The organism is Ruegeria arenilitoris (assembly GCF_013032855.1).
Taxonomy (GTDB): Bacteria; Pseudomonadota; Alphaproteobacteria; order Rhodobacterales; family Rhodobacteraceae; genus Ruegeria; species Ruegeria arenilitoris.
This window is the reverse complement of sequence record NZ_WQDA01000003.1, coordinates 346,030-402,092: the sequence shown is the minus strand read 5'-3', so window position 1 is coordinate 402,092 and position 56,063 is coordinate 346,030. Positions and strand designations below refer to the sequence as shown.

The window sequence follows — 56,063 nt, the reverse complement described above, 5'->3', positions numbered from 1 at the left end:
GATCGAAAAAGCCTTTGTCGGCTGAGCCGAGATTCGGGCCGGCGAACGCCCGTTCCGCCGGCCCGAGCACCGCGTCGACACGTGCGAATTTCGTGTCATAGCACCTATATGGCGCTTGAAAGAACCTTCGTCTCAGTTTAAGTTCCCGGCTCGGAAATCGGCAATTATCAAAGGAATGAACCCATAGCCCGCAGACCTCACAACGCGCCGCCACAACGTGATACCGGCCCGCGCGTCAATGAAAAGATCCGTGCCCCCGAAATTCGCCTGATCGGCGCCGAAGGTGAGAATGTCGGGGTGGTTCATCCCGCCAAGGCCATGCAGATGGCAGCCGATGCCGGTCTTGATCTGGTCGAGATCTCGCCCAACGCGAATCCGCCGGTCTGCAAGATCATGGACTTTGGCAAGTTCAAGTACGAGCAGCAGAAACGCGAAAGCGAAGCCCGCAAGAAACAGAAGATCATCGAGGTGAAAGAGGTCAAGTTCCGGCCCAACACCGATACGCATGATTACGACGTCAAGATGCGGAACGTTTTCAAGTTTCTCGAGAATGGCGACAAGGTCAAAGTGACCCTGCGCTTCCGCGGCCGGGAAATGGCGCACCAGAACCTTGGACGTGAACTGCTTGAGCGCGTGGCGGAAGACGTCAAGGAAATCGGCAAGATCGAAAACATGCCGAAGATGGAAGGCCGCCAGATGATCATGATGATCGGACCGCTTCCCCAGAAGTGACGGCACATGGATCCGAGTGACCAAAGCTCCCTCGTTCGAGGGAGCTTTTTTTGTGGGTCAAAGTCAGGGCGGCGTGTCAGATTGCTTTGGAAATCGCAACCGACAACTTGTCCACCAGTTCGTCCAACTGCGGCTCTTCGATGATGAATGGCGGGGCCAGAAGCACATGGTCGCCTCTCCTGCCGTCGCGTGTTCCGGACATCGGATAGCAGATCAAACCCGCTTCGACGGCGGCTTTCTTGATCTTGGCCGCCACTCCCCGGGCCGGGTCAAACGGTTCGCGCGTATCTCTGTCAGCCACCAGTTCGATGCCTCGGAACAGGCCGCGACCACGGATGTCCCCGACATTGGGATGCTGGCCAAAGGCCGCCTCGAGTTTGGCTTGCAGTTTGTCACCCATGTCGCGGGCACGGGCCGGCAAATCGCGCGAGGTAAGTTCTGTCACAACAGCCAGGGCTGCCGCCGTGGCCACCGGGTGTCCGACATAGGTATGGCCGTGCTGGAAGAAACCCGAGCCATTTCGGATGGCGTCATAAATCCGATCGGTGCACAGCGTGGCACCGATGGGTTGATATCCAGCCCCCAAGCCCTTGGCGATGCAAAGAATATCCGGCGCCACCCCATCGTGGTCGCAGGCAAACAGATGGCCGGTTCGGCCCATGCCGCACATGACCTCGTCTAGGATCAACAACACGCCGTATTGATCACAAATTTCGCGGACCCGCTTGAAATACCCCTCGACCGCGGGGACGGCGCCCAACGTGGCCCCGACCACCGGTTCCGCCATAAACGCCATCACGGTCTCGGGCCCCAGCCGCTGGATCTCCACCTCAAGCTCGTTCGCCACGCGTTGGCCATAGTCATAGCTGCTCTCGCCTTCGGGTTTTTCGGCGTATTCGTAGCAGGGCGCGATATGGCTCATCTCGATCAGCATTGGCGCGAATTGAGCCCGTCGCCATGCATTTCCGCCCGCAGAAAGCGCGCCCAGCGTATTGCCATGATAGCTCTGCCGCCGTGCGATAACCCGAGACCGCTCGGGCTGCCCGATTTCAAGGAAGTACTGGCGCGCCAGCTTGATCGCGGCCTCGGTCGCCTCGGACCCGCCGGACACGAAATAGACCCGGTCCAACGATCCGGGCGCGTGCTGGATCAGCAGATCCGCCAGGGCTTCGGCCGGTTCCGAGGTCATGAAACCAGTATGGACAAAAGCGATCTTCTGGACCTGCTCCCGCACCGCGTGGATCACTGCCGGGTTTGAATGTCCCAGACACGACACGGCCGCATCCCCGCAGTCGAGATACCGTTTGCCCTGTGCGTCGATCAAATAGCACCCGTCACCGCCGACAGCGACCGGCAATTCCGCCTTGGTGTGGCGCGGAAAAACATGGCTCATATCATTTCCCTTTCAGCAAAGCGATCAACGCCGCGACCGAGGTCGCGTTGTCCGTCCATCGGGTTCCATCCGAGTTCGTCAGGCTGTTCTCAAAACCGACCCTGACATCGCCGCCACGAGCGGCCGCAGCCGCCAGACAGGCGTGTTCCAGACGCCCGAAAGCACAAACCATCCAAGGCGTACGAGCAGCGGGAAAGGCCTCGAGGTCCGCCGGTTCGGATTCCTGCCCGGTGGCGTAGCGTCCCAGCACCAGCAAGCGGTCTTCCTGCTCGCGCCGCACGATCCCATCCGACTGCCATCGCTCCAGCAGATCCGCATCCGTCGATCCGTAGAGGATATGCTGCACCCGAGTTCCCTGTTCCGCACACAGCGCATAGACCCGCGGGGCCAGATCGGGCGCGCGCGCAATTTCCCGAACCGAGATCGAGGCCCATTTCGGGGCCACCTGCTGCAGGCACTCCAACTGCGCAGAAACGTCGTAGATACCGGCGGCCTCGGTCGTGATCTGAACATCCATAGTGGGCACGGTTCCGGCAAGCTCGGCCATAGCCTCCCGATAGCGCCCTGCATCCAGAGAATGCGCGCCATGCCCATCCCTGACATGCAGGTGCAACCCGTTTGCCCCGGCCGCGTGGCAGGCAACGGCCGTCTCCACAATCTCACCGGTCGAAACCGGCAAGGCAGGGTGATCCGCATGACTGCGTCGCGCACCGTTCGGTGCGACCAAAACATACGGAAGCGACGAGGCCTGTGTGTCAGACATTGAATCATCCTATCGGTTTCTTGCGTGCTTAGCTCGTGTGAGGATGTTTTTCTCTTGTATTGTTCAAAACATTTGTTTTTCTCCCATCATGACACCCTCAACTCACCACCTGATGGATCGGCTGCGCCGAGAGATCGACCAATTGCCGGCCCAATTGCAGGCCGCAACAAAATACATCATCGACCATCCGGGCGATTTCGGAATCGACTCCATCCGCGTGTCTGCCGAAAAGATCGGCGTCAGCACAAACGTGATCGTTCGTCTGGCACAACATCTTGGTTTTGATGGCTTCGAAGCCTTTCGCCGCCCTTTCCGCAGGAATCTTGTGACAGACAGCGAAGACCGCCTCAGCCGGGATTGGCTGACCCAGTTGAATGCCGGCGATGCCTTTGCGTCGGCACAGGCCAGTTATGCCCGCAACGAAGTGAACGTAGTGTCACGTTCGTTACGCCAGCTGGATCCGGTCAAGGTCAGATCCGCAGTCACCCTGATGTCAGATGCTCCCCAGTGCTTGGTCACCGCAACCCGCGCAAGCTATGCCTTGGCCTATTACTTCCACTACGCCGGACGTATGGCCCACCCGGGAATGCAGTTGATCCCAAGGCATATGGGATCGGCCATCGACGATCTTCTGAGCGCGGGCGAAACCGACTGCCTGTTCGCGATCACCGTTCATCCCTATTCGGCCGACACGATACGTGCCATCCGGTCTGCCCGGGAAAAGGGTATGCGTGTTGTTCTGCTGGCCGACAGCGATGTCATTGCCCCAGGCGTCGAGGCGGACGTGACCTTGACCGTCAGCACCCGATCACAGCATCAGTTCTCCAGCTTCTCCGGAGCGATGGCCGTTCTCGAGGTTCTTCTAAGCCACCTTTTCGCAGTCAAGGGCGACGCGGCTTATCACCGGGTTCAGGACTATCAGAAAGCGCGCGAGGATGCCGGAGCCTACTGGCAGCCCAAAAGGCTTCCGCGTGTCGCGAAAAAGAAATAGGCCCCGGAACACGTCCGGGGCCCAAAGCAGTCACCGCGACCGCGTTACATGCAGGCTTGAACCGCCCGCCGGGTCATGACACCCACCAAGTGCGCGCGGTAGTCTTTGCTGCCGTGCAGATCTCCGATCATGTTCATCGGGTTGACCCGAAGATCCATAAGGGCATCGGGCCGGAATTCCTTGCTCAGCGCCTGCTCGGCTTCGCTCCAACGGAACACGCCGTCTTCGCTGGCTCCGGTCACGGCAACGCGCACCCCGTCCGCGAAGCGGGCAAGGAAAACACCCACCAGCGCAAAGCGCGAGGCAGGCTGCAAAAACTTCTGGTAGCTTGCTGCCTGCGGTACCGGGAACCGGACCGTCGTTATCAGCTCGCCCTCGTCCAGCGCTGTCGTGAACATGCCCTGAAAGAAGTCATCCGCAGCGATTTCGCGCGCATTTGTACGAATGGTCGCGCCTGACCCCAATGCAGCGGCAGGGTAACAGGCCGCTGGATCGTTATTGGCCAAGGACCCACCTATCGTGCCCCTATTGCGAACGGCAGGATCACCGATATGCCCCGCCAGATCAGCCAGCGCGGGATACTTGCCCGCAACTTCTGCCGCTACCGTGGCATGCGTGGTCGCAGCTCCAATCGAAATCGACCCATCATCTTCGATGCAGACGCCCTTCAACTCGGGAATGGCACCCAGGCTCACCAGCGTCGCGGGTGAGGCCAGTCTTTGCTTCATCGTCGGGATCAGGGTCTGACCGCCCCCCAACGCCTGTGCATCCTCTCCCGCCAACGCGGCAACCGCATCAGCAATGGTCGAGGGGTTCTTGAACTCGAAATTGTACATTTCGCTTTTCCTTTCCGAAAGGCGCAGAACCGCCCTTCATCTGGCATTTGATTGACCAGGGAGCGCGAAGGGCTGACCCCTCGCACACCAACCTCTCCACTCAGCTGTTCATCGCCGCCCAAACACGCGACGGGCTGACCGGCATGTCGATGTGGTCCACCGCCTTGCCACCCGAGTTCAGGGCATCGATCACGGCATTGACCACCGCAGGCGGCGATCCAATCGCCCCGGCCTCGCCGCAGCCCTTCACGCCCAACGGGTTGTGCGTGCATGGCGTCTGGCTGGAATGATCGACGGTATAGAACGGCACGTCATCGGCCCGCGGCATGGCATAGTCCATGAAGGAAGCGCTCAGCAGTTGACCGTTTTCGTCATAGACGCAGTTCTCAAGCAAGGCCTGACCGATGCCCTGCCCGATGCCGCCATGCACCTGGCCGTCAACGATCATCGGGTTGATGATGTTGCCGAAATCATCGGCCGCGGTGAACCGTTCGATGGTCACCTGCCCGGTCTCGGGGTCAACCTCGACTTCGCAGGCATAGGCGCCTGCCGGGAAGGTGAAGTTGGCCGGATCATAGAACGCAGTCTCCTCCAGGCCCGGCTCGACCTCCAGCGGGAAGTTGTGCGGCACATAGGCCGTCAGGGTCACATCCCCCCAGGCCACCGACTTGTCGGTGCCGGCCACGGTGAACTGGCCATCCTTCAACTCGATATCGGCCTCCGAGGCCTCCAGCAGATGCGCCGCGATCTTCTTGGCCTTGTCGATCACCTTCTCGGTCGCCTTGACCATGGCCGATCCACAGACCGCCAGCGAGCGCGACCCATAGGTGCCCATGCCGAACGGGATCTTCGAGGTATCACCGTGCACGATCTCGACCATCGACTCGTCGATACCAATCATGTCGGCCACGACCTGCGGAAAGGCGGTCTCGTGCCCCTGCCCGTGGCTGTGGGCCCCGACCATGACGCTAATCGAACCGGTGGCATTCACCCGCACGGTCGCCGCGTCATAGAGACCCGCACGCGCCCCCAGCATGCCTACGATGTTCGAGGGCGCGATGCCGCAGGCCTCGATATAGCAGTTCACGCCCAGGCCGCGCAGCTTGCCCCGCGCCTCGCTTTCGGCGCGACGCGCCGGGAAGCCGGCGAAATCGGCGGCCTGCTCCAGCTTGTCCATGGTGCCGTTGTAGTCGCCCGTGTCATAGGTCAGCGCCACCGGCGTGTCATAGGGGAACTGCGTGATGAAGTTCCGCCGACGCAGCGCTACCGGATCGACGCCCAGCTCGCGCGCGGCTTTGTCGATCACGCGCTCCAGCTGATAGGTCGCCTCGGGGCGGCCTGCACCGCGATAGGCATCAACCGGCACGGTGTTGGTGAACATGGCCCGCACGTTCACCTGAATGACCGGCGTCTTGTAGTTGCCCGCCATCAGCGTCCCGTGCAGCCAGGTTGGCACCGAACTGGAAAACGTCGACAGATACGCGCCCAGATTGGCATAGGTGTGGGTGCGCAGCCCGACGAAATTGTTGTCAGCATCCAGCGCCAGTTCGATCTTGCTGACATGGTCGCGGCCCTGTGCATCCGACATGAACGCCTCGGACCGGCTGGCCGTCCACTTGACCGGACGGTTGCAGGCCTTGGCGGCGAAGGTACAGAACGCCTCTTCCGCGTAGTGGAAGATCTTGGTGCCGAAACCCCCACCCACATCCGGCGCCACGACGCGGACCTTGTGCTCGGGCAGGCCCAGCACGAAGGCACACATCAGCAGCCGGATCACATGCGGGTTCTGCGAGGTGGTATAGAGCGTGTATTCATCCGTGCCCCGGCTGTATTCCGCCACGGCCACGCGCGGTTCCATCGGGTTGGCGACCAGACGGTTGTTCACCAGTTCCAAGGTGGTGACATGCGCCGCATTGGCGAACACCTCGTTCACCTTGGCATCGTCGGCCTCGCCCAACTGCCAGTCATAGCAGATGTTGTTCTTCAGATCGTCATGGACCAGCGGCGCGCCCTCTTCGGCGGCGGCTTTCATGTCCAGAACCGCGGGCAGTTCCTCGATATCCACGTCGATCGCCTCGGCCGCGTCACGGGCCTGCTCAAGACTGTCGGCCACGACGGCCGCGATCGGGTCGCCCACATGGCGCACTTTGCCTTGCGCCAGGATCGGGTGCGGCGGTTCCTGCATGGGCGCGCCGTGCTTGTCGGTCACCTCCCAGCCGCAGGGCATGCCGCCCACGCCTTCGAAATCCTTGCCGGTAAACACCCGGACCACGCCGGGCATGGACTCGGCGGCGGACGTGTCGATGCTTTTGATCCGGCCATGCGCGATGTCGGATCGCAGGAAATACACATAGGCCTGACCACGTACGTTGATGTCGTCGGTGTAATTGCCCGCTCCGGTCAAAAAGCGCACGTCCTCGCGGCGCTTGGAACTGGCTCCGATGCCACTGTCTTTGGGCATAGCTTGTTCTCCTCCCATAAACGGATGCTTGCGTGCATCCCAGTCATCCCACGGGCGTTCTCAGTCACGCCCGCAGCGGCATCACTCGGCGGCGATGTGGCTGACGTCTTGGCCGGACGCGGCCATGATCGCCTTGACGATGTTGTGGTACCCGGTGCACCGGCACAGGTTGCCTTCCAGGTATTTGCGGATTTCAGCCTCGGTCGGGCGCGGGTTCTCCTTCAGCAGGGCTGCCGCCGACATCACCATGCCGGGCGTGCAGAAACCGCATTGCAGGCCGTGATGATCCTGAAACGCCTGCTGGATCACGTTCAGCGATCCGTCCGGGTTGGCCTGCCCTTCGATGGTGCCGACCTCTGCTCCATCCGCCTCGAGCGCCAGCATGTTGCAGGACTTCACCGCCTCGCCGTTCACGTGAACCACGCAGGCGCCGCACTGGGCCGTGTCACAGCCCACATGGGTACCGGTCAGCGACAGGTGATCGCGCAGAAAACTGGACAGCAGTGTCCGGCCTTCGACATCACCGCTCACGGTCTTTCCGTTCACGGTCATTGAGACCTGTGTCATAAGTTCCTCCCATTTTCGTATTTATCCTTGGCCCGAGTTAAACACGGGAAAAGTCGTTTGAGAACAAAAAACTTGGCCGTTTCCAACCCGTCGCTTGGGAGCCAACTGCCAACATGTATTGCAGGTCGCCAGCGGGGCGAAACTGCCGCTACGTCACTTTGCGTTTGGCCCGAGGTTGCGGACGGGTCGGGATTTCCTTGAGCAGACCACCGACGCCCATCGCCGCGATATCGGCTCCGGTGGTCGGGATGCCGCAGGCGACCCGAGACAGCACCCAGTCAGCTCCATTCAACGCGGGCGAACGTGCGCATCCCGGCAAACCGATGACCGGCCGCTTGCCCAAAGCTCCGAGAAACAACAGGTTGCCCGGATCAACCGGCATGCCAAAGCGGTCCACCTGCCCACCCGCGCGCCGAACGGCCTGCGGGGCCACGTCCTCGACATCGGATGTGGCCGAGCCGGTCAGGATCATCACGATATCGGTGTTCATCCGGGACACTGCCTGCGCCAGAGCGTCGACCGCGTGCGGAACGATCTGCACGTCGTCCAGGCTCAGACCCAGGGCCTCGACCCGGCCGCGCATCGCGGCGATGCCCTTGTCGTTCGGCGGCCCGCCTGGGATGTCGGTCACCACCAACCCGGCGCTGCCAAACTTCGGCGCTGCCAGGCGAATGGCCCCTTTTGCCAGCTCGGCCGCGCGCTGAACGTCCGCCAGCGGCACCGCGTAGGAAATCACCTTGATCGTGGCAACCATGCCACCCGCACCCATCTGCTGATGCTGAGGAACGGTGGCCACCGTGATCATCGGGTTGACCTGATTGAACGCCAGCAGAGACTCAACGTTCAGAAGGGCAACACCAGCTTGATCCGCAATCAGGTTGACGCGGCCGGTGAACGGCTCGGTCACGCGCAAGTTGGCTCCCTTCGGAACCGGGGTCAGTGCCGCAGCCAATTGGCGCGCGGCCTCGTCCTCGTGACAGTCGCCGGGTTCCAGCCGCGCGACGACCACCTCGGACACGCCCGCCTCGGCCAACAGGGCGACATGCGTGTCGTCCAGCATCAGTCCCTTGCGCAGCTTTTTCATGCCAGCCATGACCGAATGCGCAAGGATCGCGCCCTTCGCGTCCGCAACCGGCACCGAGCCGAATTTCATGCCTTGCCCCGCAGCACCGCCGTCATCTGCGCGATGATCGCAACGGCAATCTCGGCCGGTCCGGCCGCGCCGATGTCCAGACCGATCGGCCCGTGGATGCGCTGCAGCTGCTCCGCCGAGAAGCCTGCCTCGGTCATCCGCTGCACCCGTTTGGCATGGGTGCGCGACGACCCAAGCGCGCCGATGTAGAACACGTCCGAGTCCAGCGCAGCCTGCAGGGCCGGATCATCCAGCTTGGGGTCGTGGGTCAGCAGAACCATCGCCGTGCGCGAATCCAGACCGATGCTAGCCACGGCCTCGTCCGGCCAGTCGGTCAGCAGCTTTTCACCGGGAAAACGGGATTTGGACGCAAACGCCTCGCGCGGATCGATGATGATCGGGTCATAGCCCGCGATCCGCGCCATCGGGACCAGCGCCTGCGCGATATGGACCGCGCCCACCACGATCAACCGCAGCGGCGGGTTGTGCACGGCCACGAAGGTCCGACCATCTTCTTCGAACCCCGAGCGATCCATGCGCAGCCGGTCCGCATAGGCGTTGCGCCGCAGCGCGCGGTGGCCGGTTTCGACATTGACCTCATAGGCCACGGGCTCGCGCCGCGCCCGCGCCGCCACCAGTTCGGCCAGCATCGGTTCGGGCAGGACCGAGCCCACCGGCTCGACCAGAACTCGGATCGTGCCGCCGCAGGCCAGCCCGACGGCAAAGGCATCCTCGTCGCTGACCCCGAATTCCAACAGGCGCGCTTCGCCTTCTTCGATGGCTTCAAGCGCCTCGACGATCACCGCGCCTTCGACACAGCCGCCCGAAACCGAGCCTTCGATTCGACCATCACCGGCAATGACCAACTGGGCCCCCACCCGCCGAGGTGCGCTGCCCCAGGTTTCAACGACCGTCGCCAAAACCGCGCCGCGACCTTCGCGAACCCACGCCAATGCCGTTTCCGGACTGTTGTCAAATCTGTCCATCGGACCCTCCCGCGGTGGTTCGCATCAACATAAGCAGGATTGACGCGATGAAAAGCAAGGAGCGCGTTCTCAGGTGGATTATCTCGGACACCGACCCCGCCAACTTGGTTCTTCATGTGACGCAGAAGGCAGGTTTCGGCCGAAGTCCGCGACAGACAATCAAACATTTGATTGTTTTTCGCCCGCCGACTAGCCTGCGGGCAGGCCCGACTTGCGGCCGAATTGACGCAAGAGATTTCGTAAAGGAGACAATGTCTTGAAACAGATATTTACACTAACTATCGGCGCGGCGGCATTGATTGCAGGCAGCGCCTGGGCCGACACTTTCGAACGCTACGGAGAGGTCGAGGGCTGGAAGGTCTTTGTCGACAAGGAAAAGAAGTCATGCCTGATCGAAGCGGTCGATGATGCCGAGAACGTGGTGCAGATGGGTCTGACCGAAGACCGCAGCGTGGGATATGTCGGTGTCTTTACCAAGGCAGAGACCGACATCAAGCGCGGAGACAAGGAGGCCGTCGCGATCCTGCTGGGCGACAACCTGTATGTCGGCGAGGCAACCGGAATGAAGGGCAACATCACCAAGGGGTATTCCGGCGGCTATGTCCTGTCGGACGACCCGCAATTCGCCGACGATCTGGCCAAGCAGAAGGTCATGGCGGTATTCCCCGAGAAATCCTTTGGCTTCACCGTCGATCTGACCGGCACCTACAAAGCCATGGAAATGGCGCGCGAGTGCAACGAAAAGCAATTGCAGTGACGTCAGCCTGAAAGCGCGGCCAACAACCGCGCTTTCTCTCCCTGGTCGTCGGGGCTTGAGATCCCGGCGGCCAGATCCTCGAGCGATGCAATCGAATGACCGGCGCGGAAGCTGTCCACATGCGGCAGCATGGTGGCGACGCCTTGGGCCTTTGGCGCGAACCCGTCCCAGCGCAACAGCGGGTTCAACCAGATCAGTCGCCGGGCCGACAGGTGCAGGCGTTCGATCTCTTTTTCCAGCAGATCGGGGTCACCCCGTTCCAGCCCGTCGGTGATCAGCAGCACGACAGCCCCCTGCCCCATCACCCGGCGCGACCAGTCTCGGTTGAACTGGTGCAGGCATTCACCGATGCGCGTGCCGCCCTCCCAATCCTGCGCCTCGGCCCCGGCGGCGGCCAGCGCCGCATCGACGTCGCGCTGATGCAGGTGTCGCGTGATGTTCGTCAGTCGCGTGCCGAAGGTGAACGCATGCACCTTGGCCCAGCCGGCCCCCTTGGCGTTCGAGACCGTGTGCAGGAAGTGCAGGATGATCCGACTGTACTGGCTCATCGACCCCGAGATGTCACACAGCGCGATCAAGTTGGGCCAGCGCGGTTTCGGTTTGACCAGTGCGATCTGGTGCATCTCGCCGCCCTGACGCATGGCCGCGCGCAAGGTGCGCGCCCGGTCGATCCGCTGGCCCAGATGGCTGGCCTGACCCCGGCGCGAGGCGATCGGGTCCACAGGCAGTTGCAACCGCGCCAGAATGCGCTTGGCCTGCGCGGTTTCCGCGGTGCTCATCTGTTCGAAATCCAGCGACCGCAGCCGTTCCTCGGACGAAGCGGTCTGCGTGGCGTCAATCTCGATTTCGCTTTCGCCTTCTTGCTCGGCGCCTTTTGGTTCGTCCCGCTCGACCCCGTCCAGAAGGGCCTCAGCCGCGCGTTTTTCGCCCGCCTCGGCCATGCGTTCCTCCTGAACGCCGCGAATGGCCGGCAGCATCATCGACATCATGTGCTCAAGATACCGCGGGTCGCGCCAGTACAGGCGGAAGATCTGGGCGAACACGGTGCGATGCTCGGGCCGGTTCACGAAACAGGCGTGCAGAGTCCAGTAGAAATCCTGCTTGCGGGTAAAGCCCGCCGCCTGCACCGCTCGGATGGCGTCAACCACGCGGCCGGGGCCGATCGGCAGTCCGGCCTTGCGCAAGGCGCGCGCGAAATGGGTGATGTTCTGCGCCAGTTTCGGATCGGCCGGGATATCCAGCGGAAGCTGTTCGGCCATCGCTAGGCCCCCGGAGTGTTTTGGCGCCGCGACGACATCAGACCGGTTCGAGCGTGGCTTTGGCCTGATCCAGAATGCGCTTGGCCTCAGAGCCCTGCAGTTTCTGGATGTCGTCCTGGTATTTCAGGATCGCGCCCAGCGTGTCGCCGATCACCTCGGGGCTGAGGTTGATCACGTCCAGCGCCAGCAGGCACTTTGCCCAGTCGATGGTCTCGGCCACGCCGGGTTTCTTGAACAGGTCCTCGGTGCGCAGATGCTGGACAAAGGCCACAACCTCGCGGCTCAGCGCCTCGGCGGCCTCGGGCGCGCGGGCGTGCAGGATCTCCAGCTCGCGGTCGAAATCGGGGTAGTCGACCCAGTGGTACAGGCAGCGGCGCTTGAGCGCGTCATGTACCTCGCGCGTGCGGTTCGACGTGACGATGACGATGGGCGGTTCGGGCGCCTTGATCGTGCCGATCTCGGGGATTGTCACCTGGAAATCGCTCAGCGCCTCCAGCAGGAAGGCCTCGAACGGTTCGTCGGTGCGGTCCAACTCGTCGATCAGCAGCACCGGCGGGCCAGCCGGGTCGGGCTCCATCGCCTCGAGCAATGGGCGGCGGATCAGATAGTCGCCACTGAACAGTTCCTCCTGCAGACCCTTCCGGTCGGACCCGCCGACCGCCTCGGCGGTGCGGATGGCCACCATCTGCGCGGGAAAGTTCCATTCATAGACGGCCGAGGACGCATCGAGCCCTTCATAGCATTGCAGCCGGATCAGGCGGCGGCCAAGTCCAGAGGCCAGAGCCTTGGCGATCTCGGTCTTGCCGACGCCCGCTTCACCTTCCAGAAACAGCGGCCGGCCCAGTTTCAGCGACAGGAACACCACGGTGGCCAGGGCGCGGCCACAGACATAGCCCTGTTCGCCCAGCATCTTCTGAACGGCATCGATGGAATCTGGCTGGCTCATGTGTCTCAATCTCCCTTGGCACAACAGGTCATGGCTGCCGCTGCGCGTCAAGACCGTGATCTTTCCGGGACTTGCGGCAATCTGGTCGCCTGGCAAGGTTTGTTGTCACTTTCCCGTGCGGCCTGCCTGTGCTAGCCCGGCGCCATGACCGATACTCTGACGCTCCGCCGCCCCGATGACTGGCACCTGCATCTGCGCGATGGCGCCATGCTGCAGGCCGTCCTGCCCGAAACCGCCCGCCATTTCGCGCGGGCCATCATCATGCCCAACCTTGTGCCCCCGGTGGTCACCGGCGCGCAGGCCGCGTCCTATCGCGACCGTATCCTGGCCGCCCTGCCCGAAGGCATGAGCTTTGAGCCTTTGATGACCCTGTACCTGACCGAGGATACCGACCCCGACGACATGGCCGCGGCCCATGCCAGCGGTCTGGTCAAGGCGGTCAAGCTGTACCCGGCAGGGGCCACGACCAACTCGGCCTCGGGCGTGCGGAATTTCGACAAGGTGCGCCCCGTGCTGGACCGGATGGCCGAGATCGGCCTGCCGCTCTGCGTGCACGGCGAGGTCACCGATGCCGAGATCGACATCTTCGACCGCGAGGCGGTGTTCATCGACCGCGTTCTGGACCCGATCCGCAAGGCCACGCCGGGCCTGCACGTGGTGATGGAGCATATCACCACCCGCGACGGTGTGGAGTATGTGCGCGCGAACGAAACCGATCTGGGCGCAACGATCACCGCGCATCATCTGATCATCAACCGCAACCACATCCTAGTTGGCGGAATCAAGCCGCACTACTACTGCCTGCCCGTCGCCAAAAGGGAAGAGCACCGCAAGGCGCTGGTCGATGCCGCGACTTCGGGCGACGAACGGTTCTTTCTGGGGACTGACAGCGCCCCGCATACCGACGCCAACAAGGAAATGGCCTGCGGCTGCGCGGGGTGTTTCACCGCCACGAACACCATGTCGCTGGTGGCCGAGGTCTTTGACCGCGCGGGTGCGCTGGACAAGCTGGAAGGGTTCACCTCGGTCAACGGGCCAAGGTTCTACCGGCTGCCCTTCAACGATCAGACCATCACCCTGCAGAAGGGCGAACCGGTCAGCTACCCTGACAAGATCGAAACATGCGATGGCCCGGTCACCGTGTTCGACCCCGGCTTCCCGCTTCACTGGCGCGTGGTCTAATTAACCAGTCGTTTTGCCAGATCCGCTGCGCGCCCGCCGGTGCGCAGCATCGACCAGATCGCATCGGCCTCGTCCGCGCCGATCAGCTTGGCGGCCTTGCCGCGCACGCGATCCTCGCGGTCGGACAAGGCTATCGGTGCGGCCAAATCGTGGGTCGCCTCGCGCCGTACTCCGTCCCGCCGCAGCAGCGCCACGCGGGCCTCGGTCTCGGACAGCGTTTCGTCCGCTTCGACCGTGATCCGGTCGCGCAGCGATTGCAGGCGCGGATCGGCGCAGACCTTGTCCGTGTAGCTTTCAGGCAGGGCCGTTTCGTATCCCAGCGCCTGCATGGCGATCACCGTCCGATAGGAAAACTTGGCGCCCAGCCCGGTTGTCGGAGCGGTCTGATTGCAGACGCTCATCCAACGCGGATGGGTGCGGATTTTGATCTCGGCCACCTCGGGTTCGGCGATGTCCAGATCGCGCGCAGCCTCAAGCGCGGCGTGCAGCCCGTGGCAGCAAGCGTGGAACTTGTGGCTGACGCTTTCGAACAGCCACTCATCCCCAAGCCCCGACAGCGCTGTGGCTGTGTCATCGGCACCGTGATGCGTCGCGCCAAACCCGAACGGCCCGGTCAGGGCATCGGGATTGGGAACGAACCCCCGCTGCACCAGCAGCGCGGCCTCGACCCCGACCGAAGCCGCCTGCCCCGCATTGTAGGGCTTGCCCATGGTGCCAAACTGCGCCTTGAGGCCCGCCGCCCGGGTCGCGGTCAGCCCCAGAACCCGGCGCATGGCCGCCGGATCGCATCCCAGCAGGCGGGCGGCCGCCACGGCCGCTCCGAACGCCCCCGCCGTCGCGGTCTGGTGAAACCCGACCTGATAATGCCCCCGCCCCAGCCACAGGCCAATGCGGATGGACAGTTCCATCCCCACCAAGGCCGCCTCGAGCAAATCGACGATGGGCTGATCCTGCCATTCGGCCACTGCCAGCGCGGCGGGAAACACCGCCACCGAGGGGTGGCCGATATGGGCGAAATGCGTGTCGTCATAGTCCAGCGCGTGCGACACCGTGCCGTTGACCAAAGCCGCCGCGCGCATCGGCGAGGCCCCGCCACCGAACAGGGTGGCCTGTCCGGCCCCGCCTTCGTCCAGCACCATCCCTCGCAGGATGCGAGATACCGGTTCGTTGACGCCTGCGCGCCCGACCGCCAGCCAGTCGAGCGCGGACAAAGACGTGACGATCCGCGCCTGCGCGGTTGTCTCGACCGGGCCCGCGGCGAATTCGGAAAGAGTGCGTGTGAATTCAGTCATGCGGCGCAGTCTAACGTGCACCCGCGCCGGGTAAACCCTCAGCCGTAGAGTCTGACCGCGCGCTGCTCGAAGGCGCGCACGATCCGGTGCATCGCCTCGTTGAAGACCACGCCGATGATGCCCTGCAACACGGCGTTCTTGAACTCGAAATCCACGTGGAAGGATACGTTGCAGCCGCCCTCGGGGGCGTCTTCGAAATGCCAGTCGGATTTCATGTATTTGAATGGACCGTCCAGGTATTCGGTGTCGATCTTCTTCTGCTCGGGGAACAGCGTCACCCGACTGCCGAACCGTTCGCGGAACACCTTGAACGAGATCACCAAGTCGGCCTCCATCACCTGCGTCTCGCCCGCCGCATAGGTCCGCCGGATCCGCGCGGCCGCGCACCAAGGCAGAAACTCGGGGTATTTCGCCACATCCGCAACCAGATCATACATCTGCTGCGCGCTGTATGGGAGGTGGCGGGTTTCCGAATGAGTGGGCATGGCAACTTGGACATTTTGCAACGTGACAATGGCGCGTCATGTCGTATGTTGCGCGCCAAAGATCAAGGGGGCAGCCATGAGCCAGCGCGCATATGTGATAGATGAGATGATCTCGGCCAAGGCCATCGCGGCGCGGATCGAGGAATTGTGCCGCGAAATCACCCGCGAATTCGGCGATACCGACAAGCTGGTGGTCGTAGGCCTGCTGCGCGGCAGCTTCGTCTTCATCGCCGATCTGGTGCGCGAACTGGACCTTCCGATCGAGGTCGATTTCCTCGAGGCGTCCTCGTATGGCGATTCAATGGAAAGCAGCCGGGAAGTTCGCATTCTCAAGGACTTGCGCGGCGCAATTGAAGGGCGCGACGTACTGGTGGTCGAAGATATCGTCGACACGGGGCACACGCTGAACCACGTCACCAACCTGCTGCGCAGCCGCCAGCCGAAACGGCTCAAGTCGATTGCCTTGCTGGACAAACCCAGCCGCCGCGAGGTTGATTTCCGCGCCGATTGGATCGGCTTTGAAATCCCGGACGAATTCGTCGTGGGCTATGGCATCGACTATGCCCAACGCAACCGCAACCTGCCCTTCATCGGCAAGGTCCGCTTTACCGAAGACTGATCCCGCCGCGGATTCGAGGCCCCATGATCCTGCGCCACCTTCTGCGAATGTCCCGATGGGCGCGCAATCCGCCCTCGGACCAGCGGGTCAAGCTGGTGCTGGGCCTGATCGTGCTGTGCCTGGTGATTGCCGGCGTTGAATACATGGGCTGGTGGCCCGAATGGGCAACCAGCCAGCCGCGCAAGCTCAGGCCGTGACCGGCGCGTCCAGAACCTGACGGATTGCCGCCAGAAAGATACCCGCGCCGACAGGGATCAGCGCATCGGGGAAGTCATAGTCGGGGTTGTGAAGTTGCGGATGGTCGACCCCGGCCCCCAGCCAGAACATGGCCGTTTTCGACCCTTTGGCGAACTGCCCGAAATCCTCCGAGAACCGTTGCGGCACGGTGGTCAGGCGCGGTTGCACCCCGGCCTGGGCGCAGGCATGAGCCAGGATCTGTACGGCCTCGGGGTGGTTGACACAAGCGTCGAACACGTCGTCATAGGTGATCTCGACACCCAGTCCCTCGTCGGCGGCGGCCTTGCGGACCAGCGCCTGGGCCTGATCGACCAGTTGTCCCATACGCGCGTCCGAGACGGTGCGCAGCGTGACCCATATCTCGGCCTCGCCGGGCGCCACCCCGAATGTCGGGGCCCCCAGTTGGGCGTGGGTGACGGTGGTCAGTGCGTAATCCTCGGTCAGCTCTCCTCCCGGCCCCAAGGCGGTCAGGGCCGGAATCAACTGCGCCATGGCCGAGGCCGGCGACAGGCCGTCCTGCGGAGCCGCCGCGTGCGAGGTCTTGCCCGTCAGCCGCACCCGCATCCCGCGCGAGGCGCAATTGGCCGGGCCAGAGCACAGCTCGACCGCTCCCAGGTCCAGCCCCGGCAGGTTATGCAGGGAGAACAGGAAATCCGGCTGCATTTCAGCGTATTGCGGGTCGTTCCGAAAGTCGCGCGCGCCCTGTCCGGTCTCTTCGGCGGGCTGGAAGATCAGCACGACCCGACCGCGTGTCACGGGCGTTTGCGCCAGGTCCTGCGCGACGCCCAGAACCATGGCCATATGGCCGTCATGCCCGCACAGATGACCCTTGCCCTGAACCTGCGAGTACCAGGGTTTGCCCGGCATCTCCAAAATCGGCAGCGCGTCCAGTTCGCAGCGAATGCCCACGGTGGGCCCCGGCTGGCCCGTGTCGAACATGGCCGCGACCCCGTACCCACCGATCCCGGTCAGAACCCGGCCGGTCACACCGCGCAATTGCTCGGCTATGAATGCCGCTGTTTCAGCCTCTTCACCCGAAACCTCGGGGCGTTGGTGCAAAGCGTGGCGCAGCGCAGTCAGTTGCGCGAGCCGTTCGGGCGTCACGCCTGCCCCAGCTTTTTCTGCCGCGCCGCCCGCAGGCGCGCGAAATCATCGCCCGCATGGTAAGACGAGCGGGTCAGCGGCGTGGCCGAAACCATCAGGAACCCTTTGCCGTAGGCGGCTTTTTCATAGGCCGCAAACTCTTCGGGCGTGACAAAGCGGTCCACGCGGTGGTGTTTCGGCGTGGGCTGCAGATACTGGCCGATTGTCAGGAAATCGATATCGGCGGCGCGCATGTCGTCCATGACCTGGCGCACCTGCTGTTCGTTCTCGCCCAGACCAACCATGATGCCCGACTTGGAGAAGATCGACGGGTCCAACTCCTTGACCCGCTGCAGCAGACGCAGCGAGTGGAAATAGCGCGCGCCCGGGCGCACCTCGGGGTACAGGCCCGGCACGGTTTCAAGGTTGTGGTTGAACACGTCCGGCTTCGCCGCGACCACGGTTTCCAAAACCGACGGATCGCATTTCAGGAAATCCGGGGTCAGAATCTCGATCGTGGTCTTGGGCGAGCGGTGACGCACCGCGCGGATGGTCTGTGCGAAATGCTCGGCGCCACCATCGGCCAGGTCGTCCCGGTCGACCGAGGTGATGACGACATGGTTCAGGCCCAGTTTTTCCACCGCATGTGCCACCCGGCCCGGTTCGAACGCGTCCAGCGCATCGGGGCGCCCGGTGGCGATGTTGCAGAAGGTGCAGCCGCGGGTGCAGATCTCGCCCATGATCATCATGGTCGCGTGGCCCTGGCTCCAGCATTCGCCCACATTCGGGCAGCCGGCCTCTTCGCAGACGGTGACCAGGTTGTTGTCGCGCATGATCCGGCGCGTGTCGGCATAGCCCTTGCCGCCGGGCGCTTTCACCCGGATCCAGTTGGGCTTTTTCGGCTGCGCATTGTCGGGCTTATGCGCCTTTTCCGGGTGACGTTGTTCAGGGATTTTCAGATCGCGCACGGGGCCGGTTTCCTGACTTGGGTCAATTTGGTTGGTGCATAACATAAACCGGTCGGATGTATTACGCCAGCCATGCATAGCTGCCATGCGTCAGCGTTTCGCAGATGCAGAATAGGAGCGCGACTTCTTAGGGGATCAACGCAAATTTCGACATGATTTCCGCAGACAAGAGGATATTCGCAAACGCAGCACATCCCGTGTTGAAGCCGGTTTGGAATCGTTTTAACCCACGGGCCGAACAAATGTGAATCACAGGAGATGCCCCATGAAAACCGGCGCCAAGCTGCCCGACGTGACATTCCACACCCGCGTGCGCGACGACTCGATCGAAGGGCCCAACCCGTTCCGCTGGGAAGACAAGACCACGACCGACTACTTCGCAGGCAAGCGGGTCATCCTGTTCTCGCTGCCCGGTGCATTCACGCCCACCTGCTCGACCTACCAACTGCCGGGGTTCGAGGACAACTACGAGGCGTTCAAGGCCAAGGGCGTCGACGAGATCTACTGCATGTCGGTCAATGACAGCTTTGTCATGAACAAATGGGCGCAGGATCAAGGGCTGAAGAACGTCAAGGTCATCCCCGACGGGTCGGGTGAGTTCACTCGCAAGATGGGTATGCTGGTCGACAAGTCCAATCTGGGATTTGGTATGCGCTCGTGGCGCTATGCAGCCATCATCAACGACGGTGTGGTCGAGGCGTGGTTCGAAGAGCCCGGCCTGATGGACAACTGCCCCGAGGACCCCTATGGCGTTTCGTCGCCCGAAAACCTGATGAAGCACTTGGAAGAAGCGCAACAGCCCGAAATGGCCTGAGCCGTCGACCCGCCTCCACTCGAAGGGCTCGCCGCGCGCGGGCCCTTTTCAGTTCCGAGTTTCTGAAACGATGTTTTCGCCGACCTGCCGGATCACCTGGGCCAGTTGATCGAACCACACCGCCCCATCCGACGAATCGCGCCGCACAAGGCCGATCTGCCGCGCGGGCTCCGGGGCGCCGAACCGCAGCAGTTTCAGCCCCGGCACGGCATCGGCCTCGGAACGCGCCGCCAATTCCGGAATCAAGGTCAGGCCGAACCCCTCCGCCACCAACCGCGACAGCGTGGCCAAAGACGACGCGCCCATGTTGATATGGGCGCTGGTCCGGTCCTGCCCGCACACCTCAAGTGCCTGATCCGTCAGGCAGTGCCCGTCTTCCAGCAGCATCAGTTGGGCCGCGTTCAGGTCGATCGGGCGCAGAGCGTCGGGGCTGACGGTCAGGCTGTTCAGGCGCGTCTCGCTGCCAGCCAGCAGAAAACGGTCCTCGAACAGGGGCACCTCATCCAGGCCGCGCGCGCCCACCGGCAGGGCCAGCACGGCGGCGTCGATCTCGCCCGCTTTCAGCATCGACAGCAACCGCTCGGTGCGTGCCTCGCGTACCTGTACGCGCAGGGACACATCCGCCGACCGCAGACCAGCCAAGACACCCGGCAGCAGATACGGTGCAACCGTCGGGATCAAGCCGACCGACAGACTGCGATGCCCGGTGGAGTTGTCACGCGCAAACCGATCCAACCGTTCGGCCGCGCCCAAAATGCGCCGTGCGTGCTCAAGCGCGTCGCGCCCCAACGGTGTCAGCAGAACATCTCGGGCGCGCCTTTCAAATAGCGGCCCACCCATGATGTCTTCCAACGCCCGGATCTGCACCGATAGTGCCGGTTGAGATACGTGACACACCTGAGCGGCCCGGCCAAAGTTGCGCTGCTCGGCCACGGCGCGGAAGTATTGCAGCTGTCTGAGGGTAAAATTCATAACCCCTGATTATCACCTGCTGAGTTTTCCGCAACTCCGGCCAATCGGATTCAAGGTGGATCAGCCGATCAACCTGTCACACTCTGCTTGCTTCTCGTAATGGCGCTTGAGGCGCTGCAACGCAATGCGTAGCACGATCTTCCCCGAACGCGCCGACCAGCCCATCCGTTTCTCAGCCAGTTCCAGGCCTTCCAGATAGCAACAACACCGCAGCGCAACGTCGCTCAGACCCGGACCCAGGTCCGACAAGGCCCGGGCCACGCGATCACGTGCCTCGGACGACCCGCGCGCAACCGGCGCGTCGCCTTCGAAACCCGCACGACCGCCAGCGGTAAGGAACCTGTCCCAGTTCTGCGTGACCCGCGGTCCGATCTGGGCCAGCTCGAAATCCTCGCGCAATCGCTCTCCGGCGCGCACCAGGCTTTCGTCCAGAAACGGCTTTCCATCCCGGTCGCGTCGGCGCGACAAGGCAATCAGGGGGCTCTCCGCTGCGCAATAGCGGATGCGCCGTGGACGCTTCTCGTCGGCTTGACTGCGCGTTTTGAACTTCGCCGATGCCTCGGCCATCCCATATTCTGTCTGTGTCCGCGCGCGGTTTTCGGCATCGGCAATCAACTGGCTTAATGCGGTTCGGCCCATTTGCGTGATCCGGTAACGCGACACACGCCCCGGATTGTCACAAACGATCCAGTCCTTCAGAGCCAGGGCCTGAGCGGTCTTGCAATCAACAACGGCGGTCCGAGTTGTACCGCCCTCGCCGCTGTCGCGGACAACGACCGCCTTTTCCATCTCCTCGGCCACGGCCAGAACCGCACCCGTTTCGCAAAGGCGCCGCAGCACCCGCAAAGCCTCGCGCTGGAACGCCTCGTCTTCGGCATTGGGAGTGCGATGAGGATCATCGCCGACGCCGAACAAGGGACCAGAGGCCGCTTCATTCCCCGCACCGGGAAAGTGTGTTTCAGCAAGTGACTGCAGTGCTTTATCCACCAAGGGATCGTCGCGGCGCATTTCGATCCTTCGGATCTGTCGCAGAATGGTTGACGCGTGACACCCGGCCGACCGCGCCAGATCCCGGATCGACCGTCCAGCCTCGGTGTGGGCCAGGTATCGCTGCGCCCCTTCGGGAACCCAAGCTGGAACGGTGAATGCGGTGCTGTTTTCCATTGTTATTCGCCCTCGTCGACAATCAAACTGCCACTGTCCGCCGTCGGATAAAGTGTTAACCAAATCTACCTAGAGTTGCTTTCGTTACTCGTTCGTTAACCTCCAACGGCTCTGACCAGAATTGATTCAAAAAGATAAACAGTCGTGAAACCATCGTTCGGCGCGAGCCCAATCACGGCAACGCCCGCTTGGGTTGTGCCACATTGCTGCAGGCAAAATTGAACAGAGGAACGCCGAAATGCAGGACCTGATGACTATGATCACCGCCCTCCGCCGCCCGCGGCTGCTGTCTCGGGCAGCCAAGGTCGGAGCACAGGAATACGACCGTGACCGCCACTTGCAGCGCCTGTTCGGCTATGGCGCGCTACCGGGAACCGGAGCGGCCTTGATGCGACTGTTGGAGATGGAGCGGAGCGTCGACGACCAAAGACGCTCGGGCGACGCCGCGTATTCGCTGGTGCGCCACCTGGACCTACTGATCGCTCTGATTGGTGAGGCGCGACTGCATCAAGCCAGCCGCGCCCCGGAACTGCATGTCGTCAAGTGAAGGCGTCGGGCATGGACGCTTTCTTTTCCTCGACATAGGCGGTTAGCGCCGCCAGTTTTTCCGGGTCGAGTTGCGGTTGCTGGTAGTTGGCCAGCAGGTGCTCGACCCGGGCCGAGGCCAGCATGCGTGTGTCCCGTGCACCCTCTTCTTCCCATGTTTCAAAGGGCTTGTAGTCCAGCAGGTCGGTTTTCCAGAAGGCGCTTTGGAAATTGGCCTGGGTGTGCGCACAGCCAAGATAGTGGCCACCCGGCCCCACTTCACGAATCGCGTCCATGGCCTGCGCGTTTTCATCATAGGCCACCCCTTTGGCCAAGGCATGAAGCGCTCCCAACTGATCGGCATCCATGACGAATTTTTCGAAGTCCGCAACCAGACCGCCTTCGAGCCAGCCACATGCATGCAACATGAAGTTGACGCCTGACAGCAGACCCATGTTCAGCGAATTCGCAGTCTCGTAAGCCGCCTGCGCGTCCGGAAGCTTGGACCCGCAGAACGACCCGGCCGAGCGGTATGGAACACCCAAACGGCGCGCCAACTGACCGGCGCCATAGGTGATGTGCGCGGCTTCGGGCGTGCCGAAAGTCGGTGCACCAGAGTTCATGTCGATCGACGACACGAATGCGCCAAAAATGGCCGGTGCACCCGGGCGGATGATCTGGCTGTAGGCGATGCCGGCCAGCACCTCGGCCAGCACCTGCGTCAGAGTACCAGCAACCGAAACCGGGGCCATCGCGCCGCCCACGATGAAGGGCGAGATGATGCAGGCCTGATTGTTGCGCGCATAGACTTCCAGCGACCCCATCATCACGTCGTCGAACGTCATCGGCGAGTTGATGTTGGTGAGCGAGGTCATCACGGTGTTTTCCTGCACGAACTCCTTGCCGAACAGGATTTCGCACATCTCGACCGAATCCTGCGCCCGGCTGGGATCGGTTACCGACCCCATGAAGGGTTTGTCCGACAGCGTCATATGCGCCATCAGCATGTCGAGGTGCCGCTTGTTCACCGGAACGTCCGTCGGTTCGCAGACCGTGCCGCCCGAGTGGTGCAGCCACTTGGACATGTAGGCCAGTTTCACGAACTTGTTGAAATCGTCCATCGTGGCATAGCGGCGGCCACCCTGTGCGTCCCGCACGAAAGGCGGTCCGTAGACCGGCGCCAGCACAAGGTTGCGCCCGCCGATTACCACCGATTTTTCGGGGTTGCGCGCGTGCTGCGTGAATTCCTTGGGCGCGGTCTTGATCAGTTCGCGGGCCAGACCTCGCGGAATGCGAACGCGCTCACCATCGATGTCGGCCCCGGCATCGCGCCATCGTTCCAGCGCCGCAGGGTTGTCGACGAAATTGACGCCGACCTCCTCCAGCACGGTTTCCGCATTGGCCTCGATGATCTCCAACGCTTCGTCATTGAGGATCTCGAAGTTCGGAATGTTGCGTTCGATATACTTCGCCGTTTCGATCCGAACCGCGGTACGCTCGGCCCGGCGGGCGGCGCCTCCGCCACCACGCGCTCTGCGTCGGGTGCTTGCCTCTGTCATGAGATGATCCCGTGTGAAAGTTTAGATTGGATTGCTTGTTACAAGATGCCGCGACTTCACCAGATGTGGATTCCGGCGCAATAGGGGGAAAAGCGACATATTCCGCGCTGTCCAGCACCAGCAACAGGCCTTACGGGGCGTCAGGTTGGCTTGCTGAAATAAACCTTGTTCCCCTCGTGCTCGGTCTCCTGCCACCCAAGATGGCGGTACATCGCGCGGGTGCCCGTCATCAGGCGGTGGGTTGTCAGGCGCATGTTCCGAACTCCGTTTTCGCGAGCCTCTGTCGCGACGAAATCGAGCAGCCGACGGGCAATGCCCCGCCCTTGCGCATCCGGTGAAACGGCCAGATTGAAGATCATCGCGGTTTCTCTTTCGAAACCAAAAACCACGACACCCTGCAGGGATGTTTCATCCACAGCCACAACGACGTTCCGGTCGCGAATGTCCTCCTCGACCCCCTCGGTCACGTCCGGCAGGTCGGAAATGGACTGGCGCGCGGCGGCATAGGCCGCTTCGATGCATCGGCGGATGGGCTCCGCATCGGTTGCCACAGCCCTTCTGAGCGAAATTCCGGTCATGTAATGTGCTCCGCGCCACTCTTTCCCGCCAAATGACGTCAAGGCGCTTGCACATGCAAGGCTTCCGACCTAAAGGCCGGGTATGACCGAGACATCCCATGACCGCCTTTTGATCATCGACTTCGGCAGCCAGGTAACGCAGCTGATCGCCCGCCGCCTGCGCGAGTTGAACGTCTATTGCGAAATCCACCCCTACCAGAACGTCACGATGGATTTCGTGCGGGACATGGCTCCGCGCGCCATCATCTTTTCGGGCGGGCCGGACAGCGTGACGCGCGAAGGTTCGCCGCGCGTTCCGCAAGAGATCTTCGGGTATGGCGTTCCGATCCTTGGCATCTGCTATGGCCAGCAGGTGATGATGCATCAGCTGGGCGGCAAGGTCGAAAGCGGCCACGGCACCGCCGAGTTCGGACGGGCATTCGTGACGCCGCGCGGCAAGCTCGACCTGCTCGAGGGCTGGTTCGCCGATGGCAACGAACAGGTCTGGATGAGCCACGGCGACCATGTCAGCCAAATCGCACCAGGGTTCGAGGTGTTCGGCACCTCGCCCAACGCGCCCTTCGCGATCACCGCCGATACCGACCGCCATTTCTATGCCGTTCAGTTCCACCCCGAGGTGCACCACACCCCCAAGGGCGCAAAACTGTACGAGAATTTCGTGAAGCTGGCCGGGTTCAAGGGCGACTGGACCATGGGCGCCTATCGCGACGAGATGATCCGCAAGATCCGCGAACAGGTCGGCGACAAGAAGGTGATCTGCGGTCTGTCGGGCGGTGTCGACAGCTCGGTCGCCGCTATCCTGATCCACGAGGCGATCGGCGACCAGCTGACCTGCGTTTTCGTCGATCACGGCCTGCTGCGCAAGAACGAGGCGCAGGAAGTCGTCTCGATGTTCCGCGACAACTACAACATCCAGCTGATCCACGCGGACGAAAGCGAGCTGTTCCTGGGCGAGCTCGAAGGCGTCTCGGACCCCGAGACCAAGCGCAAGATCATCGGCAAGCTGTTCATCGACGTATTCCAGAAACACGCCGACACGATCGAGGGCGCCGAGTTCCTGGCCCAGGGCACGCTGTACCCCGATGTCATTGAATCGGTGTCGTTTTCCGGCGGCCCGTCAGTCACGATCAAATCGCATCACAACGTCGGCGGCCTGCCCGAAAAGATGGGCCTGAAACTGGTCGAGCCGCTGCGTGAACTGTTCAAGGACGAAGTGCGCGCGCTGGGCCGTGAACTGGGCCTGCCGCCCAGCTTTATCGGCCGCCACCCCTTCCCCGGACCGGGTCTGGCCATCCGCTGCCCGGGCGAGATCACCCGCGAAAAGCTGGAAATCCTGCGCGAGGCCGACGCGATCTATATCGACCAGATCCGCAAGCACGGCCTGTATGACGAGATCTGGCAGGCCTTCGTCGCGATCCTTCCGGTGCGCACAGTCGGCGTGATGGGCGACGGGCGCACCTATGACTATGCCTGCGCCTTGCGGGCGGTGACCTCGGTTGATGGAATGACGGCCGATTACTACCCGTTCACCCACGAATTCCTGGGCGAAACCGCCACCCGGATCATCAACGAGGTCAAGGGCATCAACCGTTGCACCTATGACATCACCTCCAAGCCTCCGGGCACGATCGAATGGGAATGACACCAAAAGCCGGGCGCTGACCCGGCTTTTTTGTTGTTGTGAACCGGCGTCGGTTTTGGTTCGGTGGCCAAACGCACGCTCAGCCCAAGGATCGAAACATGCGCGATAGCAAATCGATGATTGCCAAAACCGCGCTGTGGATGACCGGGGCGATCGCTTCTTTCTCGTCAATGGCCGTTGCCGGGCGCGAGCTTAGCCTGACGCACGACACGTTTGAAATCATGATGTACCGCAGCATTGTCGGCGTCATCGTCGTTTCGGCCGTTTTGACGGCAACCGGCAAATGGCACCAAGTATCGACACAACGTCTGGGTCTGCACGCGGTTCGAAACTCGTTGCATTTTGCGGGCCAAAACCTGTGGTTCTACGCTGTCAGCGTCATCCCGCTGGCGCAGGTTTTTGCGTTGGAATTTACGCAACCGATATGGGTCGTACTTCTGTCTCCGCTTCTGCTGGGCGAACGCCTGACACCCACGCGGCTCATGTCGGCAATCATAGGTTTCGCAGGCATATTGATCGTCGCCCGACCCGGAGCCACACCGCTCACGCCCGGTGTTCTTGCAGCGGCCTCCTCGGCTGTTTTCTTTGCGCTTACAACGATTTCGACGAAGAAACTGACAGGGTTCGCCAGCATCGGATGCATCGTTTTCTGGCTGACTACGATGCAGGCCGCAATGGGTCTTGCTGTTGCCGGAGCGGACGGGCAGATCGTCCTGCCAACCGCTCAAAGCGCGCCCCTGTTGTTGCTGGTCGGGCTGGCCGGCCTGCTGGCCCATTTCTGCATTACAAACGCGCTTGCCATCGCTCCGGCCACGGTCGTTATTCCCTTTGATTTCGCGCGCCTGCCGACGATCGCCATTGTTGGGATGCTGCTGTATCACGAACCCCTGGATCAGTGGACCATGCTGGGCGCCGTCGTGATTTTCTCGGGCATATTCCTGAATGTCTGGTCCGAAGGCCGCGCGGGATCGGGCACTCTGGCAAAAACCACACACAAAAACTGACGTTCGGTCACTGGCAGAAACTAACGTATGGTCAGTGGTTGACGTTTTTTTAAACTCCCCGTGAATAATGGTCACAGAAATCACCGCCACTGACACTCACAAGACAATACTGTGGCGCCGGATAGTGAAAAGGGAGGAATACATGAAGAAAGCGCTGTTACAGGCGTGCGTGCTCTGTGCAGGGGCGACCGCCGCTCATGCCGGCGGTATCGACCGTAGTGGGCAAGGCATCAACATTATCTTTGAGGAAGGTTCCGTCGTACAGTTTCGCCTGGGCTACACCAACCCAAGCGTAAGCGGCACGATGCTGGGCGTTGACTCGGGCAACGTTGCAAACGACTTCTTCTCGCCTCATCTCGCGTACAAGCACGCCTTCACCGACCAACTCGACTTTGCGCTGATCTATGACGAACCGTTCGGTGCCGATATCGCCTACGGTTCGAACTACCCGCTCTCGCAGAACCCGATCCCGGGCGGTCGCACTGACGTTCTGCGCGCGAAAGCCGACACAGAGGCAATTACTGCCTTGTTGCGCTACAAGTTCGACGGCGGCTTCAGCGCCATCGGTGGTCTGCGTATTCAGCGGCTCAGCGCTGACGTTGCCGTGCCGGCGGCGGCTGGTTACGAGGTGAATGCCGACAAGGATACCGCGCTGGGTTACGTCGTAGGTGTGGCTTGGGAAAAGCCCGAGATCGCAGCGCGCGTGGCGCTGACCTACAACTCGAAAATTTCCCATGACCTGTCGCAAACGGAGTCGGTGAACCCAATCCCGATCCCGCCGATCCCGCCTGGAACCGTGGCGACATTCGACACTTCCAGCGAGGTCGTTTCTCCGCAATCGGTGAACCTGGACTTCCAGACCGGCGTTGCCCCCAAGACACTGCTGTTCGGATCGATCCGCTGGGTTGACTGGCCGCAAACGGTTTACGATCCCCCGAACTATCCGCCGACCAGCGCGCTGGTGGACTATGACGATCCGACCTGGACCTATTCGCTGGGTCTTGGCTACCAGTTCTCCGAACAGTTCTCGGGCGCAGTGACCCTCGGCTATGAATCGGCAACCAATGAGCCCGTTTCCAACCTGGGTCCGACCGACGGGTTCTGGAGCATCGGCCTTGGCGGCACCTACTCGATGGAACGCGCCAAGATTTCGGGCGGCGTTCGCTATACCGATCTGGGCGACGCAACCGCTGACGGTGCTGGCCCCGGGGCGCGGGCGAACTTCTCTGGAAACAGCGCGTGGAGCGTTGGTATTCAGGTGACCTACGCCCTGAACTAAGGGATACGCTCATACAGAATTGGAAAACCCCGCCCTTGTGGCGGGGTTTTTCGCATGATCCGGGTCGCTTACCGAATTGCCGAATGCAAGTATTCCGCGTGAGGCAAACAGAAACATGCAAGAAATAGCCATGACGCAACAAAAATCCCTCTCCGCCCTTGCTTGGTTCGAGCTCATTCTTCTTGGACTGATCTGGGGCGCGTCCTTCCTGGCGATCCGCGTCGCACTGGACACGATACCTGTGATGACGGCCGTGTTTCATCGCGTTTTCTGGGCCGCGCTTGCGCTTTGGGCCGTCGTTCTCCTCCGCCGAGAAACGATACCGAGGGACCCGCGTATTTGGGGCGCTTTTCTGGTCATGGGTCTGTTGAACAACGTATTGCCCTTCTCGCTGATGGCCTGGGGCCAATTGTATGTCGACACCGGTCTGACCTCGATCTTGAACGCTGCCACGGCAATCTTCGGTGTTCTGGTTGCTGCTGCGTTCTTTCCCGACGAGCGACTGACCAAACGTCGAGCCGTGGGCGTTGCGCTTGGCTTTGGCGGAGTTTCCACCGCAATCGGATTGCACAATTTCCTTGGGTTCAGCCTTCAAAGCGCTGCTCAGTTGGCCATTTTGGCGGGGACCGTATCCTATGCGCTGGCGGCTGTCTGGGCCCGTTTGCGCTTGTCAGGCCTGGCGCCGCAGGTTGCGGCGGCGGGAATGCTGAGCGGGTCAACCATCGTCATGCTGCCGGTAATGCTGGTCGTCGACGGTGTGCCGTCGTTCGACTTGCCTATGACAACTTGGCTCGCCGTAGCTTATTACGCACTCGTCGCTACGGCTGGGGCCTACTTGCTGTACTACAGGGTTCTGGCCGCAGCCGGCAGCGGCAACCTGCTGCTGGTCACCCTGATCATCCCTCCGGTCGCCATTCTGCTGGGCGCCTATGTCCGGCACGAAACCCTTGCCCCGAATGCCTTCATCGGCTTTGCGATCCTTGCATTGGGGCTATTGATCCTAAGCCGATCCCGCAGCCGAGATTGACGCCATCGCCGGGCCGATTTAGCTAGGACAAAACAAGGGACGGTTGCACATGATCTACAGCTCGGCAAAGGACTGGCGCGAAGCGGCGCGCAAAAAGGTGCTGTTTTTCGGCATGTCCGGCTTGGGCAAGACTTACGTGTCGAACATCCTTCGCGACTCGGGCGACTGGTTCCACTACTCGATCGATTATCGAATTGGCACGCGTTACATGGGTGAATACATCACCGACAACGCCAAGGCTGAGGCAATGAAGGTTCCCTTTCTGCGGGATCTGCTGCTCTCTGACTCGATCTATATCGGATCCAACATTTCGTTCGAAAACCTGACGCCGGTCGCCGCCTATCTGGGCAAGCCCGGAAACCCGGCCCTGGGTGGGCTGGCGATGCCGGAATATCGGCGTAGACAAGAGCAGTTCCGGCAGGCCGAAATCCACGCTCTGCTGGACACCGAATATTTCATTGACCGCGCTCAGCGTCTGTACGGGTACCCGCATTTCATCTGTGACACCGGCGGGTCAATCTGCGAATGGGTGGACCCTGAAAATCCTTCCGACCACGTCTTGTCGGAACTCTCGCGCCAGACCCTGATGGTCTGGATCAAGGGCGACGACGACCACACCGCCGAACTGATCCGACGGTTCGACAAGGCCCCCAAACCGATGTCTTATCAGGCCGATTTCCTGACGCGCACCTGGCAGGAATACCTTGATCAGCACGGCTGCGCCGAGGCAGAGGTCAATCCCGACGACTTCATCCGCTGGACCTATGCCCGCGCCCTGGCCCACCGTCAGCCCAGATACCAATCCATGGCTGAGAATTGGGGGGTCACTGTTACCGCCGACGCAATCGGAAAGGTGCGGGATGCGCGTGATTTCGATGAGTTGATCGAGAGCACACTTGAGACCCGCGCCGCGGCGTCCTAACTAGAACGCTTCAGAAGAAACTGGAAAAACCCGCCTCATGCCTATCAAGATTCCGTCCGACCTCCCGGCCTTTGACGTTCTGACGAAAGAGGGCGTCATGGTCATGGCCGAGGATCAGGCCGCACGGCAGGACATCCGGCCCCTGAAGATCGGGTTGCTGAACCTGATGCCGAAGAAAATCCAGACCGAAAACCAGTTTGCCCGATTGATCGGCGCGACGCCTCTGCAGATCGAGTTGTCCCTGATCCGCATGACCGAGCATCAGACCAAAAACACCGCGGCCGAACACATGGAAGAGTTCTACCGCCCCTTTCAGGACGTGAAGGACCAGAAATTTGACGGCCTGATCATCACCGGCGCCCCCATCGAGCATCTGGAGTTTCAGGACGTCACCTATTGGGACGAACTGACCGAGGTTTTCGAATGGACCCGAACCAATGTGCATTCGACCTTCGGCGTGTGCTGGGGTGGTATGGCGATGATCTATCACTTTCATGGCGTCAAAAAGTATATGTTGGACGCCAAGGCGTTTGGGTGTTTCCGGCATCGGAACCTGTCACCGGCCTCGCCTTTCCTGCGAGGCTTCTCGGATGACTGCGTGATCCCGGTCAGTCGCTGGACCGAAGTCCGTCAGGATGAAATCGACGCTGCCGAAGGGCTTGTGACCCTTCTGGGCAGCGACGAGGTCGGTCCGTGTCTTGTTGAAGATCGGCAGAACCGGGCGCTGTATATCTTCAATCACTTCGAATACGACAGTGACACCCTGAAACAGGAATACGACCGGGACGTGGCCAATGGCACTCCGATCAACGTGCCCATCAACTATTATCCCGACGATGACCCGTCCCGCACGCCTCAGAACCGGTGGCGTAGCCATGCGCATCTGCTGTATGGGAACTGGATCAACGAGATCTACCAGACCACTCCTTTCGACATGACGAAAATTGGTCATTAAGTCGTTGATATACTTGGGCCTGTTTGCGGCCCTTTTTGCGGCTTTGACGGCTTGGCTTGCCGCACGCCATGAGGCCCGGGCCGAGGCCGCGTTTCCGCCAGAGGGTCAGGTATTGGATGTCGACGGCGTTGCTGTACATGCCGTCGTCATGGGCGAAGGCCCGGATGTCGTCCTGATCCACGGGTCCAGCGGCAATACCCGGGACATGACGTTTGCTCTGGCGCCGTTGCTGGCAAAGTCCTTTCGGGTCATTGTATTCGACCGGCCGGGGCTGGGCTATTCTCAGAGCTTCTCGGCGGATGGCGAAACCATCGTTGAGCAGGCAGAAATCCTGCAGAAAGCTGCCGCGATGCTGGGGGCCGACAAACCCATCGTCGCCGGCCAAAGCTATGGCGGGTCGGTATCACTGGCCTGGGCTGTGACGCGACCTGACAACATCTCGGCTCTGGTCCTGATAGCCCCGGCCGCAGTGCCATGGGAAACTCCGCTCGATTCCTTCAACCGCATTGCCTCGACCTCCTGGGGAAATGCTCTCGTCCTGCCGTTGATCACCGCCTACGTTCCGGACTGGTACGTCAACAAGGCCCTGGATACGGTCTTTGCCCCCCAGACGGCACCCGAAGGCTATGCCGAGCATTTTGGCCCGGTCCTGACGCTCCGCCGGTCGTCGATGCATGCCAACGCAAAACAACGGGCCAACCTCCTGGACGAAGTTGCCGAACTGCAACCGCGCTACCCTGAGATATCGGTGCCCACCGAAATCGTGCATGGTACGGCAGATACGACAGTTGGTCTGGGCTGGCATTCCGAGCGGCTGATCGAACAAATCCCCGGCGCTGAGCTGATCGAACTTGAAGGCATGGGGCACATGCCGCAGGTGGTGGACGCTCCGGAAGTTGCTGCTGCGGTCGAACGTGCCGCGGAACGAGCGGGTTTGCGTTAACCCCGCCCGTAATCCATAGTAGAAACTGGATTTTATGGCGAGGCAACTCATGACCCGTGCAGCGGACCGAGCAATCAACAGCTACTTTCGGAACGACGCTCCCGAGAGCGTGCGAAAGGCCATCGAAGACGCTGAAAAAGGCGACATCCTGAACCCCAGCTACCCATATCAGGAGAGGATGAAGCGCAAGGACTATGACAAGCAGATGGAGGCCCTGCAGATCGAACTGGTCAAGATGCAGGCATGGGTCAAGGAAACCGGACAACGCATCGCGATCGTGTTCGAGGGTCGAGATGCAGCGGGCAAAGGCGGTACCATCAAGCGGTTCCGGGAAAACCTGAACCCGCGTGGCGCCCGCAATGTCGCCCTCAGCAAGCCCTCCGACGCCGAGCGCAGCCAATGGTACTTCCAGCGGTACATTCAGCACCTGCCATCGGCTGGCGAGATCGTTTTCTTCGATCGCAGCTGGTACAACCGGGGGGTCGTCGAAAACGTCTTTGGATTCTGCACCGCAGACCAGCGGGAACGCTTCTTCAGGCAGGTCATGCCACTGGAGAACGGGCTTGTTCATGACGGCATTCACCTGTTCAAATTCTGGCTCAACGTCGGGCGCGCAGAACAGCTCAGCCGGTTTCTCGCGCGCGAGAACGACCCGCTGAAACAATGGAAACTGAGCCCTATAGACATCGCCGGTCTGGGCAAATGGGATGAATACACGCAGTCGATTTCTGAAACTCTGACACGCTCCCATTCCGATCTGTGCCCTTGGACGATCATCCGTTCGGACGACAAGAAGCGTGCCCGGCTTGCGGCAATCCGGGCGATATTGTCGACCTTGGACTATGACGAAAAGGACGCCGAAGCCGTTGGAGAGCCCGACCCGATGATTTGTGGCGGACCGGAAATCTGGGATGCGTAGTCTAGGGCGCCTTTGGTCAAGCAGTGGCCCCTCCGATCATGCCCCAGGGATTGGACCTGCTGCGCCGCGTGCATTATGTCTGGTTGGTAAAAGAGCACGCAAACACAGGCAGGTGCCGGCGGAATGACCAAACGCGGCTATCACCATGGAAATCTGAAACAGGCGCTGATCGACGCCGCCCTCTCGCTGATCGAAGAAAAAGGTCCGACCGGCTTCACATTGTCTGAGGCCGCAAAACGGGCCGGCGTCACCCCAGCCGCGGTTTACCGACACTATCAGGGTCGCGAGGATCTGATCGCCGAGGCGGCCCGTCAGGGGTTCGAGATGTTCGCGGACCTCATGCAGTATGCCTATGACAAGGGGCAGCCCTCGGCGCTGGCCGCTTTCGAAGCGACCGGGCGCGCATATCTGGCGTTTGCGCGCAAGCATCCCGGCCATTACATCTCGATGTTCGAAAGCGGAATCTCGGTCAACCGGACGCCCGAGCTGGCGCTGGCCGCCAACCGTGCAAAGGAGGTTCTGGAAATGGCTGCGGCCGATCTTTCAGAACACATTCCGCCGGAAAAGCGACCACCGGCGTCTATGTTCAGCGCGCATATCTGGGCGATGAGTCATGGTGTAGTCGAGCTTTATGCCCGCAATGCGGGGGCCAGTTCGCCGTTCCCGCCCGAAGACCTTCTGGAATCCGGGATCGGCATTTACCTCAGAGGGTTGGGGCTGGTTCCGCCCGACGAATGACCGTCAAAACATCCGGCTGGCATGCGGTGCGTTCAGCCGTGAGGTGACATTGATCAGATCCATCATGCCCATCCCCTTGATGTCGACCGGACCCAAGTCCGAGACCTGGAATTCATCGATCAGTGCATATTTCATCTCTTCCGGGGCAACGATGTTCATGGGGTTTGCAAAGACCTGCAACCGCGATGCTATATTCACGGCCGGTCCGAAAACGTCATAGACGTATTTCTGGATCCCTACCACTGACCCAACGGCGGGCCCCATGCCAAGCCCGATCCTGGCCTGCCATTTGTGCGGATGACTTTCGTTGCGCCGTTCCAGATACCGCAGAAATCGGACCGCACAATGCGCAACCGCCGTGGCATGGTCGGGCGTGGCGTCGGGCATGCCTGAGACCGCAAGATAAGCGTCTCCGATCGTCTTGATCCGTTCACACCCGAACTGTTCGACGATCCGGTCGAAGGCGGTGAAGATGTCATTCAACTCGCTGAGGGTGACCGTAGGGTCGGTTTTTGCCGCAAAATCCGTAAAGCCGACGAAATCCAGCATGACCACGGAAACCTGATCATACAGCTGAGGCGTCACTACGCCGAAGGTTTTGAACTCTTCATAGACCGCACGCGGCATCAGGTTCAGCAAAAGCCGTTCGACCCTTTCCTTTTCTCTTTCCAACTCGCGGGTGTTGCGCTCGACCATGGTCGAATAGCTGTCGATCATGCTTTCCAGCTCACGAATTTTCGTGATGTTCTGACATTCGACAACCAAAACCTGCTCATCCATCCCGTTGGCCAAGGAAATCGTCACCGCGAAGATCAGCGTGCGGCGCTTGGGCTTCATCTGCAGCTCGGCCGAGTATCGCAGGCCCGATTGTTTGACGTCATCCAGTTCGCGCTGGTCGAGATCCGGCAATATATCCAAAAGTGTCTGGCCGGGCTCGGGTTTGCCGAACCATTCGGCAAATGGACCATTGTGGAACACGAAGGTCAGGTCCGAGGCCCGCAATACCGCTACACCGACCCCGATGGCACGCAGCAGATGCTCGTTGATGGCCAGGATGCTCATGCCGCATCCCGGGCAACGATGATCGCCCTCTTACCTTCGATCGCAGCCAGCGCGACCTGCACGTCATCTTCGGTCATTCCATGAAATGAAAGGGCTTCGCCGAACAGCGTAGCCATCTCGTCGAAATCATCGTGGCTGATGTTGAGGTGGCGATGCACGGCCTCGATCCGATCATCACTGAAAGACGCTGGACCACCCACCAGAGACGAAACGAACTTGGTTTGGTGATCGATCAACCGAGGCATGTCGATATCTTCGAAGTAGCCTCCGATCTCATCCGATTCCAATGCCATTTCGTAAAATGTCATCACGATCCGGCTGATGGTTTTGAACCCGCCGTATTTCTCGTAAATCGTTTGACCCACAGCAAAACCCCAACAAATCGCGCAATAACACTGCGAGGTTATATCAAATCGAGAGTTTTGTTAACGTTTATGCACTTTGCGACCGGCGCGGATGGTTGGAACCGCTTGGTTTTTCACCACTGGCACAAAGACTTCAGGACCAAGGGCGCACGATTAGATCGTCGGCACAGGGAATGAAGTCCACCATGCCGCCGCGCTGGACAAGCCGCGCCTGACCGCCCAGCTTCCATTTCAGTTTTCGGCCGGCCGACTGAAGCTCGCGCCGCAGCCGAAACCACGTGGGGCCCTTGTCCAATCCGCTGTTTGTGGCTGCGCTTTGGGTTCGTTCGCTGCTTTTGACCGGTTCGTCGATCTGCTCCTGCCGTCCCGACCAGATCATCTGGACACCAACAGCCGGAAAGCACTGAAACATGTTCCAATCCCTGCGCGGCAAGGACAGAAAATCATCGAGATGGTCAGAATATCTCTGCGACCAGGCCAACAATTTGCGGCAGCCTGCCTGTGACAGAACATAGGCCGCCGCACTTGGCGCCATTTCCAACATTGGGCGCACGCGGACATTTCCGATCCCAGTCTCCGGCCCAAAACGCAGTGACCGGGGCGAGTAATCCAATTTGACGCAATCATAGGCTTCCGGGTGGTTCAGCACTTCGGTGATCACCCGGCCAGCTTCAGAGGACATTTCCACATCATCCTCAAAGACGACAGCAGCTGGAAGGTTCCGATCGGCGATCCGTTGCCAAACCGATCTATGGCTTTCGAAACAGGCGATTTCGCTGTTCGTCAGACCCCAGCGCGTTCCCGTTCCCGCGATATATCCGTTTTGCTCCAACGCGCCCGACTGACTGGCATCCGTGGCGCTAATCCTATGCGCACCCACAAGGCCCGCCTTCAGAAACTGCGCTTCCATGAACGCCCGGCGCTCAGGCACACGGTCCAGATTGATGTAATAGACGCTGTCGCCTGCCATCTGCTGGGTTATCTGCACCGGAAGTCCTTTCGCATCGCGCGCCGCTTTATTGGCCATATCCCCAGTTGGGACCGGAAGTCCAGATTGCACAGCCGGCAGATCTACGGCCAGCGGGGTGAGCGAACTGACTGGCTAAAGCTTGTTCAGCCGATGCTTTTCCAAGATGTCGATGATGACGGATTTGGCATGCAGCCGGTGCTGGCGATGCCGGTCGCGCGCCACATCAGGTTTGCCGTCGCGGATTGCCGTATAGACCGCACGGTGATCCTCATTCGACTTGACCGGCAACGGGCGGATGAACAGGGTCGAGGCCCGCGCCCTGCGGACCTGGTCGCTCATCATGGACACGATGCTTTCCACCCGCCGGTTGCCACCCAATCGGACAAGCTCGCGGTGGAACAGGTCGTCGGCCTTGGCCCATGCCTCTAGGTCTTCGTCACTGATGGCGCGATCCATTTGGGCGATCGAGTCCGCCAACGGCTGAAGGTCTTGCTCGGAAAATCCGGCCTGGGCCGCGCGTTCGGCTGCAAGGCTCTCCAACTCGGTCAGAATGTCATAGATCTCGCGCATGTCATCCGGAGATACCGGCAGGATCCGCACCCCTTTGCGCGGCCGCATTTCCAGCAGGCCCTTGCTTTCCAACATAAGCGCTGCTTCGCGAACCGGCGTGCGCGACATCCCCAACTGCTCGGCCAGTTCGGTTTCCAGATGGTCGGTGCCGGCGGCCAACTCTCCGGTCAGGATCATCCGCCGCAAGTCCCGCACCGCGCGTTGAGTATTCGAGAGAGCCTTGCCGGTCTCGTTTTTCATTCGGCCTCCAAAACGATTTTCCTGCCCTCCGCATCAGATCTGTAGATCGCCTGTTCAATGCGGATAACGTCCAGATAGTCCGGGCCAGTATTTTCCAAATGCGTTCCATTTAGAAGACCGGATATGACATACTGCTGCAATGCGTGCACGCAATCGCCACCAAAGCCCTCCCATTTATCGGGTGCAAGCAACTGCTCTCTGCTCTGGCTGCCGAATTCCCGCAGCCCAACGGCGCCAAAACCATCCATCGTCAGCGTTCCGCCGGTGCCTTCGATCAGGGCCTCCCCCATGGTGCGGCGCAGATTGTCCGAGGCATGATCCAGGTTCCGGTTGCCATCGAATACGGCCCTCAAGCCGTTTTCGAACTCAAAGATGACATAGCCTGCGTCCTCTCCGGCAATGACCGGGTTTATCCGCCGCAGATCGGCATAAACCGAGATCGGATTGCCGAACAAGAACCGGAACGTATCGACCCAATGCACCGCCGTTTCGTGGATCAGAAAACGCGGCATTTTCTGAAAATAGGGTTGCCGATCAAGATAGGCGCGCGGCCCCTGCCCGTCGCCCGGGCGCAGCCGGAACATGGCCTGCAACGGCGTCCCGATATCCCCGCGTGTCAGGGCGTCCTTCATCACCCGATACCACGGCTGAAAGCGAAAATTCTCGTGGACAACGACGGTGGCTCCGGCATCCCGAGCATCCTGCAGAACAGCCTCTGCTTCTGCCAGAGATAGACAAAACGGTTTTTGGCACAGGATCCAACTCACACCTGCGTCCAGCGCGGCACGAATTGCGTCGGCATGACCCTCAGGCGGCAGGATTATGTCCAACAGCTGGGGAGATTCCCGGGCCAGCATCGACGGCAGATCATCATAGGCAGGCAACCCAGTGGCGGCCGCCTTCTCGAGATCGCGATCACATGCGGCGACCAGTTGAGCCTGCGGTATGCGGCGCCAGCTGCCATAGTGGAACTGGCTGAAATAGCCGGCGCCGACACAGGCGACACGAATGAACTGCTGGCTGCTCACGCCGAAAACACCCTGTCCGCCACCGCCCGCGCTGCGGCCAGCGTGTCGGCTTCTCCGCCAAGATCACGGGTCAGAATTCGGCCCTCGGATACGACGCTGTCGACTGCCGCGTGCAGCCGTTGCCCATCGCGCGACAACGCGGGGTTTTGATGCCGCAACCCAAGCCATTCCAGCATCATCGCCGCCGACTGGAACATGGCAAACGGATTGGCGATGCCTTCGCCGGCAATGTCAGGGGCGGATCCGTGACAGGGCTGGAACACCGCATGATCCAGACCAATGTCAGCCGAGGGCGCCAGCCCCAGCCCTCCCATCAGACCGGCCCCAAGGTCAGACAGGATGTCTCCGAACATGTTTTCCGTGACAAGAACATCAAATTCCCAAGGCTTCTGAACCATCCACAAGGCCGTTGCATCCACATAGGCATGATCCGCAACCAAATCCGGGTGACGCTCAGCCTCGGCATCGAACAGATCCCGAAAGAATGCAAAGGCACGGAAGACGTTGGCCTTGTCCACACAGGTGACACGACCCCGACCCTGCCCGGACGTTTTTCGGTCATGCGCCAGCTGGAAGGTAAACCGAAACAGCTTTTCGCAGACCTCTCGGGTGATCAGCAGCGTCTCGCGCGCCTCGTCCTCAGTCACTTCTCCGCACCCCTGGGTGTGAAACAGCCCCTCAGTACTTTCGCGGATCAGAACGAAGTCAATTTCCTTGCCGGGCGGCAGGGCCAACGGTGTTGCTTGCCCAGCTCTCACCCGCACAGGGCGCACCCCGGCAAACAGCCCCAGCGCCTTGCGGAGGTCGATCTGAGGTGAAATCTCGGTCCCATCCGGGTACCGAACGTCCGGCAAACCCATCGCGGACAGTAGAATGGCATCCGCCTGCCGCGCCGCATCCATTGACGTTTTCGGAAATGATTCTCCGGTTTGCGCATAGTGGGCTGCCCCGGCCGGAACCTCCCGAAACTCAAGTGTATAGTCCTCGGTCTGCTCCGACAGCTGCGCAAGGATGCTTAGCGTCGGAGCCATGATTTCCGGGCCGATCCCGTCCCCGTGGAACACTGCAATCTCTAGTTTCTCGGCCATCTGCGCCCTGCGTCCTTTTCCTGTGTTCTTGCGTTCGACCTTAAATCAATTCCGGTCGTTGACAACGCATTGTGTAACGTATACGCAATTAAATGCAACAACAAACACATCACTGCATCTGGGAGGAAAAGATGAAGTCGAAAATCGCAAGGTTGGCAGCGGCCGCCCTAATGTCGGCAGGTGCCGCAGGGCTCGTCAGCGCACAGGAATATCCGTACCGGGACATTACCACCGCCGTCGTCTGGGGCGCCGGAGGCGGTACCGACACCATCAACCGGATGATCATGGCCGAGATGGAGAAACATCTGCCGGTGTCGATCAACGTGATCAACCAGACCGGAGGCGTGGCGGGTTCAAACGGAATGGTCTACGTCATGAACCAGCCTGATGACGGCTATACGTTGGTGGGACTTTCCGAATCGAACGTGACCGCCGCCGTCCAGGGCGGCTGGGACAAAAAGTTCGACTACTGGTATCCGTTCATCGTTGGCGGCTCGCCTGATTTGATCTCGGTTCCCGCCGACAGCCCCTACAACAGCCTTGAAGAGCTGGTGGACGCGGCGAAGGCCGCGCCCGGAACCATCCCCGCGGCAGCCTCGGGTGCGGGATCCATCCACCACCTGAACCTGCTGGCCATTGAAAAGGGCTCGGGCGCCGAGTTCAAATTCGTCCCCTACAAAGGCTCAGCTCCGGGGCAAGAGGCCGCCATCGCCGGTGAAGTTGCGCTGGTCGTAACCTCGCTGGCGGAACAGGCCCCGCTGATCGAAGGCGGACAGTTGCGCCCGCTGGCGATGCTGACACCTGAAAACGCGGAAATCGCGGGAATGACCGTTCCTTCGGCCTTCGGCATCTATGACGGGCTCGACCAGTATTTGCCGCTGAAACAGGCAATCGGCTTTGCGGTCCACAATTCGGCAAGCGACGATGTAAAGGCAAAACTGGCGGATGCGTTCCAGAAAGCCATGGCCTCGCAAGCCGTGGCCGATTGGGCCGCAGCAAACAATTATGACATCGGCGGACAGTACGGACCCGAGGCGCAAAAGCTGTTCTCGACGCTGGAATCCACCTTTGCATACACCCTGCAAGATCTGGGCGCGACGACCGTCGAGCCGGCCTCTCTGGGCATCGAGAAGCCCTGAGCGACAAACGATCTTGGGGGCGCGGTTCCGCGCCCCCTTTTTGCACGGGAGGGCAAAGTTGGAAAAGGCTGAGGACATTCTGGTCCTGCGCGCACGGGATTTCTGGGCGTCGCTGGTTTTAGGGGCAACATCGGTGTTCTTCCTGTGGAAGACCATGGACATCCCCTTGTGGGGAGAAAACAAGGCAGGGGTCAGCGGTACCCAATGGTACGACTCAGCAGCCATTGTTCCGTTGTTCATCTTTGTGGGCCTGTTGTGCCTCTCGATCGCGCTGTTCGTGATTTCGGTCCGGTCCGGCGGGGCGCGGCACGCCCTTGGTGCGGCTGGCATCGGCTGGAACCCTGACGAAGCATTTCGCTTTTCCACCATTGGCCTGATCCTTCTGGCTTATGTGGGCGGGCTGGTGCCGCGCGTCGATTTCATCCTGTGTTCCGGCCTTCTGATTACCGCTCTCATATTTGGGTATTATGGCGGGCACCCGCGGCGCGCGATGATCGCCTGCGGCGCCGTTTGCCTCGCTGGGTTCACATCCTTGTTGCTCTACCCTGCTCAAGCCGACTGGAACGCCCATGCGGACGACTGGATCACGTTGGGCATTTGGGTTGCCCTGACGATCCCGGTTTTGATCAAAGCCCGGTCCGAGCGGCTTTTGCGGGTTGTTCCCTACATTGCCGTCCTCGCCCCTTTTATCCTTGTTTGCGCCATGGCCTTCGGGTTTCGCCAGAATGTTCCGGCGCGCGGTGGCCTGCTGTTTCAACAAATCGAGTACCACTACTACGTGACGCTCCGCCCGATCTGGAAAGGCTAAGACCATGGAGTTCGTCTTGTCTCAGCTGGCGGGTTTCGGCCATGCCTTTGCTGCGCTGGTCGCCGATCCGCTGACCTATCTCTATTTGGTTTTTTCGGTCTTTCTGGGCATCACATTCGGTGCCCTGCCCGGCCTGACCGCGACCCTTGCCGTGACCATTCTGACCGGGTTCTTCGGCAACAAGATCCCGCTGGATTACTCTTTGATCGCACTGCTGGGCGCATATGTGGGGGCGATTTACGGCGGGTCCTATCCCTCGATCCTGCTGAACATCCCAGGCACCGCCGCCAGCGCTGCCACCGCAATGGACGGTCACCCGCTTGCCAAGGCCGGACGCGGAGGTGAGGCGCTTGGATTGACGACGACGGCCAGTTTCATCGGGACCATTATCGGCACACTCACGCTCCTGATCTTCGTCTGGGCACTGCTGCTTGTTTCAAAGAATATCGCAAGCCCGGAAAAGGCGCTACTGGCCCTGTTCGGTATCCTTCTGTCTGGCACGCTCATGAGCGAGGACCTGGTACTCAAAGGGTGGATATCCGGTCTGATCGGGCTTGCCATGGCCATGGTCGGACTTGACCCCTTGCTGTCCGAACCCCGCTACACTTTCGGCTGGTCCTACATGCTGAGCGGGTTCCAGGTGGTGCCCGTTCTCATGGGGGCCTTCGCGATCCCTCAGATCATCGAAGGCCTGCGCCATGTCGAAGCCGGCAAGGTCATGGCTCTGAAAGGCTCGATCCTGCCAAATCTCTCGACGGTCCGCCGTCACCTGCCCACCATCGGCAGGTCCGGCGTGATCGGCACCGGCGTTGGTGCCCTGCCGGGCGTCGGCGAGGATGTTGCCGGATGGGTCAGCTACGGTGTCGGCAAAACCGTTTCGAAGGATGGGAAGAACTTCGGCAAAGGTTCACTGGACGGGCTTTTGTGTTCAGAGACAGCCAACAACGCCTGTATCGGCGGCGCACTGATCCCGCTGTTGGTACTGGGCATCCCCGGCTCGCCACCCGCGGCCGCGCTGCTGGGGGCGTTCAAAATCAACAACGTCATCCCCGGCCCCACGATCGACCCCGAAATCATCCTGCGGGTCGTGGCCATCCTGGTGCTGGCATCGTTGACGATGTTCCTGATGGGCCTTTTCACCGCGCGGGTCTTCATCAAGATTCTCAAAATCCCGCAAACTGTTTTCTTGCCCGTCGTGATGGTTCTGACCACGATTGGTTCATTCAGTGTGGGTGGCGGCATCAATGACCTTTACCTGATGCTGGGGGTCGGCTTCGTGGCGTATTTCATGAACCTGATGAAATATCCGATTGCGCCACTGGTCATCGGCGTCATCCTTGGCGGGTTGTTCGACGAGACATTCCGCCGGTCACTGTTCCTGTCGGATGGTGATCTGTCAGTATTTGTTTCTCGACCCGGAGCAGCAATTCTGCTGGTGTTGAACCTGGCGCTGATCCTCAGCCAATTGCCTCCGGTCAAACGCCTGTTCGCCCGCCTGAAAGGAGCGCCCGCCTGATGTATGCCGTCACCGTAACCTTCGAGTTGAAGCCCGGGACACGCGAGCGTTTCCTGCCTCTGATGCTGGACAACGCGCGCACGTCGTTGAGCGACGAACCCGGGTGTCTGCAATTCGACGTCTGCGCAGGCGACGATCCGGCCATCGTTTTTCTGTATGAGATCTACGCGAACGCCGACGCGTTCAGGATCCACTTGGACAGTCCGCATTTCAAGACATTTGATCTGGCGGTTTCGGATATGGTGGTCCGAAAGCAGGTCAACACGTTCTCCGAGGTCATGCGATGAACGACTGGGAAGTCTATGCCGTCAAATATGCGGACAGAAATGCCCGCACCCGCGCTGACAGCTTCATTTTGGATGACGATCACGCGGCTCCTCATGCCATGGACTACTACCTGTGGCTGCTCAGGCGCGGCACGCAGGTCATTCTGGTGGATACCGGGTATGACACCGACGAAGGGCTGAGCCGCGGACGGCCTATTGCCATGGATCCGCGTGAAGCCTTGCTGCCTTTCGGGATCGCGCCAGAGGCCATTCAGCAAGTGATCGTCACGCACCTGCACTATGACCACGCAGGGGGTCTGCACCTGTTTCCAAACGCCACGTTGCATATGCAGTCGGCCGAGATGGCCTTTGCCACGGGTCCCTGCATGTGCCACGACACTCTGCGCGCGCCATTTTCGGCCGGTCATATCTGCGAGGCGGTCAAGCGGCTTTATTCCGGCAAAGTGGTTTTCCACGACGGCGACGCCGAGTTGGCCGACGGTGTCACGGTCCACTGCATCGGCGGCCACTCCCGCGGGCTGCAATGCGTACGGGTCCGAACTGCCAGCGGCTGGATGGTTTTGGCGTCGGACGCATCGCATTACTACGAGAACTTCATGGCCCGAAAACCATTTCCCATTGTGGTCGACCTTCAGGACATGCTGGACGGCTTTGACAAGCTGCAAAGCCTCGCGTCCGCCCCCGGCCTGATCATCCCGGGCCACGATCCGCTGGTCCGGTCCGTTTTTCCCCCGGGACCAGCCGACCACATCAACCGTTTGGACACGGGGCCAATCAGAGAGATCAGACTATGAAGATCGGAGTCATTGCCGATGATTTCACCGGCGCATCCGACATTGGCCTGACCCTCGCTGAGGGCGGCATGCGCGTCAGCCAGTTTGTTGGCATCCCAAAGGGCCACACGGACCAGGATCTGGATGCGGCCGTGGTTGCGCTCAAGTCACGCACGGCCCCGGTTGACGAGGCGGTGCGCGACAGTCTGGCAGCCTGTGACTGGCTGCTATCCCAAGGTGCGCAGCAAATCGTCTTCAAGGTCTGTTCGACCTTCGACAGCACCGCAAAGGGCAATATCGGTCCGGTTCTGGATGCGCTGACGGAAAGGCTGAACGCTCCGACCACGATCGTCTGTCCGGCTTTTCCCGAAAATGGGCGCAGTGTTTACCAAGGGCACCTGTTCGTGCAGGACAAGCTGTTGAATGAAAGCGGCATGCAGAACCATCCACTGACTCCGATGACCGACCCTGATCTCCGGCGTCTGCTGGCCGCTCAGTCCGCCCGTCCGGTCCATCATGTGGCCGCCTTGTTGGTCATGCAGGGGGCTGCAGCCATTCAGTCTGCCCTGCCTGCCAAAGGTCATACGATTGTCGACGCGATCCGCGACGCAGACCTGCTGGAAATCGGCAAGGCTGCCCGCGATACCCTGCTCCTTTGCGGCGGGTCCGGGATCGCGCTTGGGTTGCCAGAAAATTTTGGCTTCAAACCGCGACACCCACAGTGGGACGGAGTGTCCGGGCCCGGCATTGTGCTGTCAGGATCCTGCAGCCGCGCCACCCGAGAGCAAGTCTCGCGCTACCGGGACATCGCCCCACACCGCGAGGTCACCGCGCGGGAGGCGGTCAGCGGCTCGATCTCGGTGGAAGAATTGGTCAACTGGGCGCTCGAGCAGAAACAACCGCCGCTGATCTACTCTTCGGCCGATCCACAAGTCGTGAGGCAAGCACAGGACTGCTTCGGCAAGGAAAAGGCATCTGCAGCGATCGAAAACCTGTTCTCCGATCTCTCCCGCAGCCTGCGGGCCGCGGGCTTCCGACGGATGGTCATTGCTGGGGGTGAGACTTCGGGCGCGGTTGTCCAGGGTCTGCGCGCGCAGCAGTTGCAGATCGGCCCCCGCTTGGCCGCCGGCGTTCCCATGGTACTCCTGCCCGGCACCCCGTCCATTGCACTGGCTCTGAAATCGGGCAATTTCGGCGGCCCCGATTTCTTTGCGGACGCCTTGAACAGAATGGAGCAACAACAATGAGCGAGGCGGCGAAGCTGCGGGAAGAAATCTGTCTGCTTGCAAAGTCGATGTTCGACCGGGGACTGACCTGCGGTGCGTCGGGCAACATCTCGGCCCGGCTGACCGACGGAACGATCCTGGTTACGCCGACCGGCAGTTCGATGGGGTTTCTCGACCCGGCGCGGATCAGCCATCTGGATGCCCGGTTTCAGCACATTGATGGCGACTTACCGACCAAGGAAGTCCCACTGCACTCGGCCTTCTACGACACAAGGCAGCAGACCGGGGCTGTGGTCCACCTCCACTCGACGCATTCGGTGGCCTGGTCCATGCTTCCCGAAGTTGACCCCGAGGACGTTCTGCCGCCGCTGACCCCGTATTCAATCATGCGGGTCGGTCGGGTGAAATTGCTGCCATTCTTCCTGCCCGGCGACCCTGAAATGGGCAATGCGGTCCGGGGACTGGCTGGACAGCGCAGCGCGGTGCTGCTGGCCAATCACGGCCCTGTGGTTGCCGGCAAAGACATCTGGGCGGCCAGTTTCGCAATGGAAGAACTGGAGGAAACCGCAAAACTCGCCCTGCTGACCCGAGGGCTGAACCCTCGCCAGCTAAGCGCCGAACAAATTTCAGCCCTGTACGACATGACAGGCCACAGCAAGTAGCCGGTTCGAATACCCGCTGCTCTGACAACACGCTTTGCGATCCAATCGGCCGGATTTCGGATATTGTCGCCAGCTTTTGCGTCCATTTCTGGCAATGATCATCTCAAGCTTGCTCAATTACCCTGCGTAAATTACCATTTTCGGCGGGGGACTGTGTCGTTGAATGGTTCAAAGCTGCTTTTTGTGCAGGCAGGGTTCGGTCCGGGTGGTGCGGAAAAAGTCATCGCCATGTTGTCGAACCATTTCGTAGAACGCGGTTGCGAGGTTCACGCAACGGCGTTCAGCATGCCGGAAAACGGTCCCTATTTTTCGATGAACGAAAAAGTGCGGACCAGCGCGCTGTCCGGCAGGCGCGGACAGTTCAATAGGATCACGCACGTCCGTTCCGTCATTCGCGAACTACGACCCGATGTCGTGATTTCGTTTCTGACCAAAGTGAATGTAATCACCTTGATCGCCACACTGGACTCCAAGCTGCCGGTCATCATTTCGGAACGGAACAACCCACGTCTGCAGGACGCACACCCCGGATGGGCGCGACTGCAATCCGTTCTGGGCCGAAGGTCGAAGGCTGTCGTTGCATTGACGCAAAAAGGTCTGGCGGATCTGCCCGGCCCGCTCCGCCGTCGCGGTCGGGTCATACCGAACCCGATCGAGCCTTTCACACGCGCGCAGGTGTCGAACTCCGAAAAAGCGCGTCACCTGGTCTCGGTCGGTCGCCTGGTGCCGCAGAAAGGTTTTCACCTTCTTCTGGAAACCATGGCCAGGATCCATGCCGCGTGCCCATGGACCACCCTGACGATCTACGGTGAAGGTCCCGAGCGTCCCGCACTCGAGCAATTGCGCAAGTCGCTGGGTCTTGAGGGCTGCGTTCATTTGCCAGGCAACACGGCCCGGGTCGGCGACTGGGCCAACGACGCCGATATCGTGGTTGGGTCTTCGCTGTATGAAGGGTTTCACAATGTTGTCGCCGAAGCCGTCGTCAGCGGGATCCCGGTCGTCTCATTCGATTGTGACTATGGTCCGTCCGAATTCATCCGCCACGGACGAAATGGTTATCTGGTACCGACCGGCGACGTCACCGGATTGGCAGAAGCCGCCATTCGTCTGATCAATGACCCGACGGCCCGCGCAGGAATGGCAAACGAATCCGATGAGTTAAGGGCGCTTCTTTCTCCAGAGAGGGTCTACTCCGCGTGGGAGAACGTCGTCGCGGACGCAGTTGCGCGGAACGGTCGTATGATCTGACGAGACCCGACACGGACGACCATCCGATCATACCAAATCCTGAGCAGGGACAGGCTGATTTTGGCCTGCCCTCAACCCTGCTTTTGTTAATTTTCATTATTGAAAATTTATCCGTTGTAGTTATTTGTCAAAAATGACAATAAAGGAACCCCAATGCCCCGGCCTACGCTCAAAGACCAACGATCCGCTGAAATACTCGATGCCTACCTGACCTGTGTGGCCCGTTTCGGATTGGAAGGCGCAACACAAGAACGCATCGCGGCGGAGGCTGGTGTCAAACGGCCCTTGTTGCGCCACTACTTGGGAAACCGGGATGACATGACGGCGGCATTGGCAGACCACGTGATCAACGCTTTTGCCGAAGTGACAGAGGCGGTCTCGGTTCACTTCGGGTCGCAGGGTGAGCCATCTGAGTTGATTGATGCCCTGTTTGACGACGGGCACGGCCATGATCCCCGGCTGATGCTGGCTTGGCAGGCTTTGGCAACGGCCGCAGAACGCATTCCTGACCTGGGCCCCAAACTGACCCAAAGCTACGCCGACTTTCTGGCCGTCATCGAAGGCAATCTGGCCCGCGCCTATCCATCGGCACCTCCCGAACGCATTCGGGCCGTCGCCCATGGAGTAACCGCTTGCGCTCAGAACATCGACGCGCTTGTCCCGATTTCACCGCCAGCTCAGTGGCGCGACGATCTGAAAGCGGCGGCGCTGGCGTTGCTTGCAAGCTTGGAGAGTGACGCATGATCAATCTCCCCAGACTGATCAACTACGCAGCCCTACCCGTTCTTTTGGTGGCCACATGGCTGGGGCTCCAATGGCCCTGGGGGCTGGTATTCCTCTGGTGGGCCATACCGTCGATCCGTAGCGGCCAAGCTTTCCTGATCGATACCGTCAACCGCGAAACCGATCCACTCCTGTTCTGGACCGTTACTGTTCTTTGGATGGTCTTCGGCGGCCTGATGGTTGCCGCCGACATCGCACCGGCCGACTATCCGGCCTGACTGGTCTGAGAGGTTTTCATGACACGAATGTATCACCGGCTTCCCGCCTCTGCCTATACAGCGCAGGACTGGTACGGCCGCGAGCAAAAACTGATCTTCTCTCGCACCTGGCGATATGCCGGGTTTGCCGAGGATGTACCCGAGCCCGGACATTACATCTCGGTCCAGGCAGGTTTGCACAACATCTTCGTCGTAATGGGGCGCGACCGTCGGCTGCGGGCGTTCCACAACATCTGCCGTCACCGCGGAACCCAATTGATCCGTGCAGTGGGCAAAACACAGAAGGCACTGACCTGCCCCTATCACGATTGGACCTACGATCTGGAAGGCAACCTGATCTCGGTCCCGGATGAAAACCGCGAATATCCTGACGGCATCGACAAATCTTGCCTCGGGTTGAAACCCGCAAGCGTCGATCTCTGGCGCGGGATGATCTTCGTGCACCCTAACCCGCAGGCGCCGAGCCTTGCGGAGTGGTTCGGGCCCGTGGATCCGTTGCTGGGCCCGCACAAGCCCGAAGAATTGGTCGAATACGGCGAAGCCCGCCAAAGCTATGAGATCCGCGCCAACTGGAAGATCGTGGTTGAGAACTACATCGACGTCTTCCACCTGAGCCACCTGCATTCGAACACGCTTCACATGTATGACCACGGTCGCGCCGAATACGGCTGGAAAGGTCCACACTATCATTTTTGGGAGCCGCCCGCGTCAGACTATGCCCGCGCGCTCGAGAAAAACCTGCCCACTCCGCGGGTAATCCCGAAACCGCATGTTGGCGCCTGGGTGCCGATGCTGTTTCCGGGCATTGGCCTGGCAGGCAGTGAAGACAGCTGGAACATCTTCATCATCACGCCGCTTGCGCCCGACCGAACACGCGTGGAAAACCGCACCCGATTGGCCAGCGCGTCGGCTTGGGAGTACTCGCGGCAGCAATGGTCATCTTATGCGTTCTGGCGTGACTTCGGTGGCCCGAAATACAAAAGCGACGATGCGTTGGGCAAAGATGACCCGATGGCATCGGGCGATTTCACGGCCGAAGATGTCTATGCCTGCGAACAGCAACAGAAATCCTTGGCAAGCCCGTTGTTTGAAGTCGGCCCCGCCTCTGTCGGAGAAGGCCCGGTTTTGCAGCATCAGCAAGTTGTTATGGACTTCATGACGAAAGCTGAGGCCGAGACATGACCAGGCCCAAAACACTCTCCCCAAACGCCATCCCTGGGCCGGCACCAATCATCCCGCGCCCAACTGCCCAGAACCCAAAGGTCATCCTGTGAGACTTCGCATTCTTGCCAGCTTGGTTGGGATCGCCCTGGCAGGCGGACTGGCTCTCGCCGCGTCCGGCAGCGACCCGAAGGCGGTTGCCGAACGTCAGCTATCTGTCCCCAACTCTCAGATCGCGTGGAGCGACTGGGATCCCGAAGCGATCCACACGATCACCGTAAAATATGGTCAGGGCCAGCCGGATGATCACTTTAGCTATTCGGTGGCCGATTGGGCCCAGCGAAAGGGCGACCCCGGCTTTGAACCTGTCCCAGAGCTGCAGGGGTATGTGGAAACAGAGCGCTCACCCCCGCGGATCGTGATCACGGAAGAGCCGGGCAGCGCCACGGCAACAGCGGTCACCACAGTCAAGTACGACTGGCAGGGTCACGCAGGTACGATGGCTCAAACCGACCGCTTTTCGCTGACGTGCAAAGGCCGAAAATGGGTGATCCGCGCACTGCACACCACCATGGATTATCGCTGACTGAAGATGGCCGTCTTTTGCTCAGGAAGGGACCACTCGTGACCCGCAAATTCTTCCCCTTGTCCGTGGCTGAAATCCGACCTGAAATCGGTGGCGAAGCAACCACCGTCGTGCTGGACGTACCATCAGCCCTGACTGAGCTGTTTCGCTGGTCCCCCGGCCAACATCTGACACTGCGCTTCGGCCTGAGCGGGAAAGAGCAGCGACGCTGCTACACCATCTCAAACCCGCCAGACGAAGCGCTGCGGATCACCGTGAAACGCGTTTCCGAAGGATTGGTGTCGAACCATATCGGCGACACCCTGCGCGCCGGAGATGCGGTCGAGGCGATGCCACCCTTTGGCCGCTTCACGCTGGAACCCAACGCAACTGCACGACGCACGCACTACTTTTTTGGCGCGGGCAGCGGGTTGACTCCGCTTTATGCGATGATCCGAGCCGTGCTTGACCACGAGCCACATTCCGTCGCCCATCTAATCTACGGCAACCGGTCCGAGAATGAGATTCTGTTTCGGGAAACGCTGGACGCCCTTGTCGAGGCCAACCCATACCGGTTCACCTTGCGCCATGTCTTGTCATCTCGATCGCTGTTGAGCTGGTTCAGCCCCTGGCGAACCGGCCGCGTTGACACGGATGCGATCAAGGCGGCAATCGAAGAGTCACCCCCCATCGCACAGGACGTCCAGTATTGGATTTGCGGCCCTGGCAGCATGAACTCAGACGTCCGGGCAGCGCTGAACGCGCTGGATGTGCCCGATGCTCGAATCCACATGGAAAGCTTCGGCGCCAACCCAGCTCAGGACACGAACCAGTCGGGCATGGCGGCCACGGCGAGGGTGACGCTTGATGGGGAAACCCGCGAGGTGCATATCGAGGCTGGGCAAACGATCCTGGAGGCCGCCATTGCAGCGGGGCTGGCGCCGCCCTTCAGCTGCCAGTCAGGCGTCTGCGGTGCATGCCGCGCAATTCAGACAGAGGGTCAGGTACAAATGCGGGCGCACATGGCCCTCGATCAGAACGACATCGCACGCGGTGAAGTTCTGACCTGCCAAGCCGTCCCTAAAAGCACAGAACTGGCCGTGCAGTTCCCCGATACGTAACAATCCCGGTACACCGCCTCACCGCCCGGCAGTACGGATCCCAGCGCACAACATATGTTCGCCCAAGGTGTCCGGGCCAAAACACTGCCGATCCCGCGCGGTGCGCAAAAACTGTGGGTATTCAAGGTGAATGGCGGAGAGACAGGGATTCGAACCCTGGAGACGGTTTCCCGCCTACACACTTTCCAGGCGTGCGCCTTCGACCACTCGGCCACCTCTCCGTGCCGGCGATATTTGGACCAACGAACAGGGATTTGCAAGGGCCGATTGCGCGGAAATCCAGGGGATCCGAAAGTTGCCTGAAGCGCCCCCACCCCAAACGATTGAGCGGGGTCGCTTCGGTCTCGGCCAGCCGGCGAGATGGTGCCGTAGTCCTCTGACTACAGCTCTTCGCCGTCGTCTCCGTCCATGTCCGCCTCGGTCAGGCCCATCGGCGCCGAGCTTGCGTCGTCGGTCTTCACAGATTCCTGTCGATCCGGCTGTTGGGGCTTCGCTGCCTTGTTGGCCGGTTGCACCAGAACCTCGGGGTTCCGCAACCAGAGATCGCGCTGTGCGAATGGAATCTCGATCCCTTCTTCGGTGAAGCGCCGGTTGATTTCGTGGTTCATGTCCGACTTTACGGACAAGACCCAGTTCACGTCGCGCAGGATCGCTCTGATTTCGAAATCCAGCGAGTCCGCGCCAAACCCCTGGAACACGACGTTGGGTGCCGGGTTGGCCAACACCATCGGATGCGCATTCGCGATTTCGCCCAGGATCTTCTCGACCTTTCGGGTGTCAGTCCCATAGGCGACGCCAACCGGAACGATGACCCGTCCGATGGTATTGCCGCGGGTATAGTTGGTCACCACGCCGCTGATCAGGTCCGAGTTCGGAACGATCACATCGGTCCGGTCAAAGGTTTCCACCCGTGTCGAGCGCACCGAGATGTCGCGCACATAGCCCATCATCCCGTTGACATCGATCCAGTCCCCTTTGGCAATCGGCCGTTCGACCAACAGGATGATGCCCGATACGAAATTCGACACGATTGTCTGCAATCCGAAACCGATGCCTACAGACAACGCACCCGCGACGATCGCCAGTGACGACAGATCAAAACCCGCGACAATGATCGCTGCCAGCGCCGCAAGGAAAATTCCCACATAGCCCGTTCCTGCGACGATCGCGTTCTGCCCCCCCGGATCGATGCTGGTTTTGGGAAGCAACGAGTTACGCAAACCGCTCTGCAGTAGTCTGGTCAGCATGTAACCGATCGCAAATACGGCCGCGAAAGTCAGGAAGTTGCTGGGCGAGATCGTCACGCCGCCGATGTCAAAACCCATCAGAAGCCGGGACCACGCCTCGCGCAGGTCCGAGTCGCGCGCGCCCCAATACAGCGCCAGAATGGGCAACGACAGAATGGCCAGAACGAACCCGACCAGCACCGAGAACAACGAGTCGCTGGCCGCGTCGCCCTGCCCCGTCAGCCAGCCATAGATCGAACTGATGAACCTCTGGAAGATGACGATGGCCGTTATCAGGACCAGCGTTTTGACCGATGGGAACACGATCGCTTCGGCGGCATTGGTATAGCCAATGGCAGCCAGGACAACGCTTGCGATGCCCAGGAAAAACAGCGCACGGCGGAGCAGTTCGACCAGCTGACTAAACCCGGCCGCCCGTGCTGACTGGCCCTGGTCAGTCTCATCCTCGGAACCTTCGGGGCGGCGGATTTGGCGGATCCGCAGCAGCAACAGGGCTGTCACGAGTATCACAGGGAAACTGACGACGGCGCGAGTAGCCTCTGACGTGTTTTCGATCCGTTCGAACAATTGGCCCAGTTCATGCAGGATCAGCATCAGCGCGAGCAGATCCAGATAAACCCGCAGTTCCTTGATCGTATTTGCCGACAGGACTTTGAAACCTCTTTCTTCGCCCATCAAATAGACCTGACGGCCGATCCAGTCGTAAAACAGGATGATCGCGGCCCAATACGGGATTTCCTGGATCAGCAATGTGCCGCGCAACCCCGGCACACCGGTCATGACCACGGCCTGAACGATAATGGCAACCCCGAACCATGGCAGGATGATCCGGAACAGCGACACGACGAATGTCCATACGCCACGCCCGGAGCCTCCGAACCGCCGCAGATAGTCTCCAGCTTTCTCAGACCAAGATCGCCCGAACAGCAGCAGGATCATGGCCACCGCGAGCAGAATACCGATGGCAAGTCCGCTCTCTTTCAGCTTTTCACGGACAACGGCCGAACGCATGTTGGCCTTCGTCTCGTTCATCAATGCACGGCCAGCTTCGGTTACGTCCACCCAGGCAGGCGCCCAATGCGCCGGGTTGAGCGGCGATGGCCCGCGCTCCAGAAACTCTTTCCGCTGCCGTTCACGGATGATCTTGTCGATTTCGCTGATCAGGCCGTTGGCGCGGCTGTAGGCCTCTTCGGAGATGATCCGCGGTACCTTCAGGCTGTTGAGTTGCTGCTCGAGGTTCTCTCGCAAGCTGGCGATGTCTTCGGGTTCCGAAGATCCGTCATCGGGTTTGGGCCCCAATGCCTTGAGCTGGCTTTCCAGCGTTTGAATGCGATCCGTGTTCGCACTTCGGGCGCGATTGAAGTCGTCCCGATAACCACTTATTTCAGTGCGCAATTTCTCCATCGAGGCATTCGATGCCCGATTGGCTTCGATCACCTTCTCGGCACGCTCGGCGGTGCTGAGCCATCCCTGGTAGTACTCGCTTTGACGGTCGGTCAGCTGCGCCGAGGCTCCGCCTGCGGCGCCAATTGCGACCACAAACGCAAATGCCAGTAAAACCAGGAACTGCCGCAGCATCATACGTCCTCAAATACACCCGGTATGCTTCGCGGGGCCTCGGTCATCCACTCTGGAACCGGCAGTTCCTTTTCACGCAGGAAGTCGGGGTTGAACAGTTTCGACTGGTAGCGCGTGCCATAGTCGCACAACACGGTGACGATGGTGTGACCCGGACCCATTTCCTTGGCCAGCCTCACGGCGCCGGCAATGTTGATTGCGGTGGATCCACCCATGACCAACCCCTCTTCGCGCAGAAGATCGAAGATATAGGGCAACGCTTCGTTGTCCGTAATCTGGTAGGCGTGGTCGGGCTTGAACCCGTCAAGGTTTTTGGTGATGCGGACCTGGCCGATCCCCTCGGCGATCGAGCCACCCTCCATCGCGATTTCACCCGTCGTGTAATAGGAATAGAGACCGGCACCCATCGGATCGGCGATACCGATCTTGACGCCCTTGGGCTGCAAAGCCTCGGCCACACCGGCCAGCGTTCCGCCGGATCCGACCGCGCAGATGAATCCATCGACCTTGCCGTCAGTCTGCTCCCAGATTTCCGGCCCAGTGGTCTCGACATGCGCCTGACGGTTCGCGACATTGTCGAACTGGTTTGCCCAAATCGCACCATTGGGTTCGGTCTTGGCCAACTGCTCGGCCAGTCGCCGAGAGTAATGCACAAAATTGTTGGGATTCCGGTAAGGTGCGGCGGGAACCTGAACCAGTTGAGCCCCGGCGAGGCGCAGCATATCCTTCTTCTCTTCGGATTGGGTTTCCGGGATGACGATCACGGTTTTGAACCCCATCGACGCGCCGACCAGCGCCAGACCGATGCCCGTGTTGCCCGCGGTCCCCTCGACAATCGTCCCACCCGGCTTGAGATCGCCGCGCGCAATGGCGTCGCGAATGATGAACAGCGCCGCGCGATCCTTGACCGACTGCCCGGGGTTCATGAACTCGGCCTTCCCAAGGATTTCGCACCCGGTTTCTTCGCTGACACGGCGCAGCCGGATCAACGGAGTTTTTCCTACGGCGTCAGCAAGGTCTCGTGCAATGCGCATGGCACCCTCTTGTAAATTGGCGTTTTCGCAGATGTACAGGTGCCCTGCGCCGACCACAAGGCGGGATAGTCATCCCCGCAACCGATCGCGGTTGCGCGCCAACCAATGTGCCAGGGACAATAGAGGGAGGTCCTTGAAGACATGCCGGTCAACCATATCCATGAATTCGGCATATGGCAGAATCCTGCTGCGAATGTCCTCCCCCTCGGTCGCCAAACCACCATTGTTGATCGAGGCGGTGAGGTCTCCAATCCCAACATAGAGGTGGATGTATTCGGTGGAAGATCCGCTCGAAGAATAGGCGCCACCTGCATGTTCGAGCCGCGAGAAAGACACCTGTGCCTCCTCCATGGCTTCCCTGTGGGCCGCCTGTTCAGGGGTTTCTCCGGGGTCGATCATGCCGGCAACCGGCTCCCACATCCAAGGCTCGGGGTCATCGATCAAGAATACCGGGGTTCGGAACTGCTCAACCAAAAGGACCGTATCGCGCAGGGGATCATACGGCAGCACCACGACCGCAGCACCCTGCATCAAACCATTCCGATTCAGAACCGGCCCCATCGACCCATCGTATCGGCGATGCTGCAGTTCGATTTCTTCCATCCCGAAATAGTCGATGTATGCGCGCGTGTGGCGGTGCACGATCACATCATCGCCGGCGCTGCGTCCATCCCCGGTTTTTCGTTGCTGCGCCGCAAGCTTGGCCCACGCCCGGGTACGAATGGCAGGAAAGCTGCGCGCGATCCGAGAGGCATCGACCTTGCCGAAATACCCCATGACCTCATCCGCAGCCAAAAGGGTCATCGCGCCCCACTCGGAAACCCACTTTTCCAATGACCAGGGATCGGCCGGCGTCCATAACCCGGGGGCGGGAAAGAAGACTTGGGCGGAAACGGTCGACCCACCCTCAAGGACGACCTCTTTGACATGCAGGTCATAGTCGAACCCACCTTCGTAGAAGGCCAACCGTTCGATGTCTTGCGCAGATAGGTTCTGCACCAGGATACCCCGTGCCGCTGCGCCGGGCGCCTCAAGGATCATCGGAAAGGCCTGGTCTTGCACCGCGTGAACCGCATGGTCCGGCAGCATCGCCGGCTCGGCCGCAAGATCCTGTCCCGAGCGGCCCAAAACAAGTTCAAGCAGCGGCAAATACCGCAATGTGCCGTAGAAAAACAGATTGGTCATCGTAGGCTCGTGACTAGGGCGTCAGTTCCAGCGCCGCGAGGCGCCTTCGGTAAACAGGCCGGAAAGCAGAGCACCAATCGCCAAGGTCGCGATGATCTCGGGCGAGATCAGTTGCTTGCCGAAATCCACACCGATCTGGAAAATGGCCAGCAATGCCTCGAATGGCCCGTCATAGCGGTGACGCATCGCAAGCCGGAACATCTCGTAGGTGCCCTGAACGAACAGGCCCCAAAACACCAGAGAAACCACTCCGGTCAGGCCGTTGTTGACGGCTGCAGTCCAGCCGCGGCCCGCCCGTTTGCCCATGATGACCCAACCACAAAAAAAACCAAGGACCAGGTTCACATAGGTAAAGTAGCCGTAGTCCTTTCCCTCTTCGCCGTTGTCGATGATCATGCCGGACACAAGGAAAGCCACCACCATGAGACTGAGCGCGGCAACAAGACGTGAGGCTGTCGG

58 protein-coding genes and 1 tRNA gene (2 of these 59 only partly in view) are annotated in these 56,063 nt (G+C 60.7%); 31 read left to right on the top strand and 28 right to left on the bottom strand.

Annotated features, from left to right (window positions below):
• Together GOW72_RS12125 and infC are read left to right on the top strand one after the other, a co-directional pair.
• On the top strand, positions 1–25 hold the 3' end of the coding sequence (locus tag GOW72_RS12125) for a ferredoxin--NADP reductase (protein ID WP_170367027.1). 809 nt of this gene lie to the left of the window's left edge; 25 of the gene's 834 nt are visible here — the last part of the coding sequence; its start codon lies beyond the left edge, outside the window; its stop codon occupies positions 23–25.
• A 131-nt stretch (positions 26–156) separates the two neighbouring features.
• The gene (infC, locus tag GOW72_RS12120) at positions 157–732 is read left to right on the top strand and encodes a translation initiation factor IF-3 (protein ID WP_311201685.1); all 576 of its coding nucleotides are present in this window, start codon (positions 157–159) and stop codon (positions 730–732) included.
• Between the two features lie 76 nt (positions 733–808).
• Here infC and GOW72_RS12115 read toward each other — a convergent pair whose 3' ends face one another.
• A complete protein-coding gene (locus GOW72_RS12115) occupies positions 809–2,125 on the bottom strand; it encodes an aspartate aminotransferase family protein (protein ID WP_170367026.1) in 1,317 nt (438 codons plus the stop codon).
• Between the two features lies 1 nt (position 2,126).
• Positions 2,127–2,888 carry a beta-keto acid cleavage family enzyme gene (locus tag GOW72_RS12110; RefSeq protein ID WP_170367025.1) on the bottom strand — a complete coding sequence of 254 codons (762 nt, stop codon included), beginning with the start codon at positions 2,886–2,888 and terminating at the stop codon, positions 2,127–2,129.
• Positions 2,889–2,976: 88 nt separating this feature from the next.
• Between GOW72_RS12110 and GOW72_RS12105 the strand changes: the two genes are divergently transcribed.
• Positions 2,977–3,879: a MurR/RpiR family transcriptional regulator gene (locus tag GOW72_RS12105; RefSeq protein WP_170367024.1), complete on the top strand. Its 903-nt coding sequence runs from the start codon at positions 2,977–2,979 to the stop codon at positions 3,877–3,879.
• A gap of 44 nt (positions 3,880–3,923) precedes the next feature.
• Here GOW72_RS12105 and GOW72_RS12100 read toward each other — a convergent pair whose 3' ends face one another.
• From GOW72_RS12100 to GOW72_RS12080, 5 genes are all read right to left on the bottom strand, one after another.
• Positions 3,924–4,715, bottom strand: a complete 792-nt coding sequence (locus GOW72_RS12100; RefSeq protein WP_170338850.1) for an FAD binding domain-containing protein — start codon at positions 4,713–4,715, stop codon at positions 3,924–3,926.
• Positions 4,716–4,815: 100 nt separating this feature from the next.
• Positions 4,816–7,176 carry a xanthine dehydrogenase family protein molybdopterin-binding subunit gene (locus tag GOW72_RS12095; protein WP_170367023.1) on the bottom strand — a complete coding sequence of 787 codons (2,361 nt, stop codon included), beginning with the start codon at positions 7,174–7,176 and terminating at the stop codon, positions 4,816–4,818.
• A gap of 81 nt (positions 7,177–7,257) precedes the next feature.
• Positions 7,258–7,743, bottom strand: a complete 486-nt coding sequence (locus tag GOW72_RS12090) for a (2Fe-2S)-binding protein (RefSeq protein ID WP_149775244.1) — start codon at positions 7,741–7,743, stop codon at positions 7,258–7,260.
• 148 nt (positions 7,744–7,891) lie between these two features.
• A complete protein-coding gene (locus tag GOW72_RS12085) occupies positions 7,892–8,896 on the bottom strand; it encodes a molybdopterin-binding protein (protein ID WP_170367022.1) in 1,005 nt (334 codons plus the stop codon).
• Positions 8,893–9,861 (bottom strand): XdhC family protein, encoded by a 969-nt coding sequence (locus GOW72_RS12080; protein ID WP_170367021.1) that lies wholly within the window; start codon positions 9,859–9,861, stop codon positions 8,893–8,895. Before GOW72_RS12080 ends, GOW72_RS12085 begins: the two co-directional genes overlap by 4 nt.
• A 256-nt stretch (positions 9,862–10,117) precedes the next feature.
• On the opposite strand from GOW72_RS12080, the gene GOW72_RS12075 reads away from it, so the two are divergent.
• Positions 10,118–10,618, top strand: a complete 501-nt coding sequence (locus GOW72_RS12075; protein ID WP_093961916.1) for a hypothetical protein — start codon at positions 10,118–10,120, stop codon at positions 10,616–10,618.
• A gap of 2 nt (positions 10,619–10,620) precedes the next feature.
• Here GOW72_RS12075 and GOW72_RS12070 read toward each other — a convergent pair whose 3' ends face one another.
• Complete coding sequence (locus tag GOW72_RS12070) at positions 10,621–11,877, bottom strand: vWA domain-containing protein (RefSeq protein ID WP_170367020.1); 1,257 nt, start codon at positions 11,875–11,877, stop codon at positions 10,621–10,623.
• 37 nt (positions 11,878–11,914) lie between these two features.
• Entirely contained in the window at positions 11,915–12,823 is a 909-nt protein-coding gene (locus GOW72_RS12065) for an AAA family ATPase (RefSeq protein WP_170367019.1), read from the bottom strand.
• A gap of 144 nt (positions 12,824–12,967) precedes the next feature.
• On the opposite strand from GOW72_RS12065, the gene pyrC reads away from it, so the two are divergent.
• Positions 12,968–14,005 (top strand): dihydroorotase, encoded by a 1,038-nt coding sequence (gene pyrC / locus GOW72_RS12060; RefSeq protein ID WP_170367018.1) that lies wholly within the window; start codon positions 12,968–12,970, stop codon positions 14,003–14,005.
• On the opposite strand, the gene GOW72_RS12055 is transcribed toward pyrC, so the two are convergent.
• On the bottom strand, positions 14,002–15,297 hold the full coding sequence (locus GOW72_RS12055) for an MmgE/PrpD family protein (protein WP_170367017.1): 1,296 nt from the start codon (positions 15,295–15,297) through the stop codon (positions 14,002–14,004). The two genes, pyrC and GOW72_RS12055, sit on opposite strands and share 4 nt — an antisense overlap.
• 38 nt (positions 15,298–15,335) lie before the next feature.
• A complete protein-coding gene (locus tag GOW72_RS12050) occupies positions 15,336–15,782 on the bottom strand; it encodes a type II toxin-antitoxin system RatA family toxin (protein WP_170367016.1) in 447 nt (148 codons plus the stop codon).
• Between the two features lie 76 nt (positions 15,783–15,858).
• On the opposite strand from GOW72_RS12050, the gene hpt reads away from it, so the two are divergent.
• Positions 15,859–16,401, top strand: coding sequence for a hypoxanthine phosphoribosyltransferase (hpt, locus tag GOW72_RS12045; RefSeq protein ID WP_005983543.1), 543 nt, complete (start codon positions 15,859–15,861; stop codon positions 16,399–16,401).
• A 47-nt stretch (positions 16,402–16,448) separates the two neighbouring features.
• Positions 16,449–16,598, top strand: a complete 150-nt coding sequence (locus GOW72_RS12040) for a hypothetical protein (RefSeq protein WP_165615114.1) — start codon at positions 16,449–16,451, stop codon at positions 16,596–16,598.
• On the opposite strand, the gene GOW72_RS12035 is transcribed toward GOW72_RS12040, so the two are convergent.
• Together GOW72_RS12035 and lipA are read right to left on the bottom strand one after the other, a co-directional pair.
• Complete coding sequence (locus GOW72_RS12035; RefSeq protein WP_170367015.1) at positions 16,588–17,742, bottom strand: amidohydrolase; 1,155 nt, start codon at positions 17,740–17,742, stop codon at positions 16,588–16,590. The genes GOW72_RS12040 and GOW72_RS12035 overlap by 11 nt on opposite strands.
• Complete coding sequence (gene lipA, locus GOW72_RS12030) at positions 17,739–18,689, bottom strand: lipoyl synthase (protein ID WP_170367014.1); 951 nt, start codon at positions 18,687–18,689, stop codon at positions 17,739–17,741. The genes GOW72_RS12035 and lipA overlap by 4 nt, the downstream gene beginning before the upstream one ends.
• Positions 18,690–18,954: 265 nt before the next feature.
• On the opposite strand from lipA, the gene GOW72_RS12025 reads away from it, so the two are divergent.
• Positions 18,955–19,503 (top strand): peroxiredoxin, encoded by a 549-nt coding sequence (locus GOW72_RS12025; RefSeq protein WP_170357637.1) that lies wholly within the window; start codon positions 18,955–18,957, stop codon positions 19,501–19,503.
• Between the two features lie 48 nt (positions 19,504–19,551).
• On the opposite strand, the gene GOW72_RS12020 is transcribed toward GOW72_RS12025, so the two are convergent.
• Positions 19,552–20,475, bottom strand: a complete 924-nt coding sequence (locus tag GOW72_RS12020; protein WP_170357636.1) for a LysR substrate-binding domain-containing protein — start codon at positions 20,473–20,475, stop codon at positions 19,552–19,554.
• 60 nt (positions 20,476–20,535) lie between these two features.
• Positions 20,536–21,639 (bottom strand): DUF6456 domain-containing protein, encoded by a 1,104-nt coding sequence (locus tag GOW72_RS12015; RefSeq protein WP_170367013.1) that lies wholly within the window; start codon positions 21,637–21,639, stop codon positions 20,536–20,538.
• Between the two features lie 238 nt (positions 21,640–21,877).
• Here GOW72_RS12015 and GOW72_RS12010 point away from each other — a divergent pair, with 238 nt between their 5' ends.
• Positions 21,878–22,186, top strand: a complete 309-nt coding sequence (locus tag GOW72_RS12010) for a DUF6477 family protein (RefSeq protein WP_093961906.1) — start codon at positions 21,878–21,880, stop codon at positions 22,184–22,186.
• Here GOW72_RS12010 and GOW72_RS12005 read toward each other — a convergent pair.
• Together GOW72_RS12005 and GOW72_RS12000 are read right to left on the bottom strand one after the other, a co-directional pair.
• A complete protein-coding gene (locus GOW72_RS12005; protein WP_170357634.1) occupies positions 22,179–23,723 on the bottom strand; it encodes a trimethylamine methyltransferase family protein in 1,545 nt (514 codons plus the stop codon). The two genes, GOW72_RS12010 and GOW72_RS12005, sit on opposite strands and share 8 nt — an antisense overlap.
• 140 nt (positions 23,724–23,863) lie before the next feature.
• Positions 23,864–24,301, bottom strand: a complete 438-nt coding sequence (locus tag GOW72_RS12000) for a GNAT family N-acetyltransferase (RefSeq protein WP_170367012.1) — start codon at positions 24,299–24,301, stop codon at positions 23,864–23,866.
• A gap of 82 nt (positions 24,302–24,383) precedes the next feature.
• Between GOW72_RS12000 and guaA the strand changes: the two genes are divergently transcribed.
• From guaA to GOW72_RS11955, 9 genes are all read left to right on the top strand, one after another.
• On the top strand, positions 24,384–25,943 hold the full coding sequence (guaA, locus tag GOW72_RS11995) for a glutamine-hydrolyzing GMP synthase (RefSeq protein ID WP_170367011.1): 1,560 nt from the start codon (positions 24,384–24,386) through the stop codon (positions 25,941–25,943).
• 98 nt (positions 25,944–26,041) lie between these two features.
• Positions 26,042–26,947: a DMT family transporter gene (locus GOW72_RS11990; RefSeq protein WP_170367010.1), complete on the top strand. Its 906-nt coding sequence runs from the start codon at positions 26,042–26,044 to the stop codon at positions 26,945–26,947.
• 142 nt (positions 26,948–27,089) lie between these two features.
• Complete coding sequence (locus GOW72_RS11985; protein ID WP_170339445.1) at positions 27,090–28,226, top strand: OmpP1/FadL family transporter; 1,137 nt, start codon at positions 27,090–27,092, stop codon at positions 28,224–28,226.
• 130 nt (positions 28,227–28,356) lie between these two features.
• The gene (locus GOW72_RS11980) at positions 28,357–29,253 is read left to right on the top strand and encodes a DMT family transporter (RefSeq protein ID WP_170367009.1); all 897 of its coding nucleotides are present in this window, start codon (positions 28,357–28,359) and stop codon (positions 29,251–29,253) included.
• 49 nt (positions 29,254–29,302) lie between these two features.
• Entirely contained in the window at positions 29,303–30,175 is an 873-nt protein-coding gene (locus tag GOW72_RS11975; protein ID WP_170367008.1) for an ATPase, read from the top strand.
• 37 nt (positions 30,176–30,212) lie between these two features.
• On the top strand, positions 30,213–31,130 hold the full coding sequence (gene metA, locus GOW72_RS11970; RefSeq protein WP_093961900.1) for a homoserine O-acetyltransferase MetA: 918 nt from the start codon (positions 30,213–30,215) through the stop codon (positions 31,128–31,130).
• A gap of 43 nt (positions 31,131–31,173) precedes the next feature.
• Positions 31,174–32,073, top strand: a complete 900-nt coding sequence (locus GOW72_RS11965) for an alpha/beta fold hydrolase (RefSeq protein WP_244952406.1) — start codon at positions 31,174–31,176, stop codon at positions 32,071–32,073.
• Between the two features lie 49 nt (positions 32,074–32,122).
• Positions 32,123–32,992 (top strand): polyphosphate kinase 2, encoded by an 870-nt coding sequence (ppk2, locus tag GOW72_RS11960; RefSeq protein WP_170367006.1) that lies wholly within the window; start codon positions 32,123–32,125, stop codon positions 32,990–32,992.
• 123 nt (positions 32,993–33,115) lie between these two features.
• On the top strand, positions 33,116–33,730 hold the full coding sequence (locus GOW72_RS11955) for a TetR/AcrR family transcriptional regulator (RefSeq protein ID WP_093961897.1): 615 nt from the start codon (positions 33,116–33,118) through the stop codon (positions 33,728–33,730).
• 3 nt (positions 33,731–33,733) lie between these two features.
• On the opposite strand, the gene GOW72_RS11950 is transcribed toward GOW72_RS11955, so the two are convergent.
• The 6 genes from GOW72_RS11950 to GOW72_RS11925 all read right to left on the bottom strand — a co-directional run bounded on the left by GOW72_RS11950 (position 33,734) and on the right by GOW72_RS11925 (position 39,053).
• Complete coding sequence (locus tag GOW72_RS11950; RefSeq protein WP_093961896.1) at positions 33,734–34,792, bottom strand: adenylate/guanylate cyclase domain-containing protein; 1,059 nt, start codon at positions 34,790–34,792, stop codon at positions 33,734–33,736.
• On the bottom strand, positions 34,789–35,157 hold the full coding sequence (locus GOW72_RS11945) for a globin domain-containing protein (RefSeq protein ID WP_170367005.1): 369 nt from the start codon (positions 35,155–35,157) through the stop codon (positions 34,789–34,791). Before GOW72_RS11945 ends, GOW72_RS11950 begins: the two co-directional genes overlap by 4 nt.
• A gap of 133 nt (positions 35,158–35,290) precedes the next feature.
• The gene (locus tag GOW72_RS11940) at positions 35,291–36,145 is read right to left on the bottom strand and encodes a glycosyltransferase family 25 protein (protein ID WP_170367004.1); all 855 of its coding nucleotides are present in this window, start codon (positions 36,143–36,145) and stop codon (positions 35,291–35,293) included.
• A 114-nt stretch (positions 36,146–36,259) separates the two neighbouring features.
• A complete protein-coding gene (locus GOW72_RS11935) occupies positions 36,260–36,937 on the bottom strand; it encodes a GntR family transcriptional regulator (protein WP_170367003.1) in 678 nt (225 codons plus the stop codon).
• Entirely contained in the window at positions 36,934–37,965 is a 1,032-nt protein-coding gene (locus GOW72_RS11930; protein ID WP_170367002.1) for a Gfo/Idh/MocA family oxidoreductase, read from the bottom strand. The genes GOW72_RS11935 and GOW72_RS11930 overlap by 4 nt, the downstream gene beginning before the upstream one ends.
• Positions 37,962–39,053, bottom strand: a complete 1,092-nt coding sequence (locus GOW72_RS11925) for an isocitrate/isopropylmalate dehydrogenase family protein (RefSeq protein WP_170367001.1) — start codon at positions 39,051–39,053, stop codon at positions 37,962–37,964. The genes GOW72_RS11930 and GOW72_RS11925 overlap by 4 nt, the downstream gene beginning before the upstream one ends.
• Positions 39,054–39,184: 131 nt before the next feature.
• Between GOW72_RS11925 and GOW72_RS11920 the strand changes: the two genes are divergently transcribed.
• From GOW72_RS11920 to GOW72_RS11860, 13 genes are all read left to right on the top strand, one after another.
• On the top strand, positions 39,185–40,192 hold the full coding sequence (locus GOW72_RS11920; RefSeq protein WP_170367000.1) for a Bug family tripartite tricarboxylate transporter substrate binding protein: 1,008 nt from the start codon (positions 39,185–39,187) through the stop codon (positions 40,190–40,192).
• Between the two features lie 58 nt (positions 40,193–40,250).
• Positions 40,251–41,000: a hypothetical protein gene (locus tag GOW72_RS11915; protein ID WP_170366999.1), complete on the top strand. Its 750-nt coding sequence runs from the start codon at positions 40,251–40,253 to the stop codon at positions 40,998–41,000.
• A gap of 4 nt (positions 41,001–41,004) precedes the next feature.
• A complete protein-coding gene (locus GOW72_RS11910) occupies positions 41,005–42,516 on the top strand; it encodes a tripartite tricarboxylate transporter permease (protein WP_170357619.1) in 1,512 nt (503 codons plus the stop codon).
• Complete coding sequence (locus GOW72_RS11905; protein WP_170357618.1) at positions 42,516–42,803, top strand: putative quinol monooxygenase; 288 nt, start codon at positions 42,516–42,518, stop codon at positions 42,801–42,803. Before GOW72_RS11910 ends, GOW72_RS11905 begins: the two co-directional genes overlap by 1 nt.
• Positions 42,800–43,597 (top strand): N-acyl homoserine lactonase family protein, encoded by a 798-nt coding sequence (locus GOW72_RS11900; RefSeq protein WP_170366998.1) that lies wholly within the window; start codon positions 42,800–42,802, stop codon positions 43,595–43,597. The genes GOW72_RS11905 and GOW72_RS11900 overlap by 4 nt, the downstream gene beginning before the upstream one ends.
• On the top strand, positions 43,594–44,823 hold the full coding sequence (gene otnK / locus GOW72_RS11895) for a 3-oxo-tetronate kinase (protein WP_170366997.1): 1,230 nt from the start codon (positions 43,594–43,596) through the stop codon (positions 44,821–44,823). Before GOW72_RS11900 ends, otnK begins: the two co-directional genes overlap by 4 nt.
• Positions 44,820–45,464, top strand: coding sequence for a 3-oxo-tetronate 4-phosphate decarboxylase (otnC, locus tag GOW72_RS11890; RefSeq protein WP_170366996.1), 645 nt, complete (start codon positions 44,820–44,822; stop codon positions 45,462–45,464). Before otnK ends, otnC begins: the two co-directional genes overlap by 4 nt.
• Before the next feature lie 159 nt (positions 45,465–45,623).
• On the top strand, positions 45,624–46,712 hold the full coding sequence (locus GOW72_RS11885) for a glycosyltransferase family 4 protein (protein WP_170366995.1): 1,089 nt from the start codon (positions 45,624–45,626) through the stop codon (positions 46,710–46,712).
• 153 nt (positions 46,713–46,865) lie between these two features.
• Positions 46,866–47,456, top strand: a complete 591-nt coding sequence (locus GOW72_RS11880) for a TetR/AcrR family transcriptional regulator (RefSeq protein WP_170366994.1) — start codon at positions 46,866–46,868, stop codon at positions 47,454–47,456.
• Positions 47,453–47,713 (top strand): hypothetical protein, encoded by a 261-nt coding sequence (locus tag GOW72_RS11875; protein ID WP_170366993.1) that lies wholly within the window; start codon positions 47,453–47,455, stop codon positions 47,711–47,713. Before GOW72_RS11880 ends, GOW72_RS11875 begins: the two co-directional genes overlap by 4 nt.
• Positions 47,714–47,731: 18 nt before the next feature.
• Positions 47,732–48,895 (top strand): aromatic ring-hydroxylating oxygenase subunit alpha, encoded by a 1,164-nt coding sequence (locus GOW72_RS11870; RefSeq protein WP_170366992.1) that lies wholly within the window; start codon positions 47,732–47,734, stop codon positions 48,893–48,895.
• A gap of 88 nt (positions 48,896–48,983) precedes the next feature.
• The gene (locus GOW72_RS11865) at positions 48,984–49,460 is read left to right on the top strand and encodes a hypothetical protein (RefSeq protein ID WP_170366991.1); all 477 of its coding nucleotides are present in this window, start codon (positions 48,984–48,986) and stop codon (positions 49,458–49,460) included.
• 38 nt (positions 49,461–49,498) lie between these two features.
• Positions 49,499–50,560: a 2Fe-2S iron-sulfur cluster-binding protein gene (locus GOW72_RS11860; RefSeq protein WP_170366990.1), complete on the top strand. Its 1,062-nt coding sequence runs from the start codon at positions 49,499–49,501 to the stop codon at positions 50,558–50,560.
• Between the two features lie 131 nt (positions 50,561–50,691).
• Here the strand turns inward: GOW72_RS11860 and GOW72_RS11855 are convergent.
• The 5 genes from GOW72_RS11855 to GOW72_RS11835 all read right to left on the bottom strand — a co-directional run.
• Positions 50,692–50,781 (bottom strand) — tRNA-Ser (locus GOW72_RS11855).
• A 159-nt stretch (positions 50,782–50,940) separates the two neighbouring features.
• Positions 50,941–53,385: a DUF3772 domain-containing protein gene (locus tag GOW72_RS11850; protein WP_170366989.1), complete on the bottom strand. Its 2,445-nt coding sequence runs from the start codon at positions 53,383–53,385 to the stop codon at positions 50,941–50,943.
• Positions 53,385–54,419 (bottom strand): cysteine synthase A, encoded by a 1,035-nt coding sequence (locus GOW72_RS11845; protein ID WP_170366988.1) that lies wholly within the window; start codon positions 54,417–54,419, stop codon positions 53,385–53,387. Before GOW72_RS11845 ends, GOW72_RS11850 begins: the two co-directional genes overlap by 1 nt.
• A 69-nt stretch (positions 54,420–54,488) precedes the next feature.
• A complete protein-coding gene (locus GOW72_RS11840; protein ID WP_170366987.1) occupies positions 54,489–55,604 on the bottom strand; it encodes an NUDIX domain-containing protein in 1,116 nt (371 codons plus the stop codon).
• Between the two features lie 21 nt (positions 55,605–55,625).
• On the bottom strand, positions 55,626–56,063 hold the 3' portion of the coding sequence (locus tag GOW72_RS11835) for a TrgA family protein (protein ID WP_170366986.1). It continues 3 nt past the right edge of the window; the window shows 438 of its 441 coding nt (coding positions 4–441); its start codon lies beyond the right edge, outside the window; the stop codon is at positions 55,626–55,628.

Excerpts from the sequence above, each read along its gene's own strand:
- GOW72_RS11990 (WP_170367010.1), top strand. The coding sequence starts at position 26,042 with ATGCGCGATAGCAAATCGATGATTGCCAAAACCGCGCTGTGGATGACC.
- GOW72_RS12065 (WP_170367019.1), bottom strand. The coding sequence starts at position 12,823 with ATGAGCCAGCCAGATTCCATCGATGCCGTTCAGAAGATGCTGGGCGAA.
- GOW72_RS11850 (WP_170366989.1), bottom strand. The coding sequence starts at position 53,385 with ATGCTGCGGCAGTTCCTGGTTTTACTGGCATTTGCGTTTGTGGTCGCA.
- GOW72_RS11950 (WP_093961896.1), bottom strand. The coding sequence starts at position 34,792 with ATGAGCATCCTGGCCATCAACGAGCATCTGCTGCGTGCCATCGGGGTC.
- GOW72_RS11935 (WP_170367003.1), bottom strand. The coding sequence starts at position 36,937 with ATGAAAAACGAGACCGGCAAGGCTCTCTCGAATACTCAACGCGCGGTG.
- GOW72_RS12020 (WP_170357636.1), bottom strand. The coding sequence starts at position 20,475 with ATGAATTTTACCCTCAGACAGCTGCAATACTTCCGCGCCGTGGCCGAG.
- ppk2 (WP_170367006.1), top strand. The coding sequence starts at position 32,123 with ATGACCCGTGCAGCGGACCGAGCAATCAACAGCTACTTTCGGAACGAC.
- GOW72_RS11920 (WP_170367000.1), top strand. The coding sequence starts at position 39,185 with ATGAAGTCGAAAATCGCAAGGTTGGCAGCGGCCGCCCTAATGTCGGCA.
- GOW72_RS11925 (WP_170367001.1), bottom strand. The coding sequence starts at position 39,053 with ATGGCCGAGAAACTAGAGATTGCAGTGTTCCACGGGGACGGGATCGGC.
- otnK (WP_170366997.1), top strand. The coding sequence starts at position 43,594 with ATGAAGATCGGAGTCATTGCCGATGATTTCACCGGCGCATCCGACATT.
- GOW72_RS11910 (WP_170357619.1), top strand. The coding sequence starts at position 41,005 with ATGGAGTTCGTCTTGTCTCAGCTGGCGGGTTTCGGCCATGCCTTTGCT.
- GOW72_RS11875 (WP_170366993.1), top strand. The coding sequence starts at position 47,453 with ATGATCAATCTCCCCAGACTGATCAACTACGCAGCCCTACCCGTTCTT.
- GOW72_RS11870 (WP_170366992.1), top strand. The coding sequence starts at position 47,732 with ATGACACGAATGTATCACCGGCTTCCCGCCTCTGCCTATACAGCGCAG.
- GOW72_RS11905 (WP_170357618.1), top strand. The coding sequence starts at position 42,516 with ATGTATGCCGTCACCGTAACCTTCGAGTTGAAGCCCGGGACACGCGAG.
- GOW72_RS12080 (WP_170367021.1), bottom strand. The coding sequence starts at position 9,861 with ATGGACAGATTTGACAACAGTCCGGAAACGGCATTGGCGTGGGTTCGC.
- GOW72_RS12000 (WP_170367012.1), bottom strand. The coding sequence starts at position 24,301 with ATGACCGGAATTTCGCTCAGAAGGGCTGTGGCAACCGATGCGGAGCCC.
- GOW72_RS12025 (WP_170357637.1), top strand. The coding sequence starts at position 18,955 with ATGAAAACCGGCGCCAAGCTGCCCGACGTGACATTCCACACCCGCGTG.
- GOW72_RS11880 (WP_170366994.1), top strand. The coding sequence starts at position 46,866 with ATGCCCCGGCCTACGCTCAAAGACCAACGATCCGCTGAAATACTCGAT.
- GOW72_RS12015 (WP_170367013.1), bottom strand. The coding sequence starts at position 21,639 with ATGGAAAACAGCACCGCATTCACCGTTCCAGCTTGGGTTCCCGAAGGG.
- GOW72_RS12070 (WP_170367020.1), bottom strand. The coding sequence starts at position 11,877 with ATGGCCGAACAGCTTCCGCTGGATATCCCGGCCGATCCGAAACTGGCG.
- GOW72_RS11975 (WP_170367008.1), top strand. The coding sequence starts at position 29,303 with ATGATCTACAGCTCGGCAAAGGACTGGCGCGAAGCGGCGCGCAAAAAG.
- GOW72_RS12010 (WP_093961906.1), top strand. The coding sequence starts at position 21,878 with ATGCAGGACCTGATGACTATGATCACCGCCCTCCGCCGCCCGCGGCTG.
- GOW72_RS11840 (WP_170366987.1), bottom strand. The coding sequence starts at position 55,604 with ATGACCAATCTGTTTTTCTACGGCACATTGCGGTATTTGCCGCTGCTT.
- GOW72_RS12090 (WP_149775244.1), bottom strand. The coding sequence starts at position 7,743 with ATGACACAGGTCTCAATGACCGTGAACGGAAAGACCGTGAGCGGTGAT.
- pyrC (WP_170367018.1), top strand. The coding sequence starts at position 12,968 with ATGACCGATACTCTGACGCTCCGCCGCCCCGATGACTGGCACCTGCAT.
- GOW72_RS12040 (WP_165615114.1), top strand. The coding sequence starts at position 16,449 with ATGTCCCGATGGGCGCGCAATCCGCCCTCGGACCAGCGGGTCAAGCTG.
- GOW72_RS11985 (WP_170339445.1), top strand. The coding sequence starts at position 27,090 with ATGAAGAAAGCGCTGTTACAGGCGTGCGTGCTCTGTGCAGGGGCGACC.
- metA (WP_093961900.1), top strand. The coding sequence starts at position 30,213 with ATGCCTATCAAGATTCCGTCCGACCTCCCGGCCTTTGACGTTCTGACG.
- GOW72_RS12050 (WP_170367016.1), bottom strand. The coding sequence starts at position 15,782 with ATGCCCACTCATTCGGAAACCCGCCACCTCCCATACAGCGCGCAGCAG.
- GOW72_RS12100 (WP_170338850.1), bottom strand. The coding sequence starts at position 4,715 with ATGTACAATTTCGAGTTCAAGAACCCCTCGACCATTGCTGATGCGGTT.
- GOW72_RS11845 (WP_170366988.1), bottom strand. The coding sequence starts at position 54,419 with ATGCGCATTGCACGAGACCTTGCTGACGCCGTAGGAAAAACTCCGTTG.
- GOW72_RS12095 (WP_170367023.1), bottom strand. The coding sequence starts at position 7,176 with ATGCCCAAAGACAGTGGCATCGGAGCCAGTTCCAAGCGCCGCGAGGAC.
- GOW72_RS12110 (WP_170367025.1), bottom strand. The coding sequence starts at position 2,888 with ATGTCTGACACACAGGCCTCGTCGCTTCCGTATGTTTTGGTCGCACCG.
- GOW72_RS12005 (WP_170357634.1), bottom strand. The coding sequence starts at position 23,723 with ATGACAGAGGCAAGCACCCGACGCAGAGCGCGTGGTGGCGGAGGCGCC.
- GOW72_RS12115 (WP_170367026.1), bottom strand. The coding sequence starts at position 2,125 with ATGAGCCATGTTTTTCCGCGCCACACCAAGGCGGAATTGCCGGTCGCT.
- GOW72_RS11955 (WP_093961897.1), top strand. The coding sequence starts at position 33,116 with ATGACCAAACGCGGCTATCACCATGGAAATCTGAAACAGGCGCTGATC.
- GOW72_RS11980 (WP_170367009.1), top strand. The coding sequence starts at position 28,357 with ATGACGCAACAAAAATCCCTCTCCGCCCTTGCTTGGTTCGAGCTCATT.
- GOW72_RS12085 (WP_170367022.1), bottom strand. The coding sequence starts at position 8,896 with ATGAAATTCGGCTCGGTGCCGGTTGCGGACGCGAAGGGCGCGATCCTT.
- GOW72_RS11900 (WP_170366998.1), top strand. The coding sequence starts at position 42,800 with ATGAACGACTGGGAAGTCTATGCCGTCAAATATGCGGACAGAAATGCC.
- otnC (WP_170366996.1), top strand. The coding sequence starts at position 44,820 with ATGAGCGAGGCGGCGAAGCTGCGGGAAGAAATCTGTCTGCTTGCAAAG.
- GOW72_RS12055 (WP_170367017.1), bottom strand. The coding sequence starts at position 15,297 with ATGACTGAATTCACACGCACTCTTTCCGAATTCGCCGCGGGCCCGGTC.
- GOW72_RS12105 (WP_170367024.1), top strand. The coding sequence starts at position 2,977 with ATGACACCCTCAACTCACCACCTGATGGATCGGCTGCGCCGAGAGATC.
- hpt (WP_005983543.1), top strand. The coding sequence starts at position 15,859 with ATGAGCCAGCGCGCATATGTGATAGATGAGATGATCTCGGCCAAGGCC.
- guaA (WP_170367011.1), top strand. The coding sequence starts at position 24,384 with ATGACCGAGACATCCCATGACCGCCTTTTGATCATCGACTTCGGCAGC.